Genomic DNA, 48,541 nt, shown 5'->3' on the forward strand with positions numbered 1-48,541 from the left:
CTAAGATGCGGGTGGTGGTGTAGCCCGCACCAATCACTGCGTTTTGTGCCGCACTCATGATTTGATTGATTCCCGTTCTGCCCAAACAGCTGCCGGGGCTAAATTGCAGCTGCCTCAATGCGCGGTGCGTGCAAAACGGAAACGCGCGGCATCTTCGCCGTCTAAATCCACTTCGTGTACGGGAAAGCACGGCTGCTCGCCGGTAATCAGTAAAACAGGTTCCACCGGCTGATCGCTTGTTTCCTCTGAACGTACATCTGTTTGCGGCTGTAATTGCTTATGAAGCTGCTCTTGTCTTTGCTGCTGCCTTATAAATTCTTCATCACCCACATCCGCAAATGCAAATGCGGCTACACAGAAAATCGGCAATAAGCAAAAACGTTGCATGTCTTTTTCTTTCATATGCAGGTGCGATTTTACACCTGCCGGCAATTTTAATCAGGTGTTGCCTAATAGTAAAGATTCTATTCGGCTATGTAAAAAAATCGGCTCTAAAGTGTTGTGATTTGATGCCAACAAAAACTTGAACAGTTTAATGCCGTTCAGGTTTCTTATAGCGATGTCTGTATTTTAATCCGCATACGGATGTTGCAGCACTATTGTTTCTTCACGGTCAGGTCCGGTTGAAATCATGGCAACGGGTGCGCCGCACAAAGTTTCAATACGCCGCAAATAGGCTTGGGCATTTTCAGGCAGCCCATCGTAGGATTGAATGCCGAAAGTGCTTTCCTGCCAACCCGGCAAGGTTTCATAAATCGGGGTACAGGCGGCAACCGCATCTGCGCCAAAGGGCAATATATCTATTTTTTCGCCGTTTAATTCGTAGCCCACGCAGATATTGATGTATTCCAAACCGTCCATCACGTCTAATTTGGTGATGCACATGCCGGATACGCCGTTAATTTGAATGGCGCGTTTCAGTGCGGCGGCGTCAAACCAGCCGCAGCGGCGGGCGCGTCCGGTTGTTGCACCGAATTCTTGCCCGCGTTCACCCAAACCTTGCCCCACTTCGTCGAACAATTCGGTGGGGAACGGTCCTGAGCCAACGCGGGTGGTGTACGCCTTAACAATGCCCAATACATAATTCAGCATTTGCGGTGCCACGCCCGCACCGGGTGCTGCCGCACCGGCAACGCAGTTAGATGAGGTAACAAATGGATACGTGCCGTGGTCGATGTCCAGCAAAGTGCCTTGTGCGCCCTCAAACAATAATTTTTCACCGCGCTGGTTCATGTCATACAAAGTGCGCGATACATCAGATACCATCGGGCAAATGCGTTCTCGGAATATTTGCAGTTGTTGGAAAATTTCATCGGCATTTAATGGTGCGGCTTGATAGATATACTGCAGCTGCACATTGTATAAAGCCACGTTTTCCTGCAATTTTTGCTGCAATTTTTCTTCATCGAATAAATCAATCACGCGTATGGCACGGCGCGCCACTTTGTCCTCATAAGCGGGGCCGATGCCGCGTCCGGTTGTGCCGATTTTACTGCTGCCGCGAGCCAGTTCTCGGGCTTGGTCTAAAGCGGCGTGATAAGGCAAAATCAGCGGACAAGTGGGGGCAATGTGCAGGCGTTTGGCTACCTGAATACCCGCCGCTTCCAATTCATCAATTTCTTTAAGCAGGGCTTCGGGGCTGAGCACCACGCCTGAACCAATAAAACAATGCACACTTTCACGCAAAATACCCGACGGTATCAGGTGCAAAACGGTTTTTTTACCGCCGACAACCAGTGTGTGTCCCGCATTGTGCCCGCCTTGAAAACGCACCACACCCGCCGCTTGGTCGGTGAGCCAGTCCACTATTTTGCCTTTGCCTTCATCGCCCCATTGGGTGCCGATAACCACTACGTTTTTTGCCATGATAATAACCTGCTGTGATTAAAAATAAATATTTGAAGTTGAATTGTGTCGGTGTACTGTTTTACAGCATCGTTTACAGCGACACCACTTGCCATTGTGCATGCTGCCAAACCAGTTGGCGGTCGCAGTGATTTAACAGCGGTGCATTGGCTTGCGCGTTGGCATAATCAATGACCACACATTCCCCGCTACCGCGCAGACGTTCGATTTCGTGCTTGGCAGACGCGGCATCAGTGGCATTAACTTTAATTGCCCGCAAACCGTCGGCTTGCGGCAAATGATCGATTAAATCACGCAAATCAAAACTAAAGCCGGTAGCTGGGCGGGCGCGTCCAAAATACGCACCCAAGCCGTCATAACGTCCGCCGCGCACCAGCACGTCAGGCCAATCGCTGCCATAGACGGCAAATAATAAGCCGCTGTGATACGAATCCACCCGCAATTCGGATAAATCAATAAACGGGTTTTGTTCAGGTAAGGCGGCACATACGGTTTGTAAATCATTTAAGGCTGCCTGAACAGCAGGCAGTTCGGGTAAATCGGCTTGCGCTTTGGCAAGCGTTTCTTTATATCCGTAAAGCGACGGCAATAAGGCAAACGCATTTGCCCATTGTGTATCCAGCTGCCACGGACGCAAACATTCGCGTGTGGCGGCAACGTCTTTGGTTTGCATCACGCCCAATAATTCTTTGGCTTGCGTTTGACTCAATTGAGCCGCTTGTGAGAGGGCATGAAAAATGCCGATGTGTCCCAGTGACAGCTGAATTTGAGTAACATTGAGCGCAGACAGACTTTTGAGCATTAACTCAATCAATTCAATATCCGCATCAATGCCGCTGTAGCCATACAGTTCCGCACCGATTTGCAAGGGTTCACGTGTGCTTAAAAAACCGTCGGGACGGGCATGCAAAATAGTGCCGGCATAACACAGACGGTTGATGCCGTTGTTGCCGGATAACAAATGTGCATCAATCCGCGCCACTTGCGGCGTAATGTCAGCACGTAAGCCCAATTGGTGTCCGCTGAGCTGATCAACCACACGTATGGTTTTCAGCGATAAGCCGTCGTCAATACGTGTTAATAAGGAATCGCTGTATTCCAATAAGGGCGGGCTGACCAATTCATAGCCGTGAACACGAAAAATCGCCAACAGCCGCTCTTTCGCGCTTTCCAATCGGCGGGCGGCAGAGGGCAAAATATCGGCAATGTGTTCGGGCAGTTGCCAAGACTGCATGGGATTTCCTTATCAAATGAAGCACATGAACGCATGTTTCGTGCGGGCATGAAGAAAGACGGGTTTCATGCCCGCCTTGTTATTTCAGGTGATACTTTAGCACAAAATCAGCTGTGCATTCCAGCAAGACAATGATTTATCGGTATTGTCAGCCAAAGAATTATTTATGCAGATGCCCGAAACAAAAACAGGCTGCCTGAAAACATTTTCAGGCAGCCTGTTAAGATTATCCCATGCAAATAAATTGTTTACATGCGTTCAATCATGGCTTTGCCGAATGCAGAACAAGACACTTCATTTGCGCCGTCCATTAAGCGGGCAAAGTCATAAGTAACTTGTTTATCGCCAATGGCTTTTTCCATAGAGGCAATCACCAAATCCGCCGCTTCTTTCCAGCCCAAATGACGCAGCATCATTTCGGCAGACAAAATCAGCGAACCGGGATTGACTTTGTCTTGACCCGCGTATTTGGGGGCTGTGCCGTGAGTGGCTTCAAAAATGGCGTATTGGTCGGAAATATTTGCGCCCGGGGCAATGCCGATACCGCCCACTTGCGCTGCCAATGCGTCGGAAATGTAATCGCCGTTGAGGTTACAGCAGGCAATCACATCGTATTCTGCGGGGCGCAGTAAAATTTGCTGTAAAAACGCATCGGCAATGGCATCTTTTACGGTAATGGTTTTACCGGTTTTCGGGTTTTTGAATTCGCACCACGGACCGCCGCCGATTTCAGCCGCGCCGAATTCATTTTTCGCCAAAGCGTAGCCCCAATCACGGAATCCGCCTTCGGTGAATTTCATGATGTTGCCTTTGTGAACCAAGGTAACGCTGTCGCGATCATTGTCAATGGCGTAGCGAATGGCGGCACGCACCAAGCGTTCCGTGCCTTCTTTGGACACGGGTTTAATGCCGATACCCGACGTATTGGGAAAACGGATTTTTTTTACGCCCATTTCATTTTGCAAAAAGGCGATGACTTTTTTGGCATCGGCACTTTCGGCTTCCCATTCAATGCCCGCGTAAATGTCTTCGGTGTTTTCGCGGTAAATCACCATGTCGGTTTTGGTGGGGTCTTTTAAGGGTGAAGGCACACCGCTAAAATAACGCACCGGACGCACACATTGATACAAATCCAATTCTTGACGCAAGGCAACATTTAACGAGCGAATGCCGCCGCCCACGGGCGTGGTCATCGGTCCTTTAATCGAAACGCTGTATTCTTTTAAGGTTGCCAGAGTCTCTTCAGGCAGCCATACATTATCACCATAAACACGCGTGGCTTTTTCGCCGGCGTACACTTCCAGCCAATGAATTTTTTTTGCACCGCCGTATGCTTTGGCAACAGCGGCATTAATCACGTCAATCATCACCGGTGTGATGTCCACACCAATGCCGTCGCCTTCAATAAACGGAATAATCGGGTCGTTGGGAATCGGTTTGCCCGGAATAATTTTGCTGCCTTCGGCAGGCACCTTGATATGGCTCATTAAATAATCTCCTGAACGGTTTTTCTGATTGGCGCAAAACACGCATAAGGGGCAGATTATGCTTGATTTTGCGGTTTCACGCCAGTGCCGACCTGTATAGGTATGTGTTTAAACGGCTTTTTTGCGGTATTGCTTTCTGATGTATCGCCAAACAAACAGGACATAACCGGACAAGCTGTACACCAAAAAAAAGCCAAATAAAACCAATGCCGGCTGCCACGTAATCATCAGCAAAAACATTGCCGCCAGCAGCATGCGCACAAACGATACTTTGCGGCGAGCATTTATTTCTTTAAATGACCAAAACGGAATTTGCACCACCATAGACAAACCGGCAAACAAGACAATGATCAAACACAAAACATTCACATGCGGCAAAGTTTCCACGCTGTGATTTACCCAAATCAAGCCGATAACCAATGCGGCGGCGGCGGGGCTGGGAATGCCGATAAACCATTTTTTATCAATTTTGCCGATTAGGGTATTAAACAGAGCCAAACGAAGCGCGGCGCAGGCACAGTAAATAAAGGCAACCGTGTAACCGATTTTACCGAAATGGTATAACTGCCATTCATAGGCAATCAGCGCGGGGGCAACGCCGAAACTAACCATATCAGCCAAGCTGTCAAGCTGTTCGCCGAACGCACTTTGGGTATTGGTCAGCCGCGCTACCCTACCGTCCATGCCGTCAAACAGCATGGAAATAAACACCGAAATTGCCGCTGTCTCAAAACGCCCGTGCATGGCTTGAGTAATGGCGAAAAAAGCGGCAAACAAGGCGGCAAGGGTAAACGCATTGGGCAGAAGATAAATACTGTTATCACGCAGACGGCGGGGGGGGGATACAGGCACATCACCGGGCGGTGTTTCGGGCAGCGGTGTTTGGGTCATCGGAATTCCTTGCATCTTCAACGGCAAAATAATTTTACTATTCTAAAACAAGTTTCCACGCACACCAAATGCAATCATTCGGCGCATGTGATACGATAAATTCCGTTATCTGCACAGACGCAGCTATTTCAAGCTATCCCAAACTATTTCAGGCTACCTGAAACAGATTGTCTTTAATACAGCCCAACACAATGGACTGCAAAAAACCATACGGAGGCATCAAATGACTGAATTAAACGACACACCGCATTGGCTGGAAAAACTTCTGTTATCCAATGGCATGTGGCTGTTTGCCAGAATTGTGATTACCTTTTTGTTTTGGATTACCGCAGTCAATTGGATTCTGGATTTTAACGAGGCACGCTCCGCCGCCGCATCGGTGCATCTTTTCCCGCCGGCATTTTGGGGCTGGTTTTTGATTGCGTTTTACATTGCAGGCAGCCTGCTGATTATTGCCGACAGAATGATGTGGCTGGGTGCGGGCGCGTTTTTGGTATTCGTATTTTTAACCATTGTTTGCGTTCACCATTGGTGGAGCATGAGCGGTGCGCAAGAAGCCTCGGCATGGAATGAAGTGAAAGAACACATCACGGTGATGGGCAGCATGATTGTGGTTTGCATTGCTTCACTTTTGCGCACCCGTTTGCGCAAACACCATTTATTGGATTGAATTTTTCGGTATTTAATTTGTTAAACAAAAAAACAGTACTTTCCCCATGCAGCATGTTTTCACACCCGACCATATTCAATAAATAATGCAAAAACCATGACATCTGATCAAATCCGGCAAACGCCCATTTGGCAATGTGGCCGCTTCCGCATTGCATTAAACCGCCCGCAAATCATGGGCATCATCAACATCACACCCGATTCATTTTCCGACGGCGGGCAATACAGCGGTTCGATTTCGGCTGCATTGGCTCACGCGGCGCAATTGTTAAAAGACGGTGCGGATATTCTGGACATCGGCGGTGAATCATCGCGCCCGGGTGCGCCGTATGTCTCACCAGAAGAAGAATGGGCAAGGGTGTCGCCGATATTGAAAGAATTGACCGGCTGGCAAGTGCCGATTACGCTGGATACCCGCCGCACGTGGGTGATGCGGCAAGCACTGGAACAGGGCGGTACAGACGGCATCAATGATATTGCCGCATTGAGCGACGAAGGCGCAGTGTCATTATTGACTCAGGACAAAACCACGGGTGTTTGCCTGATGCACATGCAAGGGCTGCCTGAAAACATGCAAGATAATCCGCAATACGGCGATGTCGTTACAGAAGTAGGACACTATTTACGTGAACGCGTTGCCGTTTGCACCGCGGCGGGCATTGACAAACAACGGTTGGTGATTGACCCTGGCTTTGGTTTCGGCAAAACCCGCGAGCACCACCGTGCATTAATGCTGCGTTTTGCGGAATGGCAACGCATGGCAGACTGCCCTGCATTGATTGGCGTGTCGCGCAAAAGCATGATTGGCGCGATTACCGGAGAAACACAGCCGCAAGCACGCATGGTCGGCAGCGTGGTGGCGGCAGTTGCAGCAGCGGCACGCGGTGCGGCGATTGTGCGCGTGCATGATGTGCGTGAAACCCGCCAAGGTTTGCAGGTATGGCAAGAATTGGGTGGCTTTTTGGCTTAAAAAACATCTTTTTTGAACGAACTTCCATAAATTTTCTTGTTTTTACTGCATCATCGGGTGTATCGTTTCACCAATATGAAATAATTTCAGCAGTAATTAAACAAGACACACGGCTGATTTACTTTAAATGACATAACCGCTTCACAAGCAAGTTTTCTTGCCGATTTGAGGCTTTGCTTTCAGGTTACAAACCCTTTGCATTCCGTGTGTACAAACAAGGTTTCAATCCGTGAGCAGTTTGGCGGAAGTGAATATTTTTTTCAAACGCCGAATTTCTCCGACTTGAAAGCGGAATCTGCGTTTCTTTGTTGATATTATTTCATTCACATTAAAACTTAAGGAGATACCATGAAATTAACTCAATCTTTACCCGTTTTACTGGCAGCTGCCTCTTTGGCTTTGTCAGGCTGTGTTACCGACCCGACTACAGGACAGCAATCCATCAGTAAAACTGCACTTTACGGCTTAGGCGGTGCGGTAACTTGCGGCATCATCGGCGCAGTTACGCATGGTAGCAAAGGTGCGCGCAATTCCGCACTGGCTTGCGGTGCTGTGGGCGCGGGCGTGGGCGGCTATATGGATTATCAAGAGAAATTACTGCGCGATAAATTGGCAAACAGCCAAGTGGAAGTTACCCGCGTAGGCGATCAAATCAAATTGGTAATGCCTGAAAACATCACTTTTGCCACCAACAGCGCCACTTTAAGTAGCTCGGCAAATTCTTCGCTCACTTCCGTGGCAGGCGTTTTGGCTCAATACACGGACACCACCATCACGGTTTCCGGCCATACCGACAACACAGGCAGTGATGCCATCAATCAGCCTTTGTCTGAAAAACGTGCATTGTCCGTTGCCAATTTCTTAACAACACACGGTGTTGCCGGCGGACGCATCAACACCGTTGGCTACGGCTCAAAAATGCCTGTGGCTGAGAACACCACCGCTGCCGGACGCGCAAAAAACCGCCGTGTGGAAATTGCCATCAACCCGGTACAAACGCGATAATCGATTTGATTTTTTGCTTAAATCTTAAAAAGCAGCACTCAACATCAATAAAAACCGTTGAATGCTGTTTTTTATTTAAAAATCAACCAGAATTCATTACTCATTTAATTCATTACTCGAAGGACAAGCAATGCGTTATTTTTTGTGTTTATTGCTCTTGGCTTGTGCCGCATTCGTCCACGCCCGCGACGACAATGGCTACAACACCTATTATATTGAATCGGAAAAAGACAAGCCTTGGGAAGAAATACCGCTGCCCTTGCCGCCGTATCCCGATCAAAACGCATCATGGCTGCCGATTTATATCAGCAACACTTTCTCCGGTAAAACTTTGCTGATGACAAACAGCATTCGCACACCGGCAGACGATACCGTGCATTATGTGCTGAATGTTCAATCCAACCAAGGCATTGACAACATCACCGCTGAAGCCGTTCGCTGCGGTGAACGCGCTGCCAAAACGCTGGCATACGGCGATGATGTGAATCACCGCTGGATTGTTCCCAAACGCGGCCACTGGCAAACAGTGAGCACCGTTTTGCGCGATATAGACCCTGTCCGCGCCGCTTTGTACACTATTTTTTGTGTCGATGGTATTCCGAAAAATTCGGAAGAATGGCAAGAACGGCTGCAAAAACGCGCCTCGCGTTAAGGCTGCCTGAAATGTGATTACCTGAAAACGACGGTACAGCACATCGGTTCGGTATTACTGAAAAACGCAGCCATCACTAATCATTCGGGTAATGCACTTGATCGGCGATTAAAGGCGGCAAAAACGGCAAGCTTTGTTTAACCACTTGTTCAAAAAACCATGCCGTTCGTGCGTTTTGCCATGATGGGGTTTTGGGCAAATCGGTAAACGCACACACCAACACAGCTACTGCCACAATCAACACGCCCCGAGCAGCACCAAACACCGCACCCAATAATCGGTTGATGCTGCTCAAACCAAAAGCCGACACGCCCGATTGAAACAAAGAGGCAACCAGTTTCAATACCACCCAGCCTGCCAACAGCAGCAGCACAAACGACAAAGCCACCGCCAGCTGCCGAGGCTGAATACTCACAAAAGCCACATCGGCAAATTTTGCGGAAAAATTCTTGGCGAATAAAAATGTTGCAATCCATGTGCACAAAGAAGCCGCTTCCGCCACCAAGCCGCGCATCACCGACACCAGCATACTCAGAGCGATTAATCCGAGTGCCAATACATCAAATAAAGTCATGGCTTATTATCAATAATAAAACCGTCCAAACCCGCCGAACGTATTTTATTTAATCCTTGTTCGGCTTGCGCACGGTCGGCATAGCCGCCTGAGCGAACACGATACAGCACCCCTTTACTGGTTTGACTGGTTACGATATTCGCACCGAAACCCGCCGCTGCCAATTTTTGCTGAACCGTCCGCGCCTGTGTTTCGCTGGTATAAGCACCAATTTGAATCACTGTCTTGCCGCCGTTTTGGATTGGTGCTGCACCGGCAGCAGATGTTTTGGCCTGTGCCGCAGCGGCTTTCGGCGCAGCGGCTTGGGCGGTGCTTGTTTTATTGGTGCTTACTGTACCGGCGGCTTTGTTATTTAAAATTTCTTGCGGCGTGAGCTTACTGCCGGTTTTTGGCTTTACCGATGCGTCGGTTTTTTCCTGACGAGGCAAAGTTGTTTTTTCAGTTGTTTTTTTGGGTTTTTCTTCCGTTGGTTTGGATTTTTCTTCAGTCGGCTTTGGTTTTTCCACTGCTGCAGGTGGCATCGCAGGTACAATCACGTTTTGCGGCACGGCAACAGCGGTATTGACAGTATTTTCATTGTTTTGCTTCGTATCCGCGTTTATTGGTGCAGATGATGTTTCAGCCAGCCATTCTGCGGAAGCAACCACGGCAGACGCCGTTGCCGCACCACTTGCCGATTCATTCATACCGTTAATCACCACCGATTGCTGCGGTTCATTCGTGTTTTGTGCAGAACGGTTCAGCACGCTCAAAAGTAAGGCACATGCTGCCGCAACCATAATCACCGCACCCACCAATCGGCGGCGGTTTCGTTTTTTCAATTGTTCGTATTCGTTACGAGGATCATTCATATTCATCGGGTATCGTCCAAAATATTTTCAGGCAGCCATCGGCTGTTTTTGGCAGCAATAATTGGCTTATCAAAATATTTTAATAAGCCTATTGTTTACTTAGTTGCACACGGACAGCGAATATTGCCATCACGTGCAGCCAATGCACTGCATCACTTCGGCAACTGTATGAAATGAGCCGAAGACCACAATTCTATCATTTTCACTTGCCTGTGCCGCAACGGCACGGTAGGCTGCCTGAATGTCGTCAAAAACATGGATTTTCTGTATGCCGTGTTGATTTAACACGTTTTCAATGTCTTGCGCCTGTCTGCCGCGCGGCACGTTCAGCGGCGCAATAAACCATTCATCAAACTGGTCTTTCAAAATATCAATCACTGCGTTGATGTCTTTGTCGCTCAGCATACTGAATACAGCGCAGCGTTTTTCAGCATAAGGCAGCGTCATCAGGCTTTGGCGCAACGCACGGGCAGCATGCGGGTTGTGCCCCACGTCCAGCACAGTCAATGGTCGTCTGGGCAGAATCTGAAAGCGGCCCGGATTGTGTACACGCACCAAACCGCGTTTTATTGCACCAATATCAATGGGCAGCACATGATTCAAACATTCCAGCGCAGTTAAAGCACAAGCGGCATTGTTCAGCTGAAATTGCCCGCGCAGGCTGGGAATCGGCAGTGCGTGTCTGGCGCGGCTGGCTGAAAACAAGAAACTGTGCTGCGGGTGAAAACGGTATGACCACTGCTGCGCTGAATTGACCCAATCAAAATCCATACCCAAAACCAATAAATCGGCACCCATTTCTCGGGCATGGTCAGCCAAGCGTGCCGGCACTGGCACTTGTCCGCAGATGACTGCCTTGCCGCCGCGCAAAATACCGGCTTTTTCAAACGCCACTTGCTCCACGGTATCACCCAAAAATGCTTGATGATCCAAATCCACACTGGTAATCACCGCCACATCAGCATCAAACACGTTCACTGCATCCAAACGCCCGCCCAAACCCACTTCCAGTATCATCACATCAACTTCGGCGCGCATAAAAATATCCACCGCCGCCAATGTGTTGAATTCAAAATAAGTCAGTGAAATTTCCTGCCGCGCCGCTTCAATGCGTTCAAATGCGGCGACGATGGTTTCATCACACACGGCTTCGCCGTTTATGGCAATGCGTTCGTTAAAGCGCAGCAAATGCGGGCTGGTCAGCGTGCCGACACGATGCCCCGCTTCACTGTAAATTTGTGTGAGATAAGCACACACCGAACCTTTGCCGTTGGTGCCGCCAACGATAATCAACGGACACAAGGGCTGTAAACCCATGCGGTTTTTTACCTCACCCACGCGCGCCAAACCCATGTCTATTAAGCCTGCGCTGTGTGCTGATTCCAAATGAGCCAGCCATTCAGTCAAAGTATTCAAAGTTCGCACATTTACCCTGCTTCTGTTTATCAAATCCATTTTATTCAACGTATTTTATTCACTTTTTTGATAAGGCGGTGTTTGTGTGAATGAGACGCGTATTTTAAATATTTCCGTTTGTCTGAGAATTGTCTGAAAACGGTTTTTTCAGGCTGCCTGAAACATGAAAAAATACCTTTAAAAACACCTTTCGCTGTTTACGAACAGCCAAGTTTATTGCATAATGCAATAAACTTGTATTTCTGTAAAATTTAGTTAAAGATGTAATTTACGTATAGCCCGCTTGTGTTGCATTTCCCTTTTGTACCGTATTGAAGGAATCCGTATGGACACAGCAATATCATCGTCATTTTACAACGAAATGTATCTGCCCGACGGACAAGTGCGTCCGGCGTATCAAGCGGTTGCCGATTGGCTGGCACGCAACGGCAGCAGTAAGCTGGAAACCTTAAACCAGCAAGCCTTGGCGATGTTTTACCGCAAAGGGGTTACTTTCACCGTGTACAGCGATGCCAGCAATACCGAACGGGTGATTCCGTTTGATATTATTCCGCGCATCATTGTTCAAAGTGAATGGCAGATGCTGGAAGCGGGCTGCTCGCAGCGCATTCGCGCCCTCAACGCCTTTATCCACGATATTTATCATCGGCGTGATATTGTCCGCGCCAATATTATCCCCGCCGAACAAATTTTGGTAAACGATTGCTATGAACCGTGGATGCAGAATCTGGATCTGCCGCAGCCGATTTATGCACACATCAGCGGCATTGATTTGGTGCGCCACGGCAATGGTGAGTACTATGTTTTGGAAGACAATCTGCGCACGCCGTCTGGGGTGTCGTATATGCTGGAAAGCCGTTTGGTCAGCGAGCGGCTGCTGGAAGGTGTGTTGGATACCGAGCGCGTGCTACCTGTCGATAATTACCCGCAAATGCTGTACGACAGCTTGAGTGAATGCAGTGGCAAAGACAATCCTTATATTGTGGTTTTAACGCCCGGACGCTACAACAGTGCGTATTACGAACATGCTTTTTTGGCACGGGAAATGGGCGCCGCTTTGGTACATGGCTATGATTTATTTGTGGAAAACAATTATGTCTATGTGCGCACCGTACAAGGCAAACAAAAAGTCGATATTGTTTACCGCCGTTTAGATGATGCGTTTCTTGATCCGTTGGCATTTCGCGCCGATTCAATACTCGGCATCCCGGGTTTAATGGCGGCATACCGCTGCGGCAACGTGATGATTGCCAATGCACCGGGTACAGGCGTGGCAGACGATAAATCAATCTATCCTTACGTGGGCGAGATGATTCGCTTTTATTTGGGTGAAGAGCCGATTTTGCACAATGTGCCGACTTGGCTGTGCCGCAGACCCGATGATTTGGCGTATGTGCTGGCACATTTGGACGAACTGGTGGTCAAAGAGACCCAAGGCTCGGGCGGTTACGGCATGTTGATTGGTCCCAAATCCACCCGCGAAGAACAGACCGAATACCGCAAACGCATTGAAGCCGCGCCCCAAAATTTTATCGCCCAGCCCACTTTGGCATTGTCGGCTTGTCCCACTTGGGTGGAAGAAGGCATCGCGCCGCGCCACATTGATTTGCGCCCCTTTGTCTTAACCAGCCCCGAAAAAGTTCGTCTGTCTGCCGGTGGCTTAACCCGCGTGGCGTTGCGCGAAGGTTCTTTGGTTGTGAATTCATCACAAGGCGGCGGCGTAAAAGACACTTGGGTGATGTGTGATGCCGCCGGCAACCGCAGCAATAAAGGAGGTTTGGCATAATGTTATTATTATCCACCGCCGGTGATTTATTTTGGCTCGGCCGTTACATGCAGCGCACCGAATACCTGTATCAGCGTTTTTTCGGCCGCAACGCCGTTAATGCACAAACCTATTTTTCGGCAATGGGTTTAAGCCCCGACACGGAAACCGATACAGAAACCGATGACTGGCTTGACCGCGTGTACGACAAAGAGCTGCCTGAATATTTCGAGCGCATCAACGACAACGTGCAAACCGTTCGCGGGGTTATTGACCAAGATGCTTACGATTTATTCAACACGGTAAACCGTTTGCGCCAAGACGGTAGTCAGCGCGCCGCCTGCTTTCAATTGCAGGCCTGCCACCGTGCCATGCAGGCACAAGAACCGATGATCAGTTTATTTTGGCAGCTGGGCGATGCCGTAGAAACCTTAGACGAACACATTCGCTTCGGCGACAGCAACCCGGGGCATTTTCAACAATTGGCATTGGTTGCCACCGGACTGCCCTGCGGCGCGGCGTGGGACGAATTAAAACAACCGGCACAAGCCATGGTATTTACCATGGACATCGGTCAATTCCGCCAATGGCTGGATCGTTTAAACGAATTATTTGAGGACGGCGTATGAACATTCACATCAGCCACGAAACCCGCTACGCCTACCAAACGCCCACCAAACGCAGCATTCAGTTATTGCGCGTAACCCCGCAAAACCTTGGTCATCAGCGGGTGCTGTCGTGGAAACTCGTTGTTCCGTGTCTCGGCAGCGAATTATTCGACGGCTTCGGCAATTATTGCACCCTTTTAAGCATGCACGAACCCCATCAACAGCTGCAAATTCAAGCCAGCGGCGAAGTGGAAATTGATGAAACCGCCGAATACCTGCACGATGAACGCATACCCGCCGATCTTTTTTTACGCCACACCGATTTTACCCGCAGCAGCGAAGCCATTCGCGATTTGGCAGCGAAGCATTTATCCCGAAAAATCAATCAAGACAATTTAATCGCCTACAGTGCCGACATCTTAGAACACATGCCCTACACTTCAGGCAGCACTCAAGTGAGCACCACTGCCGCCGAATCTTTGCAGCTGGGCAAAGGCGTGTGCCAAGACCATGCGCATGTTTTTTTAGCGGGTGCACGCACTTTTGGCGTACCCGCACGTTATGTTTCCGGTTATTTATATACCGAATCCGATCAGCACCTTGCCAGCCACGCTTGGGCAGAAGCCTGTTTGAACGGCTATTGGCATGTATTTGATGTGAGTAATCAGTTGTTTACACCATCACACCATGTTCAGCTCGCCATTGGTTTAGACTACAACGATGCCGCACCCATACGCGGCGTTCGCGTCGGCGGCGGACACGAGCGCATGGATTATCGCGTGCAGGTGCTGTCCGGTCAGCAGCAACAGCAGTAAAAAACCGATAATTGACAAGGTGTTGTCAATTGGGCGCGGCGGTGATGCCGTGAATAACAGGCTTTTGCCGCAACACCTAAACACAGCACCGCACTTTAACGATAAAATGCGCGGGTTTTCATTGCGCTCAAAAAATTACGATATGACTTATTGTGTCGGCATTCGACTAAAAGACGGCATGGTGTTGGCAAGCGATACCCGCACCAATGCCGGTGTTGATCATATTTCCACATTTAAAAAAATGTATCGCTTCGGCGTGGCTGGCGAACGAATGATTTTCATCATGACCGCCGGCAATCTGGCGACATCGCAAGCTGTGATTAACCGTTTGCGCCGAGACATACGCCAAGACAGCGGCACACATTTACTCAACGTGCCCACCTTATCAGAAGCGGCAGAATTGATCGGCAGATACTCAGCACAAACCGCGCAGCAAACGCGGCAAACCGCTGCCATGATTCAAGACAACGGCAGTTTCGGCAGTACCTTCTTATTGGCGGGGCAAATTAAAGGCTACGGCATGCGCCTCTACATGATCTACCAAGAAGGCAACAATATTTACGCCACTTGCGACACCCCTTTTTTTCAAATCGGCGAAAGCAAATACGGCAAACCCATTCTTGACCGCGCTATCAACCACAACAGCAATTTAGACGACGCCATACGCGCGGTTTTGGTGTCTTTCGATTCCACCATACGCTCCAACTTATCTGTTGGGTTTCCGATTGATTTATTGGTGTACCGAAACAACAGTTTTACCATGCCGCAAGGCATACGCATCACCGAAGACAATCCGTATTTACACAGCATACGCAGTCAATGGTCGCAAGGCTTGCTGGATATTTTGCGCCGTTTTGACACACCGCCGCCGGAATATTTGGCATAAAGCAAAGCCATTTGCCGCCGCAAACCGCTTCTTAAAGCGGCAAACCTATTTCGCAAACCCTTTTCATTTTACCGATTTCAGCATTTTCGCCATTGCTTTATTCAGCTTAAACGCCGCCAATCAGGCTGCCTGAAAACCTTATCGGCTTTCCGAAGCGGCACACGCACATACAGAATGCCGATTTTTACACACCGGCAAAAATATCGGTGCGCTCAGCATCAATTTGTGCCGTTATCAATCGGTATATCTAAGCCGTGATTTTCGGCAAATTCACGCACAGCGCACTCTATCAAGCCTTTTATCGGCAGCCCTGCCGCTTGGGCGGCAGCACGAATATAATCCGCCGATACTTGATTAATTTTAATGCCAATCATCACCATGCCGCGCTTTTCATCGCTTCGTTTTTGGATTTCAGCACGTGTTAATGCCATATTGATTTTCCTTTTAAATTGTTTTATGGTTTATTGAAAATAGGGCAGTATCTCAACCGCCTCATGCTTATATTACATTACCACGCGTGAGAACTTAATATCAGTAACAAAAGCAGGAAAATAAACTTAGCCATACATTTTCTTTCCTTCAAACCCTGCCAAACAACAGGGCTTTTCTCGTATTTGTTCGCCTGTTTCGGCAGCAGATGCCGTTACGATAAACTGTCCTAATGATAAAGATTAAGCAGTATTGTTATTTTTAATAATATTTTCAATTGGTTATTTTTATATTTTCTTTTAAAATTCTTGTACTTTGCTGCCGTTCTTGTTAGAATTTTTCGGAACGAAAATCTGCCCAAGAGCCATGCAAACCACTCATTCAAATTCAAACAAAACGGTTCTCATTACCGGCTCCAGCCGCGGCATTGGCCGTGCTGCCGCGCTGGCTTTGTCGGCGGCAGGTTATGCAGTGGTGCTGCATGGACGCCGTCCGAGTGCGGCTCTGGACGCGGTTGTTGCTGACATTCGCGCAAACGGCAAATCGGTGCGCTGTTTTACTTTTGATGTTGCCGACCGCACTGAAGCCGCCGAAGTTTTGCAAAACGACATTGAACAACACGGTGCATATTACGGCGTGGTACTCAACGCAGGCATCAGCCGCGACAACGCTTTTCCCGCCTTAACAAACAGCGATTGGGACAGCGTATTGCACACCAATTTAGACAGTTTTTACAATGTATTGCACCCAATTATCATGCCGATGATACGCCGCCGCGCCGCCGGACGCATTGTGTGCATGACTTCGGTTTCAGGCTTAATCGGCAATCGCGGGCAAGTGAATTACAGTGCAGCAAAAGCCGGTATCATCGGCGCGGCAAAGGCTTTGGCATTGGAATTGGCAAAACGCCAAATCACCGTTAATTGCGTTGCGCCCGGTCTGATTGACACCGATATGCTCAGCGATGATGTGCCGATAAACGAAATCATCAAAATGATTCCGGCACAGCGCATGGGGCTGCCTGAAGAAGTAGCACATGCGGTGGTGTTTCTGATGTCTGAACAAGCGGCGTACATCACGCGGCAAGTATTGGCGGTAAACGGAGGATTGTGTTGAAACGAGTCGTGATAACCGGCATGGGCGGCATTTGCGCCCTGGGCAGGAATTGGACAAATATACGCGCCGCATTCAAGCGCGGCGAAAATGCCGTGCAATACATGGCCGAGTGGGATCGTTATGATGAACTCAATACGCGCTTGGCTGCGCCCATTAACGATTTCACTCCGCCGCCGCACTGGACACGCAAACAACTGCGCAGTTTGGGGCGGGTATCCCAATTTTGCGTTGCCGCCGCCGAAGATGCCTTGCGTGATGCCGATGTACTGGATAACGACATCATTCGCGACGGACGAATGGGGGTTGCCTGCGGCTCGTCCACCGGCAGCACCAAAGATATTTTTGATCTCAGCCAATTGATTACCAACGGCACATCACCGGGCTTTCATGCCAACACCTATGTGCGCATGATGCCGCACACCACCGCCGCCAACATTGCCATTTTTTTCGGCTTAAAAGGGCGCATTATTCCCACGTCCAGCGCGTGTACTTCAGGCAGCCAAGGCATTGGTTATGCCTATGAGACAATTAAATACGGCAAAATCACCATGATGCTTGCCGGAGGCGGTGAAGAATTGTGTCCGTCTGAATCGTTTGTATTTGATGCACTTTATGCCACCAGTTTAAAAAATGACACGCCAAAACGCACACCCAGCCCCTATGACGCCAATCGTGATGGCTTGGTGATTGGCGAAGGCGCGGGCATGTTGGTATTGGAAGAATACGAACATGCCAAAGCACGCGGTGCACATATTTATGCCGAAATAGTGGGCTTTGGCAGTAACGGCGACGGAACACACATAACCCGCCCCGAAAAACAAACCATGCAAATCTGCATGGAATTGGCACTTGCCGATGCCGCTTTGCCGCCCGATGCCATTGCTTATGTTAATGGACACGGCACCGCCACCGAACAAGGCGACATTGCAGAGAGCTTGGCAACTGCCCAAGTATTCGGCGGGCGCATACCATTGAGCAGCCAAAAAAGCTATTTGGGACACACTTTGGGTGCATGCGGTGCGCTGGAAGCCTGGTTTTCTGTTTGCATGATGCACGACAATTGGTTCGCCCCCACCATTAATCTTACCGATATTGACCCGCGCTGCGGGCAAGTGGATTACATCATCGGCACAGGGCGGCAAATAGAAGCAGAATATGTGATGAGCAATAATTTTGCTTTCGGCGGCGTAAATACCTCATTGATTTTAAAAAAATTCAGCTAATCTCTTTGAAATATCCCGCCGCTGTGCGGTGTTAAAAACAGGCAAACAACATCAATAACCTATTGTTTCGTTTCTTCCGATAACACAACCTCTGTTACGGATAAGGCTGCCTGAAAAACACCTTGCCACACGCAGCAAATCAACAATTTATCATCGGGACTGAACCATTGATGTTGCCAAGGCTGCATTGCTTCTTGCACGGCAACACCGGCAGTTAAGCCTTGTTTTTTATCGGCAAATAAACCAACACGGTTCAAATCGGCAGGAAAATGTAAATTTGCCGCTTTAATCAAGGCTTCTTTAAGCGTCCACAACCGATAAAACACCAAAGCGGCATCATCTTGCGTCTGCCACCATTCTATTTCATTTTTACGGGAAAACAGCGGCAATAAAGCAGCAAAATCACGCGCTTGCAGATACTCCAAATCAATGCCCGCCGCCGTCCCCATCTCTGTCTCCGTATCCGCCGGCCCCAAAAGTGCGGCGGCGCAGCCTTTTTTATGACTCAAGCTCAACAGCCGTTGTTGCGGATAATGCACACGGCAATGGTGTTTCAGATAACGGCTGCTGCGCCAATCCAACCGCCGATGCAACTCAGGTGCTACCGTTGCCCGTTCGGCATCAATTTGGTCTAAACTGTCGGCACAATAATATTTTGCACATTCAGATCTTGCCAACAGAATATTAAATTCTTTACGATTACACACTCATTCACGCTCACTCTAAGGGAATTGATATGAAACAAAAATGGACTGTTTTGCTCAGCGCAGCGGCTTTGGCAACCGTTGCTTTTTCAGCAAATGCCCGCGATACCCAATTGATGCTGCCCATTGCCGATGCACTTGGTTCAGAACAAGCCAAAGAAGTGTTAAACCCCAAAATCACATTGCAATTTGGCGGCGGCAGCGGCAGTGTATTGGCAGCTGATTTGGTAAGCAACAAAAAAACCAATTCATTTGGAAAATCCGATGAAGAAGCCTGTCAATGGGCATTTTTATCGGCAGTAAAACAATTTCAGCAGCGTGCCGAATCACTGGGCGGTTCTCGTGTGGTCAATTTGGTGAGTTACTACAAAAAAAGCGAGATTCCCGACAGCAATAAGGTATATGAATGCCATGTCGGCGCGGTTGTGGCGGGGGTAACACTTAAAGGCACAATTGTGCGCTAACCCTTTTATTTACCCTATCCCCGTTTCATCAGCGGGGATTTTGATTGAATCACAACATGACCTTTTTGCAGCGGCAAATCGAACAACATTGGCAAGAGCCTCGGCTGCCGCTCAGCATCTTGCTGTATCCTTTTTCACGCCTTTTTCAATTTGCTGTTTGGTTACGGCGTATTTTATATGCTTCAGGCTGCCTGAAAAGCGTGCGTTTGCCCGTATCGGTTGTCGTGGTGGGCAATATTCAGGTGGGTGGTGTCGGAAAAACACCGATTACGGCGGCTTTGGTATCCGCCTTGCAAGAAGCCGGTATCAAAACAGGCGTTATCAGCCGAGGTTACGGCAGGCAGGGACGCGGTGTGGCGGTGGTCAATGCACAGCACACCGCCGCCGAAGTAGGCGATGAACCGCTGATGCTGTATCGGCAAACGGCTGTACCGTTGGCAGTGGGTGCGGATCGGGCGGCGGCGGCGGCGGCATTGCTGCGGGCAAACCCTGAAATCCGCTTACTCATCAGCGACGATGGTTTGCAGCACTACGCACTGGCACGCGATTTTGAAATCGCCGTGTTTCCCGCCGCTGATGTCGGGCGGTATTTGGACATACTGCCCAACGGTGCTCTGCGTGAACCGCCGTCGCGCTTGCGCTCGGTTGATGCGGTGTTGGTGAGCTTGGGCGATGCAGATACCGCCCAACAATTGCGTACACAATACAGGCTGCCTGAAAACACGATTATCGGCAGCAGCAGTATTGATGTCGGCATGCTTTATCAGCTCAATCAGCCGCAGCACACGGCAAAACCCACAGATTTTATCGGCAAACGCATCGCAGCGGTTGCCGCCATTGCACGGCCGCAGCGTTTTTTCAACAGCTTGCGCCAATTGGGCATGGTACTAAACGAATGCAAAGCACTGCCCGATCACGCCGCTTTAAATACCGATGATTTTCCTGCTGCCGACGTGGTGATTATTACCGAAAAAGATGCGGTAAAATGCCGCGGCAACGATTTAAATCACGTTTGGGTATTGCCCATTCGCGCGGTTTTGGCGCACGATTGGCAAGCAGCGGTGTTGTCTCGGCTAATGGCGTTGGCAGAAACTGCTACAATACGAAAAAATCACCATTGATTTGAAAGCGCATTATGGACAAGAAATTTCTGGATATTTTGGTTTGCCCCGTTTGCAAAGCACCGCTGCGTTATCACGCCGATGTGCAAGAATTGTGGTGCAAAACCAGCCGATTGGCTTACCCGATTAAAGACGGCATTCCGATGATGCTGGAGAACGAAGCCCGCCCGCTGACTGAAGCGGAGTGTGCCGCATGAAACAAGCATTTTCAGTATTGATTCCGGCGCGGCTGTCTTCCAGCCGCCTGCCCAACAAAGCATTGGCAGACATCGGCGGCAAGCCCATGGTGGTGCGTGTGGCTGAACGGGCGCGGTTGAGTCAAGCCGAACGCGTGGTGGTTGCCACCGATCACAACGATATTTTAAATTGCTGTGTACAGCATGGCATTGAAGCGGTATTAACCAACAATAACCACCAAAGCGGAACAACACGCTTGGCTGAAGCCGCCGCCATTCTCGGGCTGCCTGAAAAAGCGTGTGTGGTGAATGTACAAGGCGATGAACCGCTGATTGAACCGCAATTAATTGATTCTGTGGCAGCACAATTGCAGCAAAGCGGCACACCGATGGCAACAGCGGCACACCGCATTCACGACTTGAACGATTTTCTTGATCCCAATTGTGTCAAAGTGGTACTAAACCGCCAAAATCATGCCCTGTATTTCAGCCGTGCACCCATTCCGTGGCCGCGAGATGCCATGCGTGCCGAGCCGTCATTTTTGCCGCAGGAAACACCGGTATTGCGCCACATCGGTATCTACGCTTATCGTGTTGATTTCTTGCATCAATACGCACAAATGACTGAATCGCCGTTAGAAAATATTGAATCTTTGGAACAGCTGCGCGTGTTGTGGCATGGTGATGCCATTGCCGTACAAATCACCGACCATGCACCCGCCGCCGGCGTGGACACCGCGGCGGATTTGGAACGCGTTCGTGCGGTATTCGCTCAGTTAAGAAGAGGTTAAAAAATGAGTGAAAATAACTTACCCAATGCTTTATATAAAGGTGAATTACCGATTGGTGATTTACTGCTGGAATGCGCCGTTTTAGAAAATGATGTACGTATTTTAACGGCAACATCGGTTTTTAACGCTTTTGGCAGGTCGCGTAAAGGTATGAATGACCGATTGAAAATCGGTGAGACCAAACTACCCCCCTTTTCTGGCAGCAAAGAACCTTGAACCCTATATTACACAAGAGCTTATTGCACTGACCAAATTAATTGAATACAAGGACGGTAATGCAAAAAAATCAGGTTATGACGCAACATTACTGCCTGAAATGTGTAAAATCTATTTAACCGCCAGACGTAAAGGGGATTTAAAAAGCTCGCAAGAAAAATTGGCAATGCAGTCTGAATTATTATTGTCTGCATTGGCAAAAGTAGGTATTGCAGCACTGATCGATGAAGCAACAGGTTTCCAAATAAACCGAAAACATGATGCTTTGCGGCTCTTACTGGCAAAATATATTGAAGAGAGTTTGCAGAAATGGATACGAATATTTCCCGATTCTTTTTTTGCTGAATTAGATAGGTTATATGGCAATAAGCCAACCACATCAACCGCACGACCACAATATTATGGCAAGTTTATCAATCGTTATATCTATGAACCAATTGAGCACGGTTATGTAAAAAAAGAACTAGACACCTTAAACATTAAAGAAGATGGGAAGCGAGTTCCAGATTTCATCAATGGCTATCGGAAAATGGCAGAAATATCCTAATACACCAAATCGGGCGCGTTCAGGGCTTAATGGAACATTGTAACAATATAGAAAAATTTAAGAAAATAGCAAAACATCAAAAACAAATTTCGATCGCGCCTCATTTGTTTGAAGAAATGGACAGATTAAATCCGGAAGATTTTTAAAATTTTAGTCAATCACATGGCAAATACGATCCACAAACCTGATTTTTAAAAAGCAATCTTATGCAAAATGAAATTGATTACAACCAATTGCTTAAACAAGCAATTCTAAAGGTATATACGCCGCCGACAGAGTTACCTGCAAATCCCAATTGGAAGCAAGACTTTAACGAGTTATTGGAAGACCAAGAGGTTTTAGACGTGTTTATCCGATTGCGCGATAAATGAATACCTTTCAATATCCGACATTGGCGGAAATCATCGAAACACACGACACCATTATTGATAAGTCAGGTGGTTTGCATGGGCTTCGTGATATCGGCTTGTTGGAAAGCGCATTGACAGCCATTCAGAATGATTTGTATTACCCTGATTTTCAGGCGAAAATCGCTCATTTGATTTTTTCGGTTAACAAAAATCATTGCTTTAATGACGGCAACAAGCGTACATCATTGTCGGCAGGTGAGCTGTTTTTGTTGAAAAACGGGTATCAGAAGCGGTTTACCGCATTTTTTGTGAAACAAATGGAAGATGTGGTGATTTTGGTTGCCGATAACCATATGAGTAAAGAAACCTTGACAATGGTGATACTGATGCTGTTAGCGCGTAATGAAATCGACCAATCAGGACAGCAAGATTCGATAAATATGCTGATATCGGAACTTGTCGAAACCCAATCACGTTTGCATACTGCCATAAAAATACTGGAGCATAAATACCATAATATTGTTGAGTGTTGGCGAGACAATGACATTAGCAAATACCGTTATTACCAAGACATTGATAAGTTATTCAGCAGACACATCAATATCTTAAAAACAGATTATTAACCATACTCAAAACCACCAATTTCGGCGGTTTTTTTATTTTCAGGCAGCCTGCACCCACTAGCCTACTTTATGGTCTGCCGTAAAACAAAAAGACGGAATAAATCCGTCTTTTTTGTTTGATACGCTTTTTTACTGCTTTAAATCACGCTTCCGTTATCGGTGTTTCAACTTGATGACGGCGGCTTCTGTGATAACTTAATCCCGTGCCGGCAGGAATCAGGCGGCCAACAATCACGTTTTCTTTCAAGCCGCGCAATTCATCGCGTTTACCCATAATTGCCGCTTCGGTAAGCACACGTGTGGTTTCTTGGAACGAAGCTGCTGAAATAAATGAATCGGTGGATAAAGAGGCTTTGGTAATCCCCAGCAAAATATTTTCATAGCGCACGGTTTCTTTGCCTTCAGCCAGCAATTTCTCATTGGCGATCATCACATCACCGCGCTCCACTTGTTCACCTGTGATGAATTGGCTATCGCCCGAATCGGCAATATTCACGCGGCGCAACATTTGGCGAATGATTACTTCGATGTGTTTGTCGGAAATTTTCACACCTTGCAGGCGATACACTTCTTGTACCTCTTGCACAATGTAACGTGCCAACGCTTCAATGCCTTGCAAACGCAAGATGTCATGCGGATCAACCGAACCGTCAACAATGGTTTCGCCTCGGTTCACCACTTGACCGTCATGCACCAACACTTGTTTCTCTTTGGAAATCAGGGTTTCATAAGCCACGCCATCGGTATCGGTAATCACCAAACGCTGCTTGCCTTTGGTTTCTTTGCCGAACGACACCGTGCCGGTTACTTCCGCCAGCATACCTGCGTCTTTGGGTGTACGGGCTTCAAAGAGCTCTGCCACACGCGGCAAACCACCGGTAATGTCGCGGGTTTTGGTGGAGGCTTGCGGGATACGCGCCAGCACATCGCCCTTGCCTACTTCCTGCCCTTCGCGCACGGTAATCACAGCACCAACGGGGAATGCCATATGAACAACGGTTTCACTGCCGGGCAAGCGGACTTCTTCACCGTTATCGTCCAACAATTTCACTGCGGGACGCAGCAATTTGGATTGGCTTGCCATGCGCCGTTTGCTGTCAATCACCACCAAAGTGGACAAACCGGTGATGTCATCGGTTTGTTTCATCACGGTAACGCCCTCTTCGATGTTCTCGAAGCGAACACGTCCGGCATATTCGGTAATCATCGGGCGGGTATGCGGATCCCACGTTGCCAAAGTTTGCCCTGCTTTCACGGCTTTGCCGTCTTGTACCAGCAAAATCGCACCATAAGGCACTTTGTGGCGTTCACGCTCACGGCCAATATCATCGTGAATCACAATTTCAGACGAACGGCCAATCACCACCAATTCGCCTTTGTTGTTTGCCACATAGCGCATTTGGCTGGAGAAACGTATGGTACCGCCGGATTTGGCTTCTACTTGGCTGGCGGCAGCGGCACGTGAAGCCGCACCGCCGATGTGGAATGTACGCATGGTTAACTGGGTGCCGGGTTCACCGATAGACTGTGCCGCAATCACGCCCACAGCTTCACCGTTATTGACAAGTTTACCGCGCGCCAAATCGCGGCCGTAACATTTGGCACACAAGCCATGACGGGTTTTACACGTAATCGGGGTACGTACTTTAACTTCATCAACACCGGAATTGTCAATCATGTCCACCAAGGTTTCATCCAGCATTGTGCCTTTTTCCACCAAGGTTTCGCCGCTGGACGGATCAACCACATCTTCAGCAGTTACACGGCCTAAAATGCGGTCGCGCAACGCTTCAATCACATCACCGCCCTGAACCACCGCTTTCATGACAAAGCCTTCGTCAGTGCCGCAGTCGTTTTCCACCACCACTAAATCTTGGGTAACGTCCACCAAGCGACGGGTTAAGTAACCGGAATTGGCTGTTTTTAAAGCGGTATCCGCCAAGCCTTTACGCGCACCGTGGGTGGAGATAAAGTACTGCAATACTGTTAAACCTTCACGGAAATTGGAGGTAATCGGCGTTTCAATAATCGAACCGTCCGGTTTTGCCATCAAGCCGCGCATACCGGAGAGCTGTTTAATCTGTGCTGCCGAACCCCGCGCACCGGAGTCAGCCATGATGTAAATCGAGTTGAACGATTCTTGATCAACCGTATTTCCTTTGGCATCTTGTACTTTTTGCACCGATAAATTGTCCATCATCGACTTGGCAATTCTGTCGCCGGTGCGGCCCCAAATATCCACTACTTTATTGTACCGCTCGCCGTTGGTCACCAAACCTTGACGGTATTGACCCTCAATTTCTTTCACTTCGGTGTTGGCTTCAGCCAGCAATTGTGATTTATTGGCGGGCACCAGCATATCGTCTACACAAATAGAAATGCCGGCACGAGTAGAATAAGCATAGCCCGTGTACATTAAATGGTCGGCAAAAATCACGGTATCACGCAAGCCGCATTGGCGGAAAGAGGCGTTGATGAGTCGGGAAACTTCTTTTTTCTTCAGGGCTTTGTTGATGTGTTCAAACGGCAGACCCTTGGGCAAAATTTCAGACAGCAAAGCACGGCCGACTGTGGTTTCATAACGATTTATTTTCATTGTTAAATCGTCTTGCTCATCGCGCACCCACTCACGCAAACGCACGGTGATTTTAGTGCCCAATTCCACTTGACCGGTTTGATAAGCGCGATGCACTTCTTTGGTATCGGTAAACAAACTGCCCTCGCCTTTGCCATTGATTTTGTCGCGGGTCATGTAATACAAACCCAAGACAATATCCTGAGACGGCACAATCACCGGCTCGCCGTTGGCGGGAGACAACACATTATTTGAAGCCAGCATTAAAGTACGCGCTTCCATTTGCGCTTCCAAGCTCAAAGGCACATGCACCGCCATTTGGTCGCCGTCGAAGTCGGCGTTAAACGCAGTACACACCAAAGGATGCAGCTGAATCGCCTTGCCTTCAATCAAAATCGGTTCAAATGCTTGAATGCCCAAACGGTGCAAAGTCGGTGCGCGGTTCAGCAAAATCGGGTGCTCACGAATAACTTCTTCCAGCATATCCCACACAATCGGCTCTTCCTGCTCCACCATTTTTTTGGCTTTTTTAATGGTGGTTACTGCCGGATCCAGTTTTTCCAGCTTTTCAAAAATAAACGGCTTAAATAATTCCAATGCCATTTTTTTGGGCAGCCCGCATTGATGCAAACGCAGATAAGGACCAACGGTAATCACCGAACGGCCGGAATAATCCACCCGTTTACCCAGCAGGTTTTGACGGAAACGACCGCCCTTGCCTTTAATCATGTCTGCCAATGATTTCAGCGGACGTTTGTTCGCGCCGGTCATGGTTTTGCCGCGGCGGCCGTTATCCAATAAAGAATCCACCGCTTCTTGCAGCATGCGTTTTTCGTTGCGCACAATAATGTCAGGCGCACGCAATTCCAACAATCGGCGCAGACGATTGTTGCGGTTAATCACACGGCGATACAAATCATTTAAATCAGATGTTGCAAAGCGTCCGCCGTCCAGCGGCACAAGCGGGCGCAAATCCGGCGGCAATACCGGCAGCACGTCCAAAATCATCCATTCCAGTTTCATGCCGGAGCGTTGAAAGGCTTCCAACACTTTCAAGCGTTTGGCAAGTTTTTTGATTTTGGTATCAGAGCCGGTTGATTCCAGCTCTTGACGCAATACCGTGATTTCTTTGGCAACATCTAAAACACGCAATAAATCGCGAATGCCTTCCGCACCCATTTTGGCATCAAAATCACCGCCGAATTCTTCGTATTTGGCGTTGTAATCTTCTTCAGTGAGCAATTGACGCACTTGCAGCGAAGTCATGCCGGGATCAACCACCACATAAGCTTCAAAATACAAAATGCGTTCAATATCGCGCAAGGTCATGTCCAGCACCATGCCCAAGCGTGAGGGCAAGGATTTTAAAAACCAAATATGCGCCACGGGCGATGCCAAATCAATATGCCCCATGCGCTCACGGCGCACTTTGGACAAAGTAACTTCTACGCCGCACTTTTCGCAGGTAACGCCTTTGAATTTTAAGCGTTTGTACTTACCGCACAAGCACTCATAATCTTTAATCGGACCAAAAATTTTGGCACAAAACAAACCATCGCGTTCGGGCTTGAATGTGCGGTAATTAATGGTTTCCGGTTTTTTTACTTCGCCGTATGACCAAGAACGAATGGTTTCCGGTGATGCAATGCCGATTTTAATCGCATCAAATTCTTCTTCGATGGCGGCATTTTGCAGCGGATTAAACAAATTGAATAAGGTTTTCATTTTTGCTCCTGACGGCGTGGGTTTGCGGGCGGGACAAACAACAATCCTGCCCGACCAACATATCTGTCTGTTTTTAATTTAAAAATCACAAGCTCAGCTGAAAATGGACACTGGCAACGGCTCAAACACCGCCACCGGCTTCTGTGCCGCTGGCGGTGTGGTTTTTCTGAAACAATATAACTTGCTGATAGGTTAATGATGCGTATCCGCTGCTCTGAAATAAAAATATTGATGAAAATCACTGTATTACGGCATTCAGCGATGCGTTGGAACGTCGATATAAAGACAGCGCGGATTGGTTAATCAACAAGGCAAGTGTCTGTTTCCCGATGTCAAAGCGACTTATTATATCACCATTGTTTTTTAAATGGAATTATGTTATTTGTTTTATTTTGATTTCTGTATCCTTGCCGCATTGCGCAATGCCGCTGAAATCGGCTTTTCAGGCAGCCTGCTTAGTGAAACAGGCTCATAAACCATTGCACCACCAATAAAACCGCACCCATAAACGGCTGCATAATCATGCCCAATATATTGGTAACCAACAGGAAAATCAAAATCCACATGCCGTAAGGTTCAATTTTTTGAAACTGCATTGAGGCTTTGGCGGGTAAAAACGTATTGACAAAGCGCCCGCCGTCCAAAGGCAGAATCGGAATCATGTTCAGCACAAACAAAACCGTATTGATTAGCACCCCATAATAACCCATTTGCCGCAGCGGATATTGGAATGATTCAGGCATCCATTGGCTTGCCACCATGACAAACGCCCAGCCGAAGCACATCAGCAGATTGGACAATGGCCCGGCAATCGCCACCATGCGCATACCCATTCTCATGTCTCGGAAATTGCGCGATTGAACCGGCACAGGTTTTGCCCAACCAAACAAAAACGGCGTGAGTAAAAACGCAATCAACGGTACAACAATTGTACCGATGGGGTCGATGTGTTTCAGCGGATTGAGCGTGAGTCTGCCCATCATTTCTGCGGTGTGATCACCGTAATACCGAGCCGCATAGCCATGCGCCGCTTCGTGAACCGTTATCGCCATCAATACCGGCAATACCGCCAATAAAAAAACGCCTAAATCAAAATTTTGAAACATATTTTTCTTTCTGAAAAATGATGGTCTTCATCGTATCCGTTTTCAGGCTGCCTGAAAACAATAAAAAACCAAAAAACAGAATTATTATTCATCTGTCTGTTTTACTCGCTGCGGCAAATTACGATATGATTTCACACATTATCCTGACCTCGCCGATTCAACCTGACATAATAATTTCAATAATCACAAATATTTATGTGATTTTTTAAGTACCGAGGTTATTTTGTGTATCATATATTATATTCTACATACAAATTTTTTAGGTATTTTTAATATATAATATAACCCAATATCTTAAATTCATTATTTATTCTATAATCCCTAAAACTTTTAAACTTTCTATGGAAATTTTTTGTCTTTTTAATAGTTCCTTTTCTAAGTCTTTTTTGTTGGTTTTTTTAATATCCATATTCATGGCAAACGCATATATTTCTTTATCCTTTTCGACCCACCCAACAAACCAACCTATTGTATTCAAATTATTCTCTGCACTAAACCAACCTGTTTTACCATAAAGTTTCCAAGTTTCAGAACGATCCAACAATATCATTTCGGAAACATCTTGTTGTATTTTTTGAGGATATTGCAATTGCTTATTGGCTAATTGATACAAAAATTCAACTTGTTGCATTGCACTTATTTTCAAGGAATTATCCAGCCAAAACGTATCTATATGAGATCCTATTGTTTCATTCCCATAATTAATCTTTTTCAGATTAATTAACATTTTTTCTTTACCTACTTTTCTTGCCAATTCTTGGTATGCTAAGACATTAGAGACTTTTATGGCATCTTTTAAAGATGAATCATGCTTCCAACTTTCTGAAAAAACATCTTGACCCTGATATTTAAAAAACACTTCATCTGTATTTTTAACAACACCGGTGGATAACCCAATAAGAGAATTGGCAATTTTAAAAGTAGAGGCAGGAGAATATTGGGTATTGGCTCTTTTATGGTTATATCCGGTTAAGTAATTTTTTTGACTATTATAAATGACTATGGTTCCGGTGATATTTTCTTTTTTAAATACAGCTTCTATCTTCTTATCATCATTAAATGTTAATAATGATAAATTTTCATTTGCAGATATTTTGTTTATAAATAAAAATGAAAATAATACAAATAAACAAATTTTAATATTCATAATGATTAATAGCCTCTGTATTAGATATAGTAATAACCAGTGAATAATCTATAGATTTCTCAGAAGAACAACCCTCATCAATAAAATTATATTACCGATTTTATAGATTCCTTAAGTAAAAATCCTCTATAATTCGCTTCCATTACTGAATTTTCAAAAGCAATTTCCTGACAAAAAACCGAGAAACAAGCACATTCTAACCAGATTTAAGGCACAGCACAAAAAGGCTTCATTATGATTACTTATGACATTGCCCGTACAGCGGACAATAATGAATTGGATATTATCGGCAAAATGGCAAACCGGCACGGCTTAATCGCCGGCGCAACCGGAACAGGCAAAACCGTGAGTCTGCGGCGCATGGCAGAAGCATTCAGCGCATCGGGCGTTCCTGTGTTTTTGGTGGACGTAAAAGGTGATTTGTCCGGTTTGGCGCAAGGGGGTTCAGCAAGCGGCAAAATAGGCGAACGCATAACCCAATTCGGGCTGCCTGAAAATTATTTACGCGGCTTCCCTGTGCGCTTTTGGGACGTTTACGGCGAAACAGGCATTCCGCTGCGGGTAACCATTTCCGACATGGGACCGATGCTGCTGGCACGGCTGATGAATCTGAACGACACCCAAGAAGGTTTATTAAACGTTGTTTTCCGCGTGGCAGATGATCGCGGCTGGCACTTAATCGACTTAAAAGATTTGCGCGGCATGCTGGCGTTTGTTGCCGACAACGCCGCTCAATTCCGCACCCAATACGGCAATGTATCTGCCGCCAGCGTCGGCGCAATTCAGCGGCAGCTGCTGAGTTTGGAAAACGAAGGCGCAGACAAATTATTCGGCGAACCGAATTTAAATTTATCCGATTGGATGCAAACCGACGGCGGCAATGGCGTTATCAATATTTTAAATTCCGAAAAACTGATGCGCAGCCCGCGCATGTACAGCGCATTTTTGCTGTGGATGCTGGCAGAATTATTCCAAACCCTGCCTGAAATCGGCGATCCCGATCAGCCCAAATTTGTGATGTTTTTTGACGAAGCCCATTTATTGTTTGACAACGCCGCGCCCGCACTTTTAGAACAAGTGGAGCAAGTGGTGCGGCTGATTCGTTCCAAAGGCGTGGGTGTCTATTTCGTTACCCAAAATCCGCTGGATTTGCCTGACACGGTGTTGGGACAGCTGGGCAACCGCATTCAGCATGCCTTGCGTGCGTTCACGCCGCGCGACCAAAAAGCGGTAAAAGCCGCCGCCGATACCTTTCGCGGCAATCCGAAAATCAATGTTGCCGAAGTCATCAGCCAATTGGGCGTGGGCGAGGCTCTGGTGTCGTTTTTGGACGAGAAAGGCATGCCAAACCCGGTAGAACGGGCTTTTGTGCTGCCGCCGCAATCTGCGCTCACACCGCTGGTTGCTGAAGCACGCAACGCCGTATTCCAAAATGATGTGCTGTATCGCCATTATCAAACCACGGTGGACAATTTCTCGGCTTTCGAGGCCTTGCAGCAATTAAACGAAGAAGAAGCCAAACAATCGGCAGAAGTTCAGGCAGCCAAAGAAACCGCCAAACAGCAAACAACAGCGGCAGCGGCAGCGGCAGATACCGACAACGGCGGCTTGGTTGGCAGCTTTATGAGCGGTTTATTCGGCAACCGAAAAAAAACCAATCAGGGCTTGGTTGATGATTTGGCACATCAAGTGGGTAAACGCATCAGCACCCAAGTTACCGGCAGTATTACCCGCGCAATCACCCGCGGTGTTTTGGGCGCAATTATCGGAAAAAAATAAACCGTTCCCGATAACGCGTTGCTGTTGCGCAGCACATCGGCAACAATAAATGCGGCTGAATCAATTAAGGGCTACCTGAAATAATCAGGTCAGCCCTTTGTTTACCGTATTCCATGCTGTTTTTGCTGTTACAAGCACTCACCTGCCCGTAGCCGATTTCTAAACCGAAGAAAAGAAAAACCGCCAATCCAAAAAAGTTAGCACCAACCAACATTTTTGACTTTGGTGTTCCTATATGATTAAACAGCACAATCAATAAAATACAGTCTCCAAAGCAGATTTTCGCTTTCAGGCTGCCTGAAAGCCCATCAGAGAACAACCGCAATCATCTTTCAATTTGTGTCCGATGCGGATTGTGCATCATCTGCTTTTATTTCTGTTGCCTGTTCCTCATGGCGCGCATTGTGAAAATCATCTGTACCGCCGTCAATTGGATCAATTGGATAAGGACACGGATTTTCTGTTGCTGCCCCTGCTGCGTCCGTTGCCTGTTTCACATCACTTGCCGAAGCATCGCCGGTTGATTCTGCGGCAGTGTGATCAACGGCGGCGGAGTCTTCATCACTGCTCACCAAGCTGTCAATATCAATATCGTCGTCTTGCTGTACCGTTGGGTTGCCGACTTCGCGGTTGCGCATATTCATGTACACATCGCGCATATAGGCATAACGATCCAGCGCGGCATCATCCAAGCTGTCGCTTAAATCCAGCAATGATTCACGTCTTTGCACAATATTGAGTACGGTTGCGCCGTAGCGGCCAGAACTTTCCTGCAACACCAAGTCTTGCGGGGTATAAACGGAAATAATTGTGTTACCGATACTGTCGCGCACAGTAGAAGGACCGCCCAGCGGGTAAATAAAATAATTGCTGTTTTTCCAGCCCCACGAAGAAAATGTATCACCCAAGGTATTTTTATTGTTGGGAACACCGCCCAAGCCGGCAATGTCAATCAAACCGCCCAAGCCAAAGGTGGAATTGATGCCGACACGCACAAAATCTTCACCGGCTCTTTTGATGTCCAAGCGCAATAAGTTACTGCCCAAGCTCACCACATCGCGCAGATTATTAAAAACATTGCTGATGCCGGTGCGCACGGGCGATGGTGTGATTTTTCGATAACCTCGGGCAACAGGGGTTAATACATTGCGATCCACGGCATCGTTCACGCGGAACATGAATCGGTTATAACCCTCATACGGGTCAATATTTACCGCTTTTGAATGGGTTTGTGCCGTATTTGCGAGTACCGCATTTGCGCCCGTACGCTCAGCGGCAACACAGGTGCTTTGTGTGTTTTGTATGTTGTCTGCCCAAACAGGCTGGCTGAAACACACCGCGAAACCGACACTTAACAGGGCAGATTTTACGATACGATCCATTTATCCACCTCATACAAAGACATCAAAGTTGCCAAACCGGTGGGAATATTGAAAAACCGCAGCGGCTGCTTTTGCCGTGTTTTCTCACGCAAAGCAGACACCAGCAACGCAACACAAGCAGAATCGGTTTCTTCCACACGGCTCAAATCAATGCCTTCCGCTTGCGCGGCGGCTTGGCAAAACGCACGGTAATTCTGCTCATTGACGGTGTCTTCGGTGATGTTGCCTGATAAGCGCACCCATTTTTCGTCCAGCATAAATTGCATTTTATTTGCCGCCGTTTTTGGCTTTCAATTCAGCAATCAAGCCATCAATTCCTTTTTGACTGATGGTTTGGTTGAATTGATTTCGATATACCGTAACCAAGCTCGCACCTTCTACTGCCACGTTATACACGCGGTATTTGTCGCCGCTTTGATACATGGTGTAGTCCATGTTTACCGGTTTGTTACCCGTTGCGGGTGTGATTTCGGTTTGCACAATCACTTCTTTGCCGTTTTTTTGCACCACAGGCGTGTTTTTCACGGTAACTTTTGCATTTTTGAATTTCAGCATGGTGCCGGAATAAGTGCGAATCAGCAGGTTTTTAAATTCATTGGTGAGTGCTTGTTTTTGTGCATCACCGGCAGTACGCCAAGGATTGCCTACTGCCAAAGCCGTCATGCGTTCAAAATCGAAATACGGAATGGCATAGTTTTCCGCTTGCAGACGCACTTGTGCGTCATTTGTGCCATTGGCTTTCGCCAAAATATGCAACACCTGTTCCGCATTGCCCTGAATTTGGGTAACGGCTTGCTGCGGCGTGGCAACCGCCAAACCGATGCTCATGATACCGATGCTCAATGCGCTTAAAATAGCTGATTTTTTCATCATAATCCCCTGAATAAAATGTGTGAATGTTTGGGTACTGGTTATTGCTCGCTGTTTTCAGCAGCAGGAACTTCTTCTGTCGGTTTGGCATTGTTTTCAGCAACATTGGTCATGAATTTACCAATCAGCTGTTCCAACACCAAAGCAGAACTCGTGAGGGTGAGGGTGTCGCCGTCTGCCAAATCTTCGGTATCGCCGCCTTGGGTTAAACCGATGTATTGGTCGCCCAATAAGCCTGAAGTCAAAATTTGTGCAGACACATCATCACTGAAATGATATTGCTTTTCAATTTTCAGCGTGGTTTTTGCCCAATAGGTTTTCGGGTCGAGCTGAATATCGCTGACACGCCCCACCACCACACCCGCGGCTTTTACCGGTGCTTTCACTTTCAAGCCGCCAATATCGCTGAATGAGGCATAAACGGTGTAGGTTGGCTGATTTGCGCCCCAGCCGCTGCCGCCTGCCACGCGAAACGATAAAAACACCACAGCAGCCATGCCTAAGATGACAAATAAGCCCACCATGATTTCCAAGCTGTTTTTCTTCATTTTTTAATCCCGTTTCTTCAATCTATAATCCATTCAACCGGTAATCCACTCAATCGGTAAACATCAGTGCGGTTAAGACAAAATCCAGAGCCAGCACCGTGAGCGCACTGCTCACCACCGTGCGGGTATTGGCGCGCAAAATGCCTTCTGAAGTGGGTTTGGCATGAAAACCTTGATACACCGCAATCAGCGTAACCACCGCGCCGAACACCAAAGACTTAATCAATCCGTTGCCCACATCATAAAAAATATCCAAATGACTTTGCATCTGTGACCAAAAAATACCGCTGTCCATACCAAAGTATTTCACGCCGATTAAATAAGCACCATAAACACCCGCCGCGTTGAAAATCGATGCCAAAAGCGGCATGGACAATACGCCCGCCCAAAAACGCGGCACCACCACGCGGGCAACCGGATCTACCGCCATGACATTCATTGCTTCCAATTGCTCGGTGGTTTTCATTAAACCGATTTCACTGGTCATCGCGCCGCCCGCACTGCTGGCAAACAAAATGGCTGCCAAAACCGGACCCAACTCACGCAACAAAGCCGCCGCCACCATAAAACCCAACACATCGGCAGACTTGAATTTAGCCAGCTGCGTGTAGCCTTGCAAACCCATCACCATGCCGACAAACAAACCCGACACGGCAATAATAATAATGGACAAAACACCGGCGAAATACATCTGCCGCACACTTAAGCGCGGACGTTTCAATGCCTCGCCGCTGCGGCGCAAAATCACCAGCAAAAACAGCACCACCCGCCCGATCTGCTGAATAAAAGTGAGGGTTTTCCGCCCCAATAAAGCCAATCCGTTCATCACGCCCCAATACCCAAATCATGTTGTAAAGTGGTGGGCGCAGGATAACGGAATGCCACAGGTCCGTCTGCTTTGCCTTCCACAAATTGGTTAATCCACGGCGAATACAGATTACGCATCTCTTCCGGGCTGCCTGAAAATAAAATTTCGCCGTTTGCCAGAAAAATCACCTGATCCACAATCCGCAGCGATTGCTGAATATCGTGCGTAACCATCACGCTGGTGGACCGTAAGGCTTGGTTCACCCGTTTCACCAGCGCGGCAATCACGCCCAAAGAAATCGGGTCTAAGCCCGTAAACGGTTCATCATACAGCATCAGCAATGGGTCTAACGCAATGGTACGCGCCAAAGCCACCCGCCGCGCCATACCGCCCGATAATTCTGAGGGCATCAGGTTTCCCACGCCGCGCAAACCCACTGCCTGCAATTTCAGCAACACCAAATCGCGTATCATGCTTTCAGGCAAATCCGTGTGCTCCCGCATGGGAAACGCAATATTGTCAAATACCGACAAATCGGTAAATAACGCGCCGAATTGAAACAGCACCCCCATGTGCCGTCGGTGTTCATACAACGCCTCGGTATCGAATTCAGCCAAATCGCGCCCGTTAATCAACACCTGCCCTTGCTGCGGCTGGATTTGTCCGGTAATCAAGCGCAAAAGCGTGGTTTTACCGCTGCCCGAACCGCCCATAATTGCGGCGAAATGACCCGTTTCAATGGTAAAACTGATGTTGTTCAAGATTGGACGCTCGCCGTAGGCAAACGCCACTTGCTTCATTTCTATATGCGGTGTAGTCATATGTTCAATTTATGTTTTAGAATCAAGTTCTGCATTTTTTATTTTCAAACCTTGTTCAATCATTTCCCGCGCACAGCGCACCGCTTCTTTCAGGCTACCTGAATCTGCCCGTCCGCTGCCCGCCAAGTCCAACGCCGTACCGTGATCAACCGAAGTGCGGATAAACGGCAAGCCCAAAGTAATATTGACCCCGCGCCCGAAACTTGCGTATTTCAATACCGGCAAACCTTGGTCGTGATACATCGCCAGCACCGCATCGGCGTGCTTCAGCATAAACGGCTGAAACAGCGTGTCTGCGGGAAACGGTCCGCGCACCGCCATACCTTCTTGCTGCATTCGTGCGATGGCAGGTTCAATCACTTCGATTTCTTCGCGCCCCAAATGCCCTTGCTCGCCCGCATGCGGATTTAAACCCGCCACCAACACACGCGGTTCAGCCAGCCCGAATTTTTGCCGCAAATCTCGGCGCACGATACGCAATACCGACACCAGCAAATCAGGCGTGATTTTATCCGCCACGTCCCGCAGCGGCAGATGCGTGCTTGCCAATGCCACGCGCAACCCGCCGCCCGACAACATCATCACCACTTGCGGCGTGCGGCTTTTTGCCGCCAAATATTCAGTGTGCCCCGAAAACGGCACACCGCTGTCATTGATAATGCCTTTGTGTATCGGCGCGGTAACCATTGCCGCAAATTCACCCGAAACAACGCCTGCGTAAGCACGGTCAAGCAACGCCAGCACATAAGGCGCATTTACCGTATTCAGGCAGCCTGCATGTACCGTTTGCGCAACGGGTATGTGCAATACAGTCAATACACCGGTTTCTGTTTTTTCAGGCAGCCCATCGTGTTGATAATCACGAAAAACAATGGATTTACCCAATTGGCGGGCGCGGCTTTGCAGCAAATGCTTGTCTGCCAGCACCACCGTAGGCAAATCGGTTTCATTCGCCAAATCCAAACAAATATCAGGACCAATGCCCGCAGGCTCACCGGCGGTAACCGCAATACACTGAACAGAAGCCATAAAAAAATCAATCTTTCACCGAAAGAACGGTTTTGCCGCACACCGAATATTGCCACTTATCGGTCAAACTGCAAAGTAATCATTGTAATAGCCAAAAATCATGAAACGGGCTACAATTTGTAATATTTTGCTTTAGGTGCAGCCGATATGCAACACATCATTCACCACGCTGTTTCAGGCAGCCTGAACAATGAGTCAAACGACCTATTTCATCAAACCGTTTTTTGAACTTGGGCTTCACGGCAAGGTTCGGAAAACGGTTTTTTTACATTGATTTTTACTCGCGGCGAAACCCATCATGAGCAACACACTGTATCAAAAACACCTGATTTCAATCAATGATTTATCTACCGAAGAATTGGAATTGCTGTTAAACACCGCGCTGGCATTAAAACACTGCCCGCGCACCGACTTATTAAAAAACCGCCTGATTGCCAGCTGTTTTTTTGAGCCGTCCACACGCACCCGCTTATCGTTTGAAACCGCAATTCAACGGCTGGGCGGAAAAGTAATCGGCTTTGCCGACGGCGCGAACACCAGTGCCAAAAAAGGCGAAACATTGGCAGACACCGCCCGCATCATCGGCGGCTATGCCGACGCAATTGTGGTTCGCCACCCCAAAGACGGCGCGGCACGGGTGTTGAGCGAATTCTCCGCCGTGCCTGTGGTCAATGCGGGCGACGGTACCAATCAACATCCTTCACAAACACTTTTGGATTTGGTAACCATTTATGAAACCCAAAATCGGCTTGACGGGCTGAAAATCGCTTTGGCAGGCGATTTAAAATACGGGCGCACCGTGCATTCCTTGGCACAAGCCTTAAGCCGCTGGGGCTGCGAATTTGCGTTTGTGTCGCCGGCAAGTTTAGCCATGCCCGAATACATTTGCGAAGAGCTTGATGAAAAAGGCATTTCATACCACACATTCGAGACATTGGAAGAAGCGGTGCGCTGGGCAGATATTCTCTACATGACTCGGGTGCAGCGCGAGCGGTTCGACGAGCAGGAATTTGCCAAAATCCAAGGGAAATTCACCCTATACCGTGAAACGCTGGCACACGCCAAACCCACTTTGCGTGTATTGCACCCTTTGCCGCGCGTTGATGAAATTCACCCCGATGTTGATAACGGTGAGCACGCTTATTATTTTCAGCAAGCCATGAACGGTGTTTATGCCCGCCAAGCCTTATTGTCTTTACTGCTGAACGAAACCATTTAAATCAATAACACATACAGGCTGCCTGAAAACAACACATCAAGCCGTTCAGGCAGCCTTTTCAGGAACAAATCCGTTCAGTTGGCTTAAATCCTGCCAATCGAAAGAGTACAAAAAACTGCCCAGCCCGTTTCCTTATCGCAACCCAAATTCACGGTGTTTTAATTTTAGGCTGCCTGAAAACCAATGCGCGGCAACCATCCGCACCGCCTACAGTACACCTATTGAAAAATCTCAACTGCGGCACACGCTAATCCTCTGCGCTGTATTATTTTTCAGCGGCAACGCGGTGTACCAAAACTTCATCAATTAAACCGTAATCACGGGCTTCGTCTGCCGACATAAAATTATCGCGGTCAGTGTCTTTTTCCACTTTTGCCAGTTTTTGCCCTGTGTGTTCCGCCAGCAATCTGTTTAGTTTTTGTTTGATTTTTATCAATTCTTTGGCATGAATTTCAATATCGGAAGCCTGTCCGCCCAAGCCGCCGCTGATTAAGGGCTGATGTATCATCACACGGCTGTTGGGCAATGCAAAGCGTTTGCCTTTAGTCCCTGCCGACAACAGAAACGCGCCCATGCTGGCTGCCTGACCCAAACACAAAGTAGAAACATCGGGCTTAACGAAGTTCATGGTATCGTAAACCGACATGCCCGCCGTAACCGAACCACCGGGCGAATTGATGTAGAAGAAAATATCTTTATCGGGGTTTTCGCTTTCCAAAAACAACATCTGCGCCGCCACCAAATTGGCAGAAGCATCGGTTACCGGTCCCACCAAAAACACAATGCGCTCTTTGAGTAAGCGTGAATAAATGTCAAACGCCCGCTCGCCGCGCCCGCTTTGTTCCACCACCATCGGCACCAAGCCCAAATTATCAATATTCGGCATCATTTTTGTTATTCCTTATTGTGAAAAAAGCACCTGCACGGCTCAACCGCTTTGGGTGCTTTGGTGTTATCACTGATTTCAGGCAGCCGATTTTACGCTTGCTGACCCATGATTTCATCAAAAGTAACGATTTTTTCAGTTACTTTGGCTTTGCCCAGAATATAATCCACCACATTGGCTTCTATCGCCAAAGAAGTCGGTCCTTCCAAATTTTTCTTGTCGCTGTAATACCAATCAATGACTTCTTGCGGGTCTTCATAGCTTTCAGAAAAATCAGCAACCACTTGCTTCACTTGCTCTTCAGTCGGCTCTAATTTTTCTTCGCCCACCAATTTAGACACAATCAAACCCAATGCCACGCGGCGTTGTGCTTGTTCGGTAAACATTCCAGCAGGCAAATCCAAGTTTTTTGCGTCCATACCTTGCGCCGTGAAATTTTGTTTCATTTCGGCTGCCATGCGTTCCGCTTCTTGAGCCGTTAATGACTTGGGCACATCAATCGGCGTTGCCGCCAGCAAAGCATTTAACGCGCTTTCTTTGGTTTGTGCATCGGCGCGGCGTTTGATTTCTCGGTTTAAATTTTTGCGGATTTCTTCGCGCATTTTAACAACATCGCCGTCTGCCACGCCCAAGGCTTTGGCAAATTCAGCATCAACTTCCGGCAAAATGGCTTCGGCAACATTGTTTAATGTAATGGTGAACACCGCTGTTTTGCCTGCCACGTCTTTACCGTGGTAGTCGTCAGGGAAATTCACACTGACTTCTTTCACGTCGCCTTCTTTCATGCCGGCAATACCCGCTTCAAATTCAGGCAGCATCTGACCTTTGCCCAAAACAAACGGATAATTGGCAGAAGAACCGCCGGCAAAGGCTTCGCCGTCGATTTTACCCGCAAAATCAATAATCACACGGTCGCCGTTTTTGGCTTCACGCGTTACGCGGTTAAACCGGGTACGCTGCTGGCGAAGCACTTCAATGGTTTTGTCGATTTCGGCTTCACCCGCTTCCACTGTGGTTTTACTGACTTCCTGCGCGCCCAAATCACCAATTTGAATTTCAGGATAAACTTCAAAGCGAGCGGCTACCTGAAAAACTTTTTCGTCGCTCTGTTCTTCAATGGCATCAAAGCCCAGCAAAGCCGCCACATCAATTTTTTCAGCCAGCACGGTTTCGGCAAACGTTTGCTGCACGCTGTCATTCAGCACTTCATCACGCACACTGCTGCCGTATATGGCGTCAACCATTTTTAACGGTGCTTTACCGGGGCGGAAGCCATCAACTTTTGCCCGTTTTTGCGTATTTTTTAAACGTTCTGCCACTTTGGCATTAATGCTGTCCCACGGCAAAGACAACACAATTCTGCGTTCCAAGTTTTCCAGTTTTTCCACCGCTGCGCTCATGGACTATTCCTTAAATTTTCAAAATGAACCGATTAGCGAAGATAATGTTCACTAATACAATAAAATTAACTGCTTAGTTTAACACAGCTTCGCTGCCGAAAACAAACCGCCCGAAAAGCCGCACCGCCAAACGCCGCAACAACAATATTTGGCTATTGTGTATTTTTTCAAATTTAATGAAAATAATACCATTTAACTATCTATTGTCATTTATATTGACATTTACTCAATGAAAGCCGTGCCATGAGCATTAAATCAGACAACTGGATTCGCCGCATGAGCGAGAAGCACGGCATGATTGAGCCGTTTGAGCCCAATCAAGTCAAAGAAATCAACGGGCAAAGAATCATTTCTTTCGGCACGTCCAGCTATGGCTACGACATTCGCTGCGCGGGCGAATTCAAGATTTTCACCAACATCAACAGCACCATTGTCGATCCTAAAAATTTCGATACCCGAAATTTTGTTACCGTAGAAGACGATTACTGCATTATTCCGCCCAATTCATTTGCCTTAGCGCGCACGGTAGAATATTTTCGGATACCGCGCAATATTTTAACGGTGTGTCTGGGTAAATCCACTTACGCCCGTTGCGGCATTATCGTGAACGTAACCCCGTTTGAACCCGAATGGGAAGGTTTTGTTACCTTAGAGTTTTCCAACACCACACCGCTGCCCGCTAAAATTTATGCCAACGAAGGGGTGGCGCAAGTGTTGTTTTTTGAAAGCGATGAAGTGTGTGAAACTTCATATAAAGACCGCGAAGGCAAATACATGGGGCAAACCGGTGTTACCTTGCCCAAAGCCTAGCCTGATAAAATAAAAATAAAATCAATATATTATTTTTAATCTTTAATACCGAAAGCCCTTTGTATGAGCTATTCTTGGCACACGGAAAAACACTTCAGCGCACGCAATAACTGGCTTCGTGCCGCCGTTTTGGGCGCAAATGACGGCTTAATTTCCACCGCCAGTCTATTAATGGGCGTATCAGCCGCTCAAGTCGGCACACCAACACTGCTGCTGACCGGTGCGGCGGCATTGGTGAGCGGTGCGCTGTCAATGGCGGCAGGGGAATATGTGTCCGTATCCAGTCAAGCCGATACTGAAAAAGCAGATTTGGCAAAAGAAGCCCACGAACTGGCACGCAATCCCACATTGGAATTGGCAGAATTAACAAAGATTTATGAGTTGCGCGGTTTAAACCACGAATTAGCGGCGCAAGTTGCCGCTGTTTTAACCCAACACAATGCGCTGGAAGCCCATGCTCGAGATGAAATCGGCATCACCGACACCACCGCAGCCAAACCATTTCAGGCAGCCTGTGCCAGTGCCGTATCGTTTTGCAGCGGCGCGTTTTTACCGGTATTGGTGGCGGTATTCAGCACCGCTTCTGTGTTGATGCCGCTATTGGCAATTTCCACTTTGCTGGGCTTGAGCGGCTTGGGCTATGTGTCTGCCAAACTCGGCGGCGCACCCGTTGTCCCTGCGATGATGCGCGTGGTGTTGTGGGGCGCGGCGGCATTGTTTATCAGCGCATTGATTGGCCGCGCATTGGGTGTGCCGATTTGAAGTTGCTTACGGTCATGGCAAACAAACACGGCAACTACCCGCATTTTTAACGGTACGGTTAATTTACAAAGAAAGCCGCCGCGCCAGCAATGCCAAAGCAAAGCACACCGCTTGTGCACGGATTTCATCGCGGCTGCCGATAAAGTGTTGCTGTTCCGCCCAAACACCCTCGGCACTGCTCAAACCAAACCAAACCGTGCCAACGGGTTTTTCTGTTGTACCGCCTGTCGGTCCTGCAATACCAGAAACCGACAAAGCATAATCGGCACGGGCAGCGAGTAATGCGCCCTGTGCCATTTCACGCACACATGCCGCACTCACCGCGCCATGCTGCCGCAAAGTTGCTTCACGCACATTCAATAAAGTTTGTTTGGCTTCATTGCTGTAGGTAACAAAACCCATGTCAAACCAAGCTGAACTGCCGGGCAAACACGTCAGTTCCGCCGCCAATAAACCGCCGGTACAGGATTCGGCGCAGGTAACAGTGCATTGATGCGCTTGAAGCCAAGCGGTTACGGCATTAAGTGTTTCGTTCACGTTGATGCTCCCTGAAATACGCAATTAAGCCATTGGTGGACGAATCATGCGCCAATGCCGCCGTGTCAGACAGCTGCGGCTCAATGCGCTTGGCAAGTACTTTGCCGTATTCCACGCCCCACTGGTCAAATGAATTAATTCCCCAAATCACGCCCTGTACAAACACTTTGTGTTCATACATTGCCAGCAGTATGCCCAAATGAAACGGTGTTACTTTATCCAATAACAAAGTGTTGGACGGTTGATTGCCGGGAAACACTTTTTGTGGCGCGAGCAAATCACGTCGGCGCGGATTCATGTCTGCCAATTCGGCATAGGCTTCCGCCAAAGTTTTACCGCGCATCAATGCTTCGGTTTGTGCAAGCGCGTTGGCCGCCAACACGCGGTGCTGTTCACCGACATCATAATGGCTATTTATCGGCACAATAAAATCACACGGAATCAAGCGTGAACCTTGGTGCAGCAACTGAAAGAAAGCATGTTGGCTGTTCACGCCTTCTTCTCCCCAAATCACCGCACCGGTATCAAAATCCAAACGATTGCCGTATCGGTCAGTTTGTTTGCCGTTGCTCTCCATATCCAATTGCTGCAAATGCGCGGGCAGGCGGCGCAATCCATGATCATACGGAATCACCGCATGGCTTGCCGATGCGTAAAATGTGTTGTACCACAAACCGATTAAGCCCAGCAGCACCGGTATATTGCGCCGAAACGGCGTATTGAAAAAATGCTCATCAATGGCGTGTCCGCCCGCCAAAAAATCACGGAAATTTGCCGCACCAATGGCACACATCACCGCCAAACCAATGCTTGACCACACCGAATAACGCCCGCCCACCCAATCAAACAGCGCAAAAACATTATCGGGTGCGATACCAAAATCAGCCGCCTTATCCACAGCCGAAGACACCGCAACAAAATGCCGCGCAATATCGGCTGCCTGAAAACCTTGCTGCAAAAACCACGCGCGCGCTGTTTTGGCATTCAGCAAAGTTTCCGGCGTGGTGAATGATTTGCTGGCAACAATAAACACCGTGCTTTCGGCAAACACTTTCTCCAGCACTTGAGCCAAATTCGCACCGTCAATATTCGCAACAAAATGCACATTCACTTTTTGCTGATACGGCTTTAACGCAAGCGTTACCATTTGCGGACCCAAATCTGAGCCGCCGATACCAATATTGACCACATCACGAATGCAATCACCGCGTGCGCCCAAGTGCTTGCCTTCATTTAAACTTTGGGCAAACGCCAGCGCACGGTTTAATTCGCGGTGAATCTCCGGCACAACATTGCGTCCGTCCACATACACTTTGGCTGCCGTGTTTTCAGGCAGCCTGAGTGCAGTATGCAGCACAGCACGGTTTTCACTGATGTTGATTTTTTCGCCCGAGCGCATTTTGTGCATCCAACCCGACAAATCCGCCGAACACGCCAATTCAATCAGCAAACGCAGCGTGTCTTCGGTGATTCGGTTTTTGCTGTAGTCCAACAGCAATCCGTTGAATGAAATACTCATTTTTTCAAACCGCTGTGGGTCTTGCGCAAATAAATCACGCATGTGCAAAAAGCGGGTGCTGCGCTGGTGTTGATGCAATTGCGCCCAAACAGCGGTGTGATTAATGGCGTAGTCAGCAGTATTCATGGTATCGGCTTAACAAATACAAATAAGAAACTTTGTAACACAAAGCCCGAAAATCGCAAAGGGCTGCCGTGCAGGAATGTGCAACCAATATGCGATTACCCAAACCGCGAGCCAACACAGCAACACACGCATGCACAACATGTCAAACTTTAAAGAGCGAATTGCTTTGTCCTTCTTCGCGGCATCTGTTTTGATTTTCAGGCTGCCTGAAAAGGTACGGGGCAGCTTGATTACAGCGGCTTATTTTAAAGCATTGCCGTCATTTACAGGGTCATTACTTATTTTTCTCTTGAAATGCTGAATAAAAACCATTATTATTTACAAAAAATCAGCGCCCATTATTGATAAGGAGATAGTGCCATGTATGTTTGCCTGTGTAATGCCGTTACCGACCGTCAAATTCAAGAAACCGTTGCCGCCGGCGCGATGAATCTGGCTGATTTGCAAGCGCAGCTGGGCGTTGCTACTTGCTGCGGCTGCTGCACCGACTTAGCCAGCTCTTACCTCACTGCCAACAGCGAACAGCAAATTCAAGGTCAGCCCACGCTCTGATTGCTCGTCTTGCCGCCGTCGTTGGGCGATTTGAGCGGGTTTTCCCGCTGAATGATGCTGAATGATTTTGAATCTACTGCCGTTTACTGTTGTCAAAATAAATCTTTTTTCGGCTCTCCATTTTCTCTGCCGATGTACAACCACCAAAACACCATCGCACTGCCTCTTTAATGGCAAAACAAAGTAAACAAACAAAAATCCTCTGTTCTGTTTATTTATTTTCAGACACAATAACAATAGATTGAACCGAGCGGCTGCCTGAAAATACAATGTATTCTGTTTACAAACCAAGATAAACGCAGGCTTTTTCAAACAAAAACACAACAATCAATAAAATTTTTTTATTTTAAACAGATAGTTACCTTTATAAACCAATAATTATTGTAAAAATCAATCGATTTTTAAATTTTGTTTTGTTGATTCTATCGCTTCAATTCTATACACTGCTAACCATTAGCTGTTTTATCCACTCAACTTAACCCAACAGGAGTTTATTCACATGGTTGCTAAAGTAAATACCCAATTATTGCCGTTTAAAGCCACCGCATTCTACAACGGTGATTTTGTTGAAGTTACCGATGCCGATGTCAAAGGCAAATGGTCTGTATTCTTCTTCTACCCTGCCGATTTTACCTTTGTTTGCCCCACAGAATTGGGCGACTTGGCTGACCACTACGCCGAATTGCAAAAAATGGGCGTAGAAGTTTATTCCGTTTCTACCGATACCCACTTCACCCACAAAGCATGGCATGACAATTCCGAAACCATCGGCAAAATCAAATACTACATGCTGGGCGACCAAACCGCCACTTTGGCAAATAATTTCGGCGTATTGCGCGACGGTCAAGGCTTGGCAGACCGTGCCACCTTCATCATCGATCCGCAAGGCACGATTCAATCGATTGAAGTAACCGCCGAAGGCATTGGCCGCGATGCCAACGATTTGCTGCGTAAATTGAAAGCCGCTCAATACGTTGCCTCACACCCAGGTGAAGTTTGCCCTGCCAAATGGAAAGAAGGCGAAGCCACTTTGGCACCGTCTTTGGATTTGGTCGGCAAAATCTAAGGTTTACTGACGCCTTTATTTCAGATAACAGTAAAACCCGGACACCTCAACTGCCGGTGTTCGGGTTTTTTCGTTCAAAATAAATCACTTTTTAATCGCGGAATGTAAGCGAACCGCAATTGCATAAAACACAACGATTAAAAAATGATTTGTTTGCCTTCTTGTTTGAAGGCAAAGCAATGTATTTGTTTCCTAATAAAATCACCCGAAAAATAAATCGGCAAATTTATCTTGAAAGGATTTAATGATGTTAGACGATACCTTAAAAAGCCAATTAAAAGCCTATTTGGAAAAACTGGAACAGCCCGTTGAACTGCTTGCTTCTTTAGACGACAGCAAAGGCGCGCAAGACATGCTGGATTTACTCAATGAAATAAAACCACTGAGCAGCAAAATCAGCGTGCGCACCAATGGCAAAGATGCGCGCAAACCGTCATTTTTGATTACCGAGCCGGGTAAAAATACCGGCGTGGTATTTGCCGGTGTGCCGCTGGGGCACGAATTTACTTCCTTGGTGCTGGCTTTACTGCAAGTGGGCGGCTATCCGTCAAAAGCACCGCAGGAATTGCAAGATCGCATCAAAAAACTGACGGGTACGTTTCATTTTGAAACCTATTATTCGGTTTCCTGTCACAACTGCCCTGACGTGGTGCAAGCCTTAAACCTGATGAGCGTGTTAAACCCCAACATCACCCATACCGCCATTGACGGGGCATTGTATCAAGCCGAAATCGAAGCCAAAAACATCATGGGTGTTCCCACGATTTATTTAAACGGCGAACATTTTGGTCAAGGCCGCATGGAATTGGCGGAAATCGTTGCCAAAATTGATACCGGCTCAGTGGAAGAAACCGCCAAAGCCATCAGCCAAAAAGAACCATTTGATGTTTTGATTATCGGCGGCGGCCCCGCAGGCAGTGCCGCTGCGGTTTATGCCGCCCGCAAAGGCTTGCGTGTGGGCATTGTTGCCGAACGGTTCGGCGGTCAGGTATTGGATACCGTGGACATTGAAAACTATGTTTCCATTGAGAAAACCACCGGACAAGAATTGGTAGCCAATTTAGAAAAACACGTATTGAACTACAACGTGGACATCATTCGCTTGCAAAAAATCAAAGAATTGATTCCGGCAAAAACCGCAGGCGGCTTGATTGAATTACACACCGAAAGCGGTGCGGTTTTAAAATCCAGAAGCGTAATTATCAGCACAGGCGCACGCTGGCGCACATTGAATGTACCGGGTGAAAACGAATACCGCACCAAAGGCGTGGCATTCTGCACCCATTGCGACGGACCCTTGTTTAAAGGCAAACCCGTGGTGGTGATTGGCGGCGGCAATTCCGGCGTCGAGGCGGCGATTGATTTATCCAATATCGCCTCTCACGTTACCTTATTGGAATTTTCCGACAAAATGCGCGCCGATGAAGTATTGCAGCAAAAACTGAAAAGCCTGCCCAATACCAAAATCATTTATAACGCCCAAACCACCGAAGTACACGGCGCAGCCGATAAAGTAAACGGCTTGTCCTACCGTGACCGTACTTCTGATAAAGTTTCTCGCTTAGACGTAGAAGGCGTATTTGTGCAAATCGGCTTGCAACCCAACACCGAATGGCTCAAAGGCACATTGGAACTCACTCAACCCGTGGGTGAAATCATCATTGACGACCACGGCCGCACCAATATTCCGGGCGTGTTTGCCGCCGGTGATTGCACCACTGTTCCGTTCAAACAAATCATTGTTGCCTCAGGTGAAGGCGCAAAAGCGGCATTGGGTGCATTTGATTACTTAATCAGAACCACCGCCGCAAAATAGATTTATCATTACTTCATGCTTCAAAAAAGCGTTGCGCGATGTTGCCGGGCAACGCTTTTTTCATGGTGTTTTACAACACATAGCGAAACAACTATTTTCTGTGCATGGATATGGCTTTCCGTTCCGCTTTCTGCGCCATACGGATCTTGATTGTTTCGGATTAGCTCGTAATGAAAAAGAAAGTCGTTTGGCTATTGAGTACACCATCTGCGAATATCTTTTTCATAAAATTTCAGGCAGCCGCCGATAATCGAATCGGCGCTACCTGAAAAAAGCCCTGCTTTCTGCCGCAATCAAAGTGTGCAGTCAGTCTGTCTATTCACCTCCAATCGGCTGCCTGAATAACGGCTGATAACACACTTTAATAAAACGCTTACGCTGTAAGAAATCCCAGCGTTGTTTACAGTATTTATAGGAAAATACTGTAATGAATATTCATAAAAGAACCCGTTTACTGCCCTATCAGCGTCAAGAAATTTGGCGGCTTTATACAGAAGAAAATGTCCGCGTTTCTGATTTGGCGGCTACCTATTGCGTCAGCAGACCCACCATCTATAAAGTCTTGAAAGAAGCGCGGTTACAGGTATTCGTGCCTAAAAACAGCACTAA

51 protein-coding genes and 1 pseudogene are annotated in these 48,541 nt (G+C 47.7%); 26 read left to right on the forward strand and 26 right to left on the reverse strand.

Features of this window, described 5'->3' with window-relative positions; genetic code table 11:
• From Q384_RS14470 to pssA, 6 genes are all read right to left on the reverse strand, one after another.
• The coding region (locus tag Q384_RS14470) for a POTRA domain-containing protein (protein ID WP_425423468.1) at positions 1-190 on the reverse strand (190 nt) is incomplete at its 3' end.
• On the reverse strand, positions 115-387 hold the full coding sequence (locus Q384_RS13895; RefSeq protein ID WP_156956405.1) for a hypothetical protein: 273 nt from the start codon (positions 385-387) through the stop codon (positions 115-117). The genes Q384_RS13895 and Q384_RS14470, both read right to left, overlap by 76 nt.
• Before the next feature lie 183 nt (positions 388-570).
• A complete protein-coding gene (locus Q384_RS02550; protein ID WP_037585787.1) occupies positions 571-1,866 on the reverse strand; it encodes an adenylosuccinate synthase in 1,296 nt (431 codons plus the stop codon).
• A 73-nt stretch (positions 1,867-1,939) separates the two neighbouring features.
• Positions 1,940-3,100 carry an ATP phosphoribosyltransferase regulatory subunit gene (locus tag Q384_RS02555; RefSeq protein WP_037585788.1) on the reverse strand — a complete coding sequence of 387 codons (1,161 nt, stop codon included), beginning with the start codon at positions 3,098-3,100 and terminating at the stop codon, positions 1,940-1,942.
• 248 nt (positions 3,101-3,348) lie between these two features.
• Positions 3,349-4,587: an NADP-dependent isocitrate dehydrogenase gene (icd, locus tag Q384_RS02560; protein ID WP_037585789.1), complete on the reverse strand. Its 1,239-nt coding sequence runs from the start codon at positions 4,585-4,587 to the stop codon at positions 3,349-3,351.
• Between the two features lie 108 nt (positions 4,588-4,695).
• The gene (gene pssA / locus Q384_RS02565) at positions 4,696-5,478 is read right to left on the reverse strand and encodes a CDP-diacylglycerol--serine O-phosphatidyltransferase (protein WP_051940326.1); all 783 of its coding nucleotides are present in this window, start codon (positions 5,476-5,478) and stop codon (positions 4,696-4,698) included.
• 223 nt (positions 5,479-5,701) lie between these two features.
• Between pssA and Q384_RS02570 the strand changes: the two genes are divergently transcribed.
• The 4 genes from Q384_RS02570 (at position 5,702) to Q384_RS02585 (ending at position 8,774) form a co-directional block, all read left to right on the forward strand.
• A complete protein-coding gene (locus tag Q384_RS02570; RefSeq protein WP_037585791.1) occupies positions 5,702-6,148 on the forward strand; it encodes a DoxX family protein in 447 nt (148 codons plus the stop codon).
• A gap of 96 nt (positions 6,149-6,244) precedes the next feature.
• On the forward strand, positions 6,245-7,117 hold the full coding sequence (gene folP / locus Q384_RS02575; RefSeq protein WP_037585792.1) for a dihydropteroate synthase: 873 nt from the start codon (positions 6,245-6,247) through the stop codon (positions 7,115-7,117).
• A gap of 348 nt (positions 7,118-7,465) precedes the next feature.
• Positions 7,466-8,122, forward strand: coding sequence for a YiaD family glycine zipper/OmpA-like lipoprotein (locus Q384_RS02580; RefSeq protein WP_037585793.1), 657 nt, complete (start codon positions 7,466-7,468; stop codon positions 8,120-8,122).
• Positions 8,123-8,252: 130 nt separating this feature from the next.
• Complete coding sequence (locus Q384_RS02585; protein ID WP_051940328.1) at positions 8,253-8,774, forward strand: CNP1-like family protein; 522 nt, start codon at positions 8,253-8,255, stop codon at positions 8,772-8,774.
• A 76-nt stretch (positions 8,775-8,850) separates the two neighbouring features.
• On the opposite strand, the gene Q384_RS02590 is transcribed toward Q384_RS02585, so the two are convergent.
• From Q384_RS02590 to folC, 3 genes are all read right to left on the reverse strand, one after another.
• Entirely contained in the window at positions 8,851-9,348 is a 498-nt protein-coding gene (locus Q384_RS02590) for a CvpA family protein (RefSeq protein ID WP_037585794.1), read from the reverse strand.
• Positions 9,345-10,199 (reverse strand): SPOR domain-containing protein, encoded by an 855-nt coding sequence (locus tag Q384_RS02595; RefSeq protein WP_037585795.1) that lies wholly within the window; start codon positions 10,197-10,199, stop codon positions 9,345-9,347. Before Q384_RS02595 ends, Q384_RS02590 begins: the two co-directional genes overlap by 4 nt.
• Before the next feature lie 129 nt (positions 10,200-10,328).
• A complete protein-coding gene (folC, locus tag Q384_RS02600) occupies positions 10,329-11,615 on the reverse strand; it encodes a bifunctional tetrahydrofolate synthase/dihydrofolate synthase (protein ID WP_037585833.1) in 1,287 nt (428 codons plus the stop codon).
• A 325-nt stretch (positions 11,616-11,940) separates the two neighbouring features.
• Between folC and Q384_RS02605 the strand changes: the two genes are divergently transcribed.
• From Q384_RS02605 to Q384_RS02620, 4 genes are read left to right on the forward strand one after another with little or no spacing between them, the layout of a single operon-like run.
• On the forward strand, positions 11,941-13,401 hold the full coding sequence (locus tag Q384_RS02605) for a circularly permuted type 2 ATP-grasp protein (protein WP_211251068.1): 1,461 nt from the start codon (positions 11,941-11,943) through the stop codon (positions 13,399-13,401).
• Complete coding sequence (locus Q384_RS02610; RefSeq protein WP_037585797.1) at positions 13,401-14,009, forward strand: hypothetical protein; 609 nt, start codon at positions 13,401-13,403, stop codon at positions 14,007-14,009. Before Q384_RS02605 ends, Q384_RS02610 begins: the two co-directional genes overlap by 1 nt.
• The gene (locus tag Q384_RS02615; protein WP_037585798.1) at positions 14,006-14,803 is read left to right on the forward strand and encodes a transglutaminase family protein; all 798 of its coding nucleotides are present in this window, start codon (positions 14,006-14,008) and stop codon (positions 14,801-14,803) included. Before Q384_RS02610 ends, Q384_RS02615 begins: the two co-directional genes overlap by 4 nt.
• Positions 14,709-15,689 (forward strand): proteasome-type protease, encoded by a 981-nt coding sequence (locus tag Q384_RS02620; protein WP_245608493.1) that lies wholly within the window; start codon positions 14,709-14,711, stop codon positions 15,687-15,689. Before Q384_RS02615 ends, Q384_RS02620 begins: the two co-directional genes overlap by 95 nt.
• Before the next feature lie 218 nt (positions 15,690-15,907).
• Here Q384_RS02620 and Q384_RS02625 read toward each other — a convergent pair whose 3' ends face one another.
• Positions 15,908-16,120 (reverse strand): ribbon-helix-helix domain-containing protein, encoded by a 213-nt coding sequence (locus Q384_RS02625; protein WP_037585799.1) that lies wholly within the window; start codon positions 16,118-16,120, stop codon positions 15,908-15,910.
• Between the two features lie 364 nt (positions 16,121-16,484).
• On the opposite strand from Q384_RS02625, the gene fabG reads away from it, so the two are divergent.
• Together fabG and Q384_RS02635 are read left to right on the forward strand one after the other, a co-directional pair.
• Positions 16,485-17,234: a 3-oxoacyl-ACP reductase FabG gene (gene fabG / locus Q384_RS02630; protein WP_037585800.1), complete on the forward strand. Its 750-nt coding sequence runs from the start codon at positions 16,485-16,487 to the stop codon at positions 17,232-17,234.
• The gene (locus Q384_RS02635) at positions 17,225-18,457 is read left to right on the forward strand and encodes a beta-ketoacyl-ACP synthase (protein ID WP_156956407.1); all 1,233 of its coding nucleotides are present in this window, start codon (positions 17,225-17,227) and stop codon (positions 18,455-18,457) included. The genes fabG and Q384_RS02635 overlap by 10 nt, the downstream gene beginning before the upstream one ends.
• A gap of 59 nt (positions 18,458-18,516) precedes the next feature.
• Here the strand turns inward: Q384_RS02635 and Q384_RS02640 are convergent, their stop codons facing one another.
• Positions 18,517-19,164, reverse strand: a complete 648-nt coding sequence (locus tag Q384_RS02640) for a 4'-phosphopantetheinyl transferase family protein (protein ID WP_051940330.1) — start codon at positions 19,162-19,164, stop codon at positions 18,517-18,519.
• 29 nt (positions 19,165-19,193) lie between these two features.
• On the opposite strand from Q384_RS02640, the gene Q384_RS02645 reads away from it, so the two are divergent.
• The 8 genes from Q384_RS02645 (at position 19,194) to Q384_RS12860 (ending at position 23,449) form a co-directional block, all read left to right on the forward strand.
• Complete coding sequence (locus Q384_RS02645) at positions 19,194-19,625, forward strand: hypothetical protein (RefSeq protein ID WP_037585801.1); 432 nt, start codon at positions 19,194-19,196, stop codon at positions 19,623-19,625.
• A 56-nt stretch (positions 19,626-19,681) separates the two neighbouring features.
• The gene (lpxK, locus tag Q384_RS02650; protein WP_037585802.1) at positions 19,682-20,746 is read left to right on the forward strand and encodes a tetraacyldisaccharide 4'-kinase; all 1,065 of its coding nucleotides are present in this window, start codon (positions 19,682-19,684) and stop codon (positions 20,744-20,746) included.
• Between the two features lie 14 nt (positions 20,747-20,760).
• Positions 20,761-20,943 carry a Trm112 family protein gene (locus Q384_RS02655; RefSeq protein WP_037585803.1) on the forward strand — a complete coding sequence of 61 codons (183 nt, stop codon included), beginning with the start codon at positions 20,761-20,763 and terminating at the stop codon, positions 20,941-20,943.
• Complete coding sequence (gene kdsB, locus Q384_RS02660) at positions 20,940-21,713, forward strand: 3-deoxy-manno-octulosonate cytidylyltransferase (protein ID WP_037585804.1); 774 nt, start codon at positions 20,940-20,942, stop codon at positions 21,711-21,713. The genes Q384_RS02655 and kdsB overlap by 4 nt, the downstream gene beginning before the upstream one ends.
• Before the next feature lie 3 nt (positions 21,714-21,716).
• Entirely contained in the window at positions 21,717-21,929 is a 213-nt protein-coding gene (locus Q384_RS12560; RefSeq protein ID WP_051940333.1) for a hypothetical protein, read from the forward strand.
• Positions 21,886-22,476 (forward strand): P63C domain-containing protein, encoded by a 591-nt coding sequence (locus Q384_RS12565; RefSeq protein ID WP_156956408.1) that lies wholly within the window; start codon positions 21,886-21,888, stop codon positions 22,474-22,476. The genes Q384_RS12560 and Q384_RS12565 overlap by 44 nt, the downstream gene beginning before the upstream one ends.
• A gap of 206 nt (positions 22,477-22,682) precedes the next feature.
• A complete protein-coding gene (locus Q384_RS13115) occupies positions 22,683-22,847 on the forward strand; it encodes a hypothetical protein (protein ID WP_156956409.1) in 165 nt (54 codons plus the stop codon).
• Positions 22,844-23,449, forward strand: a complete 606-nt coding sequence (locus tag Q384_RS12860; RefSeq protein WP_084224368.1) for a type II toxin-antitoxin system death-on-curing family toxin — start codon at positions 22,844-22,846, stop codon at positions 23,447-23,449. The genes Q384_RS13115 and Q384_RS12860 overlap by 4 nt, the downstream gene beginning before the upstream one ends.
• A 142-nt stretch (positions 23,450-23,591) precedes the next feature.
• On the opposite strand, the gene rpoC is transcribed toward Q384_RS12860, so the two are convergent.
• The 3 genes from rpoC to blaOXA form a co-directional block, all read right to left on the reverse strand.
• Positions 23,592-27,749 carry a DNA-directed RNA polymerase subunit beta' gene (rpoC, locus tag Q384_RS02675; protein ID WP_037585805.1) on the reverse strand — a complete coding sequence of 1,386 codons (4,158 nt, stop codon included), beginning with the start codon at positions 27,747-27,749 and terminating at the stop codon, positions 23,592-23,594.
• Positions 27,750-28,204: 455 nt separating this feature from the next.
• The gene (locus tag Q384_RS02680) at positions 28,205-28,855 is read right to left on the reverse strand and encodes a site-2 protease family protein (RefSeq protein ID WP_037585806.1); all 651 of its coding nucleotides are present in this window, start codon (positions 28,853-28,855) and stop codon (positions 28,205-28,207) included.
• Between the two features lie 307 nt (positions 28,856-29,162).
• Positions 29,163-30,002: a class D beta-lactamase gene (gene blaOXA, locus Q384_RS02690; RefSeq protein WP_037585810.1), complete on the reverse strand. Its 840-nt coding sequence runs from the start codon at positions 30,000-30,002 to the stop codon at positions 29,163-29,165.
• A 234-nt stretch (positions 30,003-30,236) separates the two neighbouring features.
• On the opposite strand from blaOXA, the gene Q384_RS02695 reads away from it, so the two are divergent.
• Complete coding sequence (locus tag Q384_RS02695; protein WP_037585811.1) at positions 30,237-31,781, forward strand: helicase HerA-like domain-containing protein; 1,545 nt, start codon at positions 30,237-30,239, stop codon at positions 31,779-31,781.
• A gap of 64 nt (positions 31,782-31,845) precedes the next feature.
• Here the strand turns inward: Q384_RS02695 and Q384_RS13120 are convergent, their stop codons facing one another.
• The 8 genes from Q384_RS13120 to pdxA are packed head-to-tail and all read right to left on the reverse strand — an operon-like array spanning position 31,846 to position 37,239.
• On the reverse strand, positions 31,846-32,106 hold the full coding sequence (locus Q384_RS13120; protein WP_156956410.1) for a hypothetical protein: 261 nt from the start codon (positions 32,104-32,106) through the stop codon (positions 31,846-31,848).
• A gap of 7 nt (positions 32,107-32,113) precedes the next feature.
• Entirely contained in the window at positions 32,114-33,163 is a 1,050-nt protein-coding gene (locus Q384_RS14455; protein ID WP_084224369.1) for an MlaA family lipoprotein, read from the reverse strand.
• Entirely contained in the window at positions 33,148-33,429 is a 282-nt protein-coding gene (locus Q384_RS02705) for an STAS domain-containing protein (RefSeq protein WP_037585812.1), read from the reverse strand. Before Q384_RS02705 ends, Q384_RS14455 begins: the two co-directional genes overlap by 16 nt.
• A 1-nt stretch (position 33,430) precedes the next feature.
• Positions 33,431-34,033 (reverse strand): MlaC/ttg2D family ABC transporter substrate-binding protein, encoded by a 603-nt coding sequence (locus Q384_RS02710; RefSeq protein WP_037585813.1) that lies wholly within the window; start codon positions 34,031-34,033, stop codon positions 33,431-33,433.
• A gap of 41 nt (positions 34,034-34,074) precedes the next feature.
• On the reverse strand, positions 34,075-34,581 hold the full coding sequence (gene mlaD, locus Q384_RS02715; RefSeq protein ID WP_037585814.1) for an outer membrane lipid asymmetry maintenance protein MlaD: 507 nt from the start codon (positions 34,579-34,581) through the stop codon (positions 34,075-34,077).
• A gap of 49 nt (positions 34,582-34,630) precedes the next feature.
• A complete protein-coding gene (mlaE, locus tag Q384_RS02720) occupies positions 34,631-35,407 on the reverse strand; it encodes a lipid asymmetry maintenance ABC transporter permease subunit MlaE (RefSeq protein ID WP_037585815.1) in 777 nt (258 codons plus the stop codon).
• Positions 35,407-36,210 carry an ABC transporter ATP-binding protein gene (locus Q384_RS02725; protein ID WP_037585816.1) on the reverse strand — a complete coding sequence of 268 codons (804 nt, stop codon included), beginning with the start codon at positions 36,208-36,210 and terminating at the stop codon, positions 35,407-35,409. The genes mlaE and Q384_RS02725 overlap by 1 nt, the downstream gene beginning before the upstream one ends.
• A 9-nt stretch (positions 36,211-36,219) precedes the next feature.
• Entirely contained in the window at positions 36,220-37,239 is a 1,020-nt protein-coding gene (gene pdxA, locus Q384_RS02730; RefSeq protein ID WP_051940336.1) for a 4-hydroxythreonine-4-phosphate dehydrogenase PdxA, read from the reverse strand.
• Between the two features lie 298 nt (positions 37,240-37,537).
• Here pdxA and pyrB point away from each other — a divergent pair, with 298 nt between their 5' ends.
• Entirely contained in the window at positions 37,538-38,458 is a 921-nt protein-coding gene (pyrB, locus tag Q384_RS02735) for an aspartate carbamoyltransferase (RefSeq protein ID WP_037585817.1), read from the forward strand.
• A 265-nt stretch (positions 38,459-38,723) separates the two neighbouring features.
• Here the strand turns inward: pyrB and clpP are convergent, their stop codons facing one another.
• Both clpP and tig read right to left on the reverse strand, forming a co-directional pair.
• Positions 38,724-39,347, reverse strand: coding sequence for an ATP-dependent Clp endopeptidase proteolytic subunit ClpP (clpP, locus tag Q384_RS02740; RefSeq protein WP_037585819.1), 624 nt, complete (start codon positions 39,345-39,347; stop codon positions 38,724-38,726).
• A gap of 89 nt (positions 39,348-39,436) precedes the next feature.
• The gene (gene tig, locus Q384_RS02745) at positions 39,437-40,744 is read right to left on the reverse strand and encodes a trigger factor (RefSeq protein ID WP_037585820.1); all 1,308 of its coding nucleotides are present in this window, start codon (positions 40,742-40,744) and stop codon (positions 39,437-39,439) included.
• A gap of 243 nt (positions 40,745-40,987) precedes the next feature.
• Here tig and dcd point away from each other — a divergent pair, with 243 nt between their 5' ends.
• Entirely contained in the window at positions 40,988-41,554 is a 567-nt protein-coding gene (dcd, locus tag Q384_RS02750; RefSeq protein ID WP_037585821.1) for a dCTP deaminase, read from the forward strand.
• Positions 41,555-41,617: 63 nt separating this feature from the next.
• Entirely contained in the window at positions 41,618-42,316 is a 699-nt protein-coding gene (locus Q384_RS02755) for a VIT1/CCC1 transporter family protein (RefSeq protein WP_037585822.1), read from the forward strand.
• A gap of 63 nt (positions 42,317-42,379) precedes the next feature.
• Here Q384_RS02755 and Q384_RS02760 read toward each other — a convergent pair whose 3' ends face one another.
• Both Q384_RS02760 and pgi read right to left on the reverse strand, forming a co-directional pair.
• The gene (locus Q384_RS02760; protein WP_037585823.1) at positions 42,380-42,853 is read right to left on the reverse strand and encodes a CinA family protein; all 474 of its coding nucleotides are present in this window, start codon (positions 42,851-42,853) and stop codon (positions 42,380-42,382) included.
• Entirely contained in the window at positions 42,837-44,498 is a 1,662-nt protein-coding gene (gene pgi / locus Q384_RS02765) for a glucose-6-phosphate isomerase (protein ID WP_037585825.1), read from the reverse strand. Before pgi ends, Q384_RS02760 begins: the two co-directional genes overlap by 17 nt.
• Before the next feature lie 360 nt (positions 44,499-44,858).
• Here pgi and Q384_RS02775 point away from each other — a divergent pair, with 360 nt between their 5' ends.
• The 4 genes and pseudogenes from Q384_RS02775 to Q384_RS02790 all read left to right on the forward strand — a co-directional run.
• Entirely contained in the window at positions 44,859-45,050 is a 192-nt protein-coding gene (locus tag Q384_RS02775) for a (2Fe-2S)-binding protein (RefSeq protein ID WP_037585827.1), read from the forward strand.
• Positions 45,051-45,549: 499 nt separating this feature from the next.
• On the forward strand, positions 45,550-46,116 hold the full coding sequence (gene ahpC / locus Q384_RS02780; protein WP_037585828.1) for an alkyl hydroperoxide reductase subunit C: 567 nt from the start codon (positions 45,550-45,552) through the stop codon (positions 46,114-46,116).
• A gap of 247 nt (positions 46,117-46,363) precedes the next feature.
• Positions 46,364-47,932, forward strand: a complete 1,569-nt coding sequence (ahpF, locus tag Q384_RS02785) for an alkyl hydroperoxide reductase subunit F (RefSeq protein ID WP_037585829.1) — start codon at positions 46,364-46,366, stop codon at positions 47,930-47,932.
• A gap of 427 nt (positions 47,933-48,359) precedes the next feature.
• Positions 48,360-48,541, forward strand: a pseudogene (locus tag Q384_RS02790) (IS481 family transposase); the annotation flags it as partial.

The sequence above is a fragment of the Stenoxybacter acetivorans DSM 19021 genome, from assembly GCF_000745895.1.
GTDB classification, from domain to species: domain Bacteria; phylum Pseudomonadota; class Gammaproteobacteria; order Burkholderiales; family Neisseriaceae; genus Stenoxybacter; species Stenoxybacter acetivorans.

What these genes read in the sequence shown, in the direction of transcription:
- Q384_RS02695 (WP_037585811.1), top strand. Translation starts at nt 30,237, where the DNA reads ATGATTACTTATGACATTGCCCGTACAGCGGACAATAATGAATTGGAT.
- Q384_RS02710 (WP_037585813.1), bottom strand. Translation starts at nt 34,033, where the DNA reads ATGAAAAAATCAGCTATTTTAAGCGCATTGAGCATCGGTATCATGAGC.
- Q384_RS02705 (WP_037585812.1), bottom strand. Translation starts at nt 33,429, where the DNA reads ATGCAATTTATGCTGGACGAAAAATGGGTGCGCTTATCAGGCAACATC.
- Q384_RS13895 (WP_156956405.1), bottom strand. Translation starts at nt 387, where the DNA reads ATGCAACGTTTTTGCTTATTGCCGATTTTCTGTGTAGCCGCATTTGCA.
- Q384_RS02585 (WP_051940328.1), top strand. Translation starts at nt 8,253, where the DNA reads ATGCGTTATTTTTTGTGTTTATTGCTCTTGGCTTGTGCCGCATTCGTC.
- Q384_RS02775 (WP_037585827.1), top strand. Translation starts at nt 44,859, where the DNA reads ATGTATGTTTGCCTGTGTAATGCCGTTACCGACCGTCAAATTCAAGAA.
- Q384_RS02755 (WP_037585822.1), top strand. Translation starts at nt 41,618, where the DNA reads ATGAGCTATTCTTGGCACACGGAAAAACACTTCAGCGCACGCAATAAC.
- Q384_RS02645 (WP_037585801.1), top strand. Translation starts at nt 19,194, where the DNA reads ATGAAACAAAAATGGACTGTTTTGCTCAGCGCAGCGGCTTTGGCAACC.
- pdxA (WP_051940336.1), bottom strand. Translation starts at nt 37,239, where the DNA reads ATGGCTTCTGTTCAGTGTATTGCGGTTACCGCCGGTGAGCCTGCGGGC.
- Q384_RS02570 (WP_037585791.1), top strand. Translation starts at nt 5,702, where the DNA reads ATGACTGAATTAAACGACACACCGCATTGGCTGGAAAAACTTCTGTTA.
- rpoC (WP_037585805.1), bottom strand. Translation starts at nt 27,749, where the DNA reads ATGAAAACCTTATTCAATTTGTTTAATCCGCTGCAAAATGCCGCCATC.
- mlaD (WP_037585814.1), bottom strand. Translation starts at nt 34,581, where the DNA reads ATGAAGAAAAACAGCTTGGAAATCATGGTGGGCTTATTTGTCATCTTA.
- pssA (WP_051940326.1), bottom strand. Translation starts at nt 5,478, where the DNA reads ATGACCCAAACACCGCTGCCCGAAACACCGCCCGGTGATGTGCCTGTA.
- Q384_RS12560 (WP_051940333.1), top strand. Translation starts at nt 21,717, where the DNA reads ATGAGTGAAAATAACTTACCCAATGCTTTATATAAAGGTGAATTACCG.
- Q384_RS02725 (WP_037585816.1), bottom strand. Translation starts at nt 36,210, where the DNA reads ATGACTACACCGCATATAGAAATGAAGCAAGTGGCGTTTGCCTACGGC.
- Q384_RS02550 (WP_037585787.1), bottom strand. Translation starts at nt 1,866, where the DNA reads ATGGCAAAAAACGTAGTGGTTATCGGCACCCAATGGGGCGATGAAGGC.
- mlaE (WP_037585815.1), bottom strand. Translation starts at nt 35,407, where the DNA reads ATGAACGGATTGGCTTTATTGGGGCGGAAAACCCTCACTTTTATTCAG.
- pyrB (WP_037585817.1), top strand. Translation starts at nt 37,538, where the DNA reads ATGAGCAACACACTGTATCAAAAACACCTGATTTCAATCAATGATTTA.
- Q384_RS02595 (WP_037585795.1), bottom strand. Translation starts at nt 10,199, where the DNA reads ATGAATGATCCTCGTAACGAATACGAACAATTGAAAAAACGAAACCGC.
- lpxK (WP_037585802.1), top strand. Translation starts at nt 19,682, where the DNA reads ATGACCTTTTTGCAGCGGCAAATCGAACAACATTGGCAAGAGCCTCGG.
- dcd (WP_037585821.1), top strand. Translation starts at nt 40,988, where the DNA reads ATGAGCATTAAATCAGACAACTGGATTCGCCGCATGAGCGAGAAGCAC.
- folP (WP_037585792.1), top strand. Translation starts at nt 6,245, where the DNA reads ATGACATCTGATCAAATCCGGCAAACGCCCATTTGGCAATGTGGCCGC.
- pgi (WP_037585825.1), bottom strand. Translation starts at nt 44,498, where the DNA reads ATGAATACTGCTGACTACGCCATTAATCACACCGCTGTTTGGGCGCAA.
- ahpC (WP_037585828.1), top strand. Translation starts at nt 45,550, where the DNA reads ATGGTTGCTAAAGTAAATACCCAATTATTGCCGTTTAAAGCCACCGCA.
- fabG (WP_037585800.1), top strand. Translation starts at nt 16,485, where the DNA reads ATGCAAACCACTCATTCAAATTCAAACAAAACGGTTCTCATTACCGGC.
- ahpF (WP_037585829.1), top strand. Translation starts at nt 46,364, where the DNA reads ATGTTAGACGATACCTTAAAAAGCCAATTAAAAGCCTATTTGGAAAAA.
- kdsB (WP_037585804.1), top strand. Translation starts at nt 20,940, where the DNA reads ATGAAACAAGCATTTTCAGTATTGATTCCGGCGCGGCTGTCTTCCAGC.
- Q384_RS02620 (WP_245608493.1), top strand. Translation starts at nt 14,709, where the DNA reads ATGCCGCACCCATACGCGGCGTTCGCGTCGGCGGCGGACACGAGCGCA.
- Q384_RS02605 (WP_211251068.1), top strand. Translation starts at nt 11,941, where the DNA reads ATGGACACAGCAATATCATCGTCATTTTACAACGAAATGTATCTGCCC.
- icd (WP_037585789.1), bottom strand. Translation starts at nt 4,587, where the DNA reads ATGAGCCATATCAAGGTGCCTGCCGAAGGCAGCAAAATTATTCCGGGC.
- tig (WP_037585820.1), bottom strand. Translation starts at nt 40,744, where the DNA reads ATGAGCGCAGCGGTGGAAAAACTGGAAAACTTGGAACGCAGAATTGTG.
- Q384_RS02610 (WP_037585797.1), top strand. Translation starts at nt 13,401, where the DNA reads ATGTTATTATTATCCACCGCCGGTGATTTATTTTGGCTCGGCCGTTAC.
- blaOXA (WP_037585810.1), bottom strand. Translation starts at nt 30,002, where the DNA reads ATGAATATTAAAATTTGTTTATTTGTATTATTTTCATTTTTATTTATA.
- Q384_RS02655 (WP_037585803.1), top strand. Translation starts at nt 20,761, where the DNA reads ATGGACAAGAAATTTCTGGATATTTTGGTTTGCCCCGTTTGCAAAGCA.
- Q384_RS02680 (WP_037585806.1), bottom strand. Translation starts at nt 28,855, where the DNA reads ATGTTTCAAAATTTTGATTTAGGCGTTTTTTTATTGGCGGTATTGCCG.
- Q384_RS02625 (WP_037585799.1), bottom strand. Translation starts at nt 16,120, where the DNA reads ATGGCATTAACACGTGCTGAAATCCAAAAACGAAGCGATGAAAAGCGC.
- Q384_RS02580 (WP_037585793.1), top strand. Translation starts at nt 7,466, where the DNA reads ATGAAATTAACTCAATCTTTACCCGTTTTACTGGCAGCTGCCTCTTTG.
- clpP (WP_037585819.1), bottom strand. Translation starts at nt 39,347, where the DNA reads ATGATGCCGAATATTGATAATTTGGGCTTGGTGCCGATGGTGGTGGAA.
- Q384_RS14455 (WP_084224369.1), bottom strand. Translation starts at nt 33,163, where the DNA reads ATGGATCGTATCGTAAAATCTGCCCTGTTAAGTGTCGGTTTCGCGGTG.
- Q384_RS12860 (WP_084224368.1), top strand. Translation starts at nt 22,844, where the DNA reads ATGAATACCTTTCAATATCCGACATTGGCGGAAATCATCGAAACACAC.
- Q384_RS02590 (WP_037585794.1), bottom strand. Translation starts at nt 9,348, where the DNA reads ATGACTTTATTTGATGTATTGGCACTCGGATTAATCGCTCTGAGTATG.
- Q384_RS02555 (WP_037585788.1), bottom strand. Translation starts at nt 3,100, where the DNA reads ATGCAGTCTTGGCAACTGCCCGAACACATTGCCGATATTTTGCCCTCT.
- Q384_RS13115 (WP_156956409.1), top strand. Translation starts at nt 22,683, where the DNA reads ATGCAAAATGAAATTGATTACAACCAATTGCTTAAACAAGCAATTCTA.
- Q384_RS02615 (WP_037585798.1), top strand. Translation starts at nt 14,006, where the DNA reads ATGAACATTCACATCAGCCACGAAACCCGCTACGCCTACCAAACGCCC.